Origin of the sequence: Arthrobacter sp. UYEF20 (assembly GCF_040546335.1) — a bacterium.
Lineage (GTDB): Bacteria > Actinomycetota > Actinomycetes > Actinomycetales > Micrococcaceae > Arthrobacter.
This window is the reverse complement of record NZ_JBEPNP010000002.1, coordinates 172,288-229,183: the sequence shown is the minus strand read 5'-3', so window position 1 is coordinate 229,183 and position 56,896 is coordinate 172,288. Positions and strand designations below refer to the sequence as shown.

Here is a 56,896-nt window from a genome sequence, read left to right as displayed (position 1 = left end):
ACCAGTGCGGGTCCCGGAGCGCGGCCCGGGCGATGAAGACGCCGTCCGCCTGGCCGGTGGCGACGGCGTGCTCGGCCTGGCCGGCCGAGGTCAGCAGGCCGACGGTGCCGGTCCGGACACCGGTTTCGCGCCGGATCCGGGCGGCGAAGCCGGTCTGGTAGCCCGGGCCCAACGGAATCTGCTGGTGCGCCACGGCCCCGCCGCTGGAGACGTCCACGAGGTCCACCCCGTGTTCCGAGGCAACCTTGGCCATCCGGACCGAGGCCCCGGCGTCGATGCCGCCCTCGGCCCAGTCGGAGGCGGAGATCCGCAGCAACAGGGGCATGGAGTCCGGAATGACGTCCCTGACCGCATCAATGACGGCGAGGGTCAGCCGGTTCCGGCGTTCCTCGTCGCCGCCCCAGGCATCGGTCCTGTCGTTGACGAGCGGGCTCTGGAACTGGTGCAGGAGGTAGCCGTGGGCGCCGTGGATTTCGATGGTGTCGAAGCCCGCGTCGACGGCACGGACCGCGGCGGCGGCGAAATCGGCGATCACGCCGTCGATCTCCTCCGCCGTCATGGCCGAGGGCGCCGCATAGCCGTCAAAGGCACCGGTGCTGGGGGCCACGGTGTCCCAGCCGCCCTCCGCGGCGGGGACGGTGCCCTGCTTCCCGGAATACGGCCAGTAGGTGGATGACTTCCGGCCGGCGTGCGCCAGCTGGGTGCCGATCTTGGTGTCCGCGGTTCCGTGGCGGTGCACGAAGGACGTGATCCGCTCCCAGCCTGCAGCCTGCTCGTCGTTGTAGAGGCCCGCGTCCCGGGGACTGATCCGGCCCGTGGCGTTCACCGCTGCCGCTTCGGTGAGGATGAGGGCCGCGCCGCCGGTCGCGAAGGAGCCCAGATGCATGAGGTGCCAGTCGTTGGGGACGCCTTCCCCGGTCTCCGGCCCGCAGCTGTACTGGCACATCGGCGAGACCCAGCCGCGGTGCTGCAGCCGCAGGGAGCGCAGTTCCAGCGGCGTGAACAGGGCCGACGCCATCAGAAGAGCACGCGGGCAAGGTTCTGGCGGGCCTTTGCGACGCGGTCATCATGGATGCCCACGACGTCGAACAGCTCCAGCAGGCGGACCCGGGCGGTTTCGCGCTCGGGGCCGAAGTTCCTGCCGATGAAGGAGACGATCCGGCCAAGGCCGTCCTCGACGTGTCCGCCGGCGACGTCCAGATCCGCCGCGCCGAGCTGGGCGTCCAGGTTATCCGGCTCGTCGGCGGCCAGGGCGCGCAGGGCCTCGGTGTCCGCGGCGGAGAGCGGCTGGAGGCGGCCCATCAGCTCCACCTGGGCCAGCCCGGCCTTGGCCTCTGCGTCCGCCGGCATCTCCAGCAGGGCCTGCCGGTAGACGGCGGCCGCCGTCGCGTAGTCCCCGGCTTCGATGGCGTCGAACGCCTCCTGGTGCAGGGGCGGCAGCGGCGGAGCCTCGGCCTCGTCCGCCCCCGGGCCGCCGGCGCCGATCCGCCCGGACACGCCGTTGGCCGCGGCAACCTTGAGCAGTTCATCGAGCAGGCTGCGGATCTGCTGTTCCTCTGCGCCGCCCTGGAACAGTGGAACCGGCTGGCCCTTGACCACCGCTACGGCGGTCGGCACGGCCTGGACCTGGAACGCCTGGGCGAGCTGCGGGAAGGCCTCGATATCGGCCGCGCCGAGCACGAGCCGGCCGTCGTAGCTGTCCACGATCTGGGCCAGATCGTCCACGAGCTGGCCGGAGCCCGGTGAATAGGGGGCCCAGAGCGCGATCACCACGGGGACCTGGGCGGAGAGCTCCACGAGCTCCTGGAAGTTGGCCTCGGTGACGTCCACCCGCAAGGGGCCGCCCGCATGTTCCGTCGCGTCGGCCCCCGGTGCCGGGGCACCCGACCCGTCTGGAGCCGCAGGACCCGCGGCCGGACCCCCGGCGGGACCCGCGGCCGGTCCGGTGGCAGGGGGCGCTGGCGGCCGCTGCTTCAGCGAGGAGAGGTCGACGGCGCCCCGCAGGTTGAGCGGGTTGGCGGCAGCTGGCGGGACCGGGCGGGAAGCTGGCGAAGTCATAGCACCACTCTAACCACTGCGGCCCGCCCGTTAGCACCCGGAAGCCCGTTACCACCCGAAAAGACAGCGGCCCGGCGGCGGCGGCAGCTGACGCTGCTCCTGCTACCGCTACCGGCGTGGGGCTACTTGAAGCTCGCCCCGACCAGGCCACGGGTGGCGGCAATGAGCTTCATCGGATCCGTGGACCCTGCCGGCGGAACGTAGACCGCCATGGACTCGGCAAAGTTCAGCACCATGCCGGTGCTCGTTTCCTTGCCGCCCGCGAGGGCAGCCGCGTCGTCGCCGATGGTCAGCTTGTCACCGGCGGCCTTGGGAGTGCCGTCGAACCCGAAGTTCAGCCTGCCCAGCACAAGAGCGCCGCCGTCGGCGGTGCGGAACACGATGGTGCTTTCCGGGACCGCCTTGTGCGTGAAGGCGAAGGTGCCGTTGACACCGGAGTTGACCACGTCCGCCTGGTAGGCGAGCGTGTCCGCGATGTACGGGGAGGACTCTCCCTCCACGAGCTTGTCCTTGAACGCGGAATCGGCACTGGTCAGGCGGTCGCCCAGCCCGGCCAGCGCTTCCTCACCGCTGTACAGGAGCCCCGACTTGTCGGACGGAGCAAGCGTCTCGGTGCCGTCCCTCGCGATGGCCGGGAACGTGGTGCCCGGCTGCAGCGGCGTGGTGGCAACGAGTTTGTAGTTCTCCCGCGGTGACGTCTGGGTGAGCGTGAGCAGCTGCGGGACGACATTGCCTTCGCCTTGTGTCACCGCCATGACCGAGCGCGGCCAGCTGCGCTTGCTGGTGACCACCGTGGTCAGGAGCTTGGTCGCCCGGACCGGCATCCGCGCCTCGTAGGAGCCGACCTGGGAACGAATCTTGTAGTTCGCCGTGCGGACTTCGAGCTCTGTCTGCGCCACTCGCGGCTCGAGTTTGGAGGCGTCCTTCGCTGCGTCGCCGGCGTCGACCGCCCCGGCAGCCTGCTCGAGGATCCGGCGGAACTGCACATCGATCAGCACCGGAGCGTCCGGAGCCGTGTCGGCAGCGGCGGACGACGGCGGCGCGGGCGCGGCAGCGGCGCTGGTCGAGGTGACCGGGGCCGGCGCGGGGGTCTGGCTGGCCTGCGCGGCCACGCCGGTGCCGGCGACGGCGGAAGCCGTCAGTACGGCCAGGACCGCGCCGGACCGGCGTAGGCGCCGCCGCGCGGTGCGGGGACCGGCAGCGCTGTTTTCGGCCGGATCCTTGGGTTCCACCGTCGGGATGGCGGATGTTGTACCGGCTGCAGTATCCCCGGCGGGGGCTGTGTCCCCGGCTGCTGCTGTGGTGCGTCCGGCGGCATTTGCCGCCGGACGGCGGCGGAACCGGTTGCCGCGAGAACCGCCGTTGCCGTTTCCGGCACCGGGCTTGGGCTTGGGGACCAGCAGCGCGGCACCGGCGACGATCAGCAGGCCGCCGAGCACCATGAACGGGATGGCCCATGGAGTGGAGGTGTCATTCGGGAAGATCATGGTGATCGACGTCGGGGCCGGCTTGGTGCCGTCCGACGCGAGCAGGAGAGACCAGTCGCCGTCGGCCGGGGGCGTCCACGAGTAGTTCATGTCGCCGCTGGCGTTCTCGGTGGTGACCCACAGGTCGGAACCGGCGGGCGACGGCGCGGTTGCCTCGCCGTCGGTATGCGTCAACTGCAGCGCCTTGCCGTCGTCGGAGACTCCGGAAACGGTGTTGTGGGCGGTCGGGCCGACCCACGCATCGACGTCGTCCGGCCGGCCGGCGGCCAGCATGAAGCTGCCCTCCCCCTGGATCTTGATCTTGACCGTGCCGCCGTGCAGTGTGCGCAGCTTCTCGTCGAAAACGGTCAGCGGCGCCGCGGCGGCGTCGGCAGGGGCAGTGGCCGTGACGGTCTCGGCCGGAGCCCAGAATGTCTTCTGGCCGATTCCCGCCAGCAGTGTCAGGAGGCCCAGCAGCACTAATGCAACTGCAGTCTTAAAACGCAAAATAGTACCTATCATCAGCGGACGCTTAGCTTCAATAGTAACCATTTTGTTACCCAGGAGTCAGATCGGCAGATTTGTCAAGCTCTCCGGCTGCGAGTCCGCAGGCTTTAGATCCGCGCGCTAGCAAGCCTGCTGATAGTCTGTGCGGTGATCATCACATCCGGCCCGCGACCGCGGCTCCGCAGGGGACAAACAGAGATAAAGGGCCTTCAACGCAGTGAGTGAACACACGGATTCGTCCCCCGCAGGACAAGAAGAAAGCCAAGAATCCGAATCCGAATCCGACGGACACGGACACGGACCCAACGAACGCGGACCCGGACCCCAGGAGCACGTTTCGAACCGCCGGGCCGCTGTGGCTGGAGTGCTGATCGCCCTGGCGCGCCGCCTGCGCCAGCCCCTCCCTGGGGCCCAGCCGCGGCTCCGTTTCGAAATGCCGCCGGAGCATGAAGAGGAAGCCCCCACGCCGGAAGCCGAGGACAGCGCCCGCTTCGGCGACCCCGGACCGCGCATGTCCTCCAAGCATCCCCTCTACGTCGGGTTCATGGGGACGGTCGGCGTCGGCGTAGCGCTGCTGGTGTACTGGATCGGTTCCAACACCACGCAGCTGCTGCTGTGGATCGTGGCCGCACTTTTCATCGCCCTCGGCCTGGACCCCGTGGTGCGCTGGCTTGAGGGCAAGAAGGTCCCCCGGGCCGCCGGCATCGTGGTGGCCGTCTCCGCCCTGACCCTGGCCGTGGGCAGCTTCTTCGCCACCCTCATCCCCACGATCGTCCAGCAGGTGACCCAGATCGTGCAGGAGGCGCCGCGCTGGATCCAGGACTTCATCGACTCGGACTTTTTCCGAAGCGTCGACAACCAGTTCGGCGTGCGGGAACGCATCACCCTGGAACTCGAAAAGTTCGTCAATAACCCGGAGGCGATGGGCGGCATCTTCGGCGGCGTCGTCGGCTTCGGCTCCACCGTGGCAAACGGCCTGTTCGGGGCGCTGATCGTCCTGGTCCTGAGCCTCTACTTCCTGGCCGCCCTGCCTGCCATGAAAAAATGGGGCTACCGGCTGGCGCCACGGTCCCGGCGGGCCCGGGTCGAGGCCCTCTCGGAGGAAATCACCGGTTCGGTCGGCAACTACGTGATCGGCCAGGCCGTCGTCGCCCTGCTGAACGCCACCTTCGCGTTCATCGTGATGTCGATCCTCGGCGTCCCGTTTGCCGTGCTGCTCGCGTTTGTGGTGGCCTTGCTGGCCTTCATTCCGCTGGTCGGCGGCATGATTGCCGGCGTGCTCGTGACGCTGATTGCCCTGACCGCGGGCTGGCAGACGGCCGTCGTCTACGCGATCTGCTACTTCGCCTACCTGCAGTTCGAGGCCTACTTCATCTCCCCGCGCATCATGCAGAAGGCCGTCGCGGTGCCCGGCGCCGTGGCCGTCATCTCGGTGATCGCCGGCGGCAGCATCCTCGGCGTCCTCGGTGCGCTGATCGCCATCCCTACTGCCGCGGCGATCATGCTGCTGGTGAAGGAAATCTTCATTGTGCGCCAGGACAATCACTGACGGGAAGGTGCCTCAGGCGTGTGCCGTGGCCACCGGGCCGTCCCATTCCTGCGGCAGCGCAGTACCCGTACTGCCGGCCCCACCGGTTCCGCCGCTTCCACCGGGAAGGACCTCGTCCACGATCTCGTTCAGGACGCGGCCCGCGTACTTCTCGCCCACCCACAGATGCTTGGCGCCGTCGACTCCTACCACACGGGCCTGCGGCACCAGGCTGAAGCGCTCCGCCGCGGCGGCCGGCTGCAGGTAGTCGTCGTGCTCCGGAACCAGCACCTTCAGCGGCTTGCCTGAGCCGGCCCATTCCGCCAGGTGCGCATTGGTGGCGCGGTGCAGCGGGGGCGAAAGCAGGATGGCGCCCTCGATCTCGGAAGCCACCGGCCCGGACGCCCCGTACATCAGTGCGAGCTCCGTCCCGAACGACCAGCCCACCAGCCAGCGGTTAGGCAGCCCGCGGTCCACGGCGAACTGCACGGCGGCCTCAACGTCGAGGCGTTCGCCGATGCCCTCTTCAAATGCCCCTGAGCTGGTGCCGCGGGGCGAGGCGGTGCCCCGGGTGTTGAACCGGAGCACGGCGATTCCGGCCAGGGCGGGCAGGCGGTAGGAGGCCTTCCGGTAGACGTGGGAGTCCATGAACCCGCCGTGTGTGGGCAAGGGGTGCAGGGTGATCAGGGTCGCCTTGATCCCGCCGGATTCGGGCAGCGCCAGCTCGCCGACCAGCCGGTGGCCGTCCCCGGTGCGGAGCTCCACGTTTTCCCGATGCGCCGGGAGCACGGTGGAGGCGCGGATCACTGTGGGTTCGGAAGGCTGGCTGAAAACGTACGACGTCGGGTCAAAAGTCATGCTGTCCAGCTTAGCGAAACCGGTCAGCGATACCGGTAGTTGCGCGAGGTCCAGCAGTTCGAATGCCAGTGCCGGCGCTCGGCCAGACCGGCGGCCGCACCGAAGATATGGTCTTCGGACCAGACCACAAGATGCGCCACCCCCGGCAGCACGGAGGTGTTGCAGCCCGGGCAGATATAGCTCTTCTCGGCCCGTGCCGCCGTGATGGGGCGGACCATCCATTCCCCGTCCGGTGCGCTCTCCCGGCGGGCAAATCCCGAGCGTGCGCGCTCCAGGTCCAGCTCCGGCACTGGCCCGCCCTTGGCCCCGGGCCGCGCGGTTTTTCCGGCACCCGTTCTTCCCGAGGCTGTTCTTCCAGCGCCTGTCTTTCCAGAGACAGCGCGTCGGGGTCGGTTGGAACGGGGCATGCTTCCATTCTGCCCCAGCCCGGATGCCTCCCGCTCCCTTCAGACGGTAGTGTTGACCGGGTGCGTTTAGTCATAGCCCGATGCTCTGTCGATTATGTCGGCCGGCTCAAAGCCCATCTTCCGCTGGCCACCCGCCTCCTGCTGGTCAAGGCCGACGGCTCCGTCCTGGTCCACTCGGACGGCGGATCCTATAAACCGCTGAACTGGATGAGCCCGCCGGCGTCCCTGCGCGTCTCCACCCCGGACGAGGTGGACGTCGAGCTCGGGGTGATCGAGCAGTGGACGGTCCAGTCCGCCAAGACCGATGACCGGCTGATCATCAACATCCATGAGCAGCTGCATGAGACTTCCCACGAGCTGGGCCAGGACCCCGGCCTGATCAAGGACGGGGTCGAGGCGGACCTGCAGCGGCTGTTGGCCGACCAGATCGAGCTTCTCGGCACCGGATTCTCCCTGATCCGCCGCGAGTACTTCACCGCGATCGGACCCGTGGACATCCTGGCCCGGGACGCCGACGGCGCCACCGTCGCCATCGAGCTCAAACGCCGCGGCGACATCGACGGCGTCGAACAGCTCACGCGGTACCTGGAACTGCTGAACCGCGACCCGCTCCTGGCCCCGGTGCGCGGGGTCTTCGCCGCCCAGCAGATCAAGCCCCAGGCGCGGGTCCTCGCGAAGGACCGCGGCATCGATTGCCTCACGCTCGACTACGACGCCATGCGCGGAGTCGACGACGTCGAGTCCCGGCTGTTCTAAGGCCACGCCGTTGCCCGGTCCTGGAGGGCCAGGGCGGAGAGAGCCTTGTGAAAGACTGGGGAGATGGTGGTGGCAGCAGCATTTGAGAACGAGAGCCTCTCGGAAAAGGTCAAACGGACCATCGTGGACCGGGTGGTTGACGGCACCTACCCACCGGGCACCCGCCTCGTAGAACTCCAGCTCGCCAAGGAGTTCGGCGTCAGCCAGGCCCCTGTCCGCGAAGCCCTGCGGGAACTGTCCTCCACCAGGCTGGTCGAAAACATCCCCCGCCGCGGAACTTTCGTTCGGTCTGCTTCCCAGGATGACCTTGCGGAGGTTTATTTTGTCCGCCTCGCACTGGAAGGAACCGCCGCGGCGGCTGCTTATCCGGCGCTGCACGCTGACCCGTCGCCGTTGCGCGAGGCGCTGGCCGGCATGCGTGAGGCCGCCACGGCAGGTACGGCCCCGGCCTCTGACCGGGGCCGTACCCAAGCTCCCCGCTTGTACCGCTTTCCTGACAACGGTACCGTTCCGGGAATTCGTTCCCTCTCGGGTTCATCCGTTCTTTGTACAAAATTTACGGAATTCTCTGCCGCGCCCGTTGACCTGACGCAACTGTCATGAAATTCTTATACGAGTCTTTGTGTACGTGTTTTTTCATGCTCGCAAGACATGTTGCGAGCGTGAAGCTCCGGCCGCCGAAGCCCGGTTCTCCCGGTCCGAAAGCCAAGGTTCTTCTCGCAGAGTGACCAAGTCCGGCACGAAGTGTGCCGGACTTATACAAGATCCACAATGAGGAGAAATACATGGCACAGGGAACCGTCAAGTGGTTCAACGCTGAAAAGGGCTTCGGCTTCATCACCCCGGATGACTCCGATGGCGATGTCTTCGTTCACTACTCCGAGATCCAGACCGGCGGCTTCAAGACCCTCGACGAGAACGCTCGCGTTCAGTTCGAGATCGGCCAGGGCGCCAAGGGCCCCCAGGCTACCGGCGTTACGCTCGTCTAGTCACGCACTTCGGAACTGCCTGAGGCAGTCTCCGAGTGGAAATGATCCCCGGCATTAGTGCCGGGGATCATTTTTTTGGCCTCGTTGAACACCTGTTGCTCGTTGCACGCCTGTTGAACGACGCCTCAATTCGCATTCCCGCCGGACAGCGCGGAATGGCCCGGCCCGCAATCGGCCCGCTCGCGCAATTAGCCCACGAGGGTCCTCAGCAGCCGCGCGCTCTGCCGCACCGACAGGCCGGGAAGGTAGGCCCGGCTCAGGGCCCGTCCGATGGCAGGCAACTGCAGTGGGTCCTGGTAATAGAGGTAAAGGGTACGGTAGTCGGGTTTAAACCTTGATTTGAACGTGGCGAGGGAACGGAATCCATAAACCGGTTCCAGCGCCAAGCCCACCACGTCCAGGATGCCCGCCAGGCCTTCGGGTTTGCTGGCCGCCTCTTCCTTGGCGAGCGGCGATCCGGACAGCGAAATTACCTCCACCGAGCTCCGCAGCTCCTGCACGGCGGAGGCGATCAGGAACTCCATCACGCCGGGGAACGCCGCGCCGCGCCTGCGCATGAAGTCCAGGGTCCAGCTCACCAGGTTTCCGTCCTCATACACCGGCAACCAGCTGGTGACGCCCTGCACCTGGCCCCCGGCATCCACCGCAAGGCAGCAAAGCACGTCGTCGTCGTCGAGTTCGTCAATTCCCCCCAGGGTGAAGCCCATCTCGGGGACCGACTTCTGCGCAGCCCATTCTTCGGAGACCTCGCTCAGCTGGGCGCGCAGCGGCGCCGGGAAGCCGCTGTAGCGGCCCCAGACCGCCTGAACGCCCGTCTTTGCGGCCCGGTTAAGGGCGGTCCGGACGTTTTGCCATTCCTTGCCCTTGAACTCGAGTTCGCGCACGGCCAGCCTGGTTTCCTGGGCCACGGCCACCCGACGGAAGCCGCGTGACTCAAGGCCCGGCCACAGCCCGTCCGTGCAGGAGTAGAAGCACGGGATGAGGGCATGCTCCGCGCAATAGCGCATGAACCCGGCTGCTGTGTCCTGATGGAGCGCCGCCGGCCCGAACGGGCCGGCAAGGGTCAGCGCGACGTTGCCGTGTTGCTGGTAGGCCACCCCGCTGCGCCGGTCCGGCGTGAACCAGTACTTGTTCGGTTCCCAGAGAGCCATCCAGGACAGCGCGTCGCCACCCTGCCGGATCAGGCCGCGGGCCACGTCCCGGTCCCCCGAGCCTGCATCGGTGCGGTGCAGGCGGCGCAGCAGGACCAGCCACACCGCGGCCAGGGCAACAACCCAGAACATGATGCCGGAGTATGCGAAGAGGAAGGCCTCGAGGGCGTTGCGGTTCTGGAAGATGCGGTTGTAGGCACCGGGGATGGGCAGCGGCAGGTATTGCCGGGCCAGCTCGGCGGCAAGTCCCTGCAGGCCGCCGTCGCGGTCCATGCCTCCCGCGGCGAGCCAGGCCGCGGTGTAGCCGGCCGCCAGCAGCAGCCAGGTGCCGCCGACCACCACGCCGAGGGTGCGCCGGGCCCTGGGCGTGGTCTCGACGCGGAACTGCCGGCGGTTGGCCCAGAGCAGCACAACCAGCAGCAGCGGGACCGCCACGAGAGGCAGCACGTGGACAAACCCGGACCCCAGCACGGCGGAATGGGTCCGGCTGTTCGGGTAGTGCGGAATCCGGGCAAACAGGGCGAGGTACACCGCCGCCATCGCCGTCACCGCGAGCTGGACAATCACGGCGATCCGGAGGGCGAGCCGGCGGCCGTGCCGCATGCCGTCCGCGCAGATGAGCAGAAGCACCACGGGTACTACCGCCAGCGCAAGGCCCAGCGGGCCGGCGAAGCCCGCCTGCCCGATCTCGAGGCATCCGACGTCGATGGTGCCGCCGCAGTTCTGCTCCAGCTGGCTCAGCGTGGGCAGGGGGTTCAGGACAACATCCCGCAGCAGGGCCAGGGGCCCGGTGGGGCTCCTCACCGCGGCGGTGAGGATGGGTCCGACGGCGAAGATCGCCACTGTGAGGGCCAGCAGGTTGCGGGTCTCGCGCCCGGTTGAGCGGTGGCGGTGGAGTGTGCCCTTGTCGACCTGGATCCACCAGCCCGCCGCCATCCCGGCCAGCGCCCCCGTGAGCCCGACGATCGTTTCCGGGTGGCCGACGTACAGCACCAGCAGGAGCGAGGCCGAGACCACGGCGGTCCGCAGCCGGCGCTGCCAGAGCGTGGACAGCAGGCCGCTGGAGGCCAGCGAGACGGCGAGGACGGCGGCATAGGGGCCGATCAGCCCGGCGTCGACCATGAGGCCCAGCCAGCCGTCGCCGGCATAGCGGGCGAGCTGGGTCAACAGCAGGAACAGGGTCACGGCGGCAAACTGGCCGGCAAAGAAGAACACGGCCGTGCGCCTCGAACCGAGCCGCCGTTCGGCGAGGCCCAGCAGCAGCAGGATCATGAGCACGGCCGAGAGATAGGCCAGCAGGTTGGTCGCGAAGAACAGCGAGGTGAACAAGGACCACCAGTGCCCCGCCTTCAGGCCCGGGGCGCTGACGGAGGCCACGCCAAGCAACGGCTCCGGCGGCCCGGAGAGGAAACTGCCCGTGACCGCCCCGGTGACGAGGAACACGCCGAGGACCGCGAGCGTGAACGGTACGGCCCGGAAGTGGGCCAGGACCCCGAGCAGCCACTGCCGCGAAACTCCCCCGAGCGCCGCCCCGCGCCGCCCCGCCCCCAGTTGCCCTCCGGTGGCGGCTACCGGCCTCATGGCTGGATTCCCCAACGCGCTGCCAGGAAATCGAGGCCGCCGGGCAGCCCGCTGGAGGCCGTCTGCCACGAATGCCCCGCGTTGGCGATCCTGCGGGTTTCCACGGTGAAGCCGGCTGTCCGCGCCGCTTCTGAGAGCACGTCCACATAGCCGATGAACTCGGGATCGCGGGCACCGGCCGTAAAGTAGATGGCGTCACCCTCGAAGCGGCGCTCCGCCATCAGGCGCAGCGGCGTCAGGCGGTCGAAGGCTTCGGCATCGCCGCCGAAAGAGGCGCCGATTGTCTTGTCGCGTTCCTTGGCAATGGCCGGTTCCCTTTCGCTCGAGAACGCCAGGGCCGCCGGGTAGATCTCCGGATGGCGGGTCACCATCTGCATGGCGCAGGTGCCGCCGAAGGAGAATCCGCCGACGGCCCATTGCCGGCGATCGGGGGCGACGTCGAGCGTCTGGCTGATCCAGGCCGGGACATCCTGGGACAGAAAGGTGTCGGCCTGCGCGATCCTGCTGTCCATGCACATCGTGTTGCCGGAGGCGGACCCGTTCGGATCGACCACCACCGTCACCGGCGCCACGCCCTGGTGCACGGCTGCGAAGCGGTCCATCCGGCTGCGGAGCGCTCCCCCGGTAAGCCAGTCGGCCGGAGCCCCCGGCTGGCCGGAAAAAAGCACCAGCACGGGCAGTGCCGGCCGCTGGGACGAGAAGTAGGCCGGCGGAAGATAGATGTAGGCGTCGCGGCTTTGGAAGCCAGACTTCGTGCCGGGGATCGGGGCCCGCCGGAGCTGACCGCCGTCGGGGAGGCCTGCCGGCGCCTGCCAGCGGGACAGGCTCACGCCGGAAGGTGCCCCGGGTGCGCGCTTCAGGCCGTCTTCGAGGGGCTGGATCCTGGCCGCGGCTGTGCCGGTCAGATCGCTCACGGTGTGGTTCAGCCCGAAATAGTCGTTGATCTGCACTGCGGAAAGCGACACGACGCCCAGGACGGCAGCGGTCGCGGCGGCGGTTTTCCGCCAGGGCCGCGCGGCGCGCTCCGCCCCCCAGGTCCTCCGGAGCTGAAGGAGCAATAACAGCACGGCAGCGACGGCGGGAACCGACCAGGCCAGGACATCCAGCGGAAGTAGCTCGGGAAAGACCGAGAAGACGTAGACCAGCAGCCAGTGCACGCCGGCCACGAGGGCGGCAGCGGGCAGGGCCGAGACGAGGGCGGCGGCGCCTGCCCCGAGCACCCGTCGAGTCCAGGACACGTCCGAACGCCACCAGAGGAGATAGAGCAGGCCGGCAGCGCCGGCGGCCCAGGCAGACCACAGCACCGGGCCGTCAACAAGGCTGATGTCTTCAACGAAGTCCACCGGGGCTAGCGCCAGGTACCGACGCCGATGACCGGTCCCGCTTCGAGCCAGGAGGACAGGCCGGTGTAGGCGTCGAACCTCATCGCGAGCAGGACGTCCTGGCCTTCGTAGCGGAGTTCAACGATCACCGCGTCCGGCTGGACCTTCACGAGTTCGGACTCCGTGGGCCTGCGCCGTCCCAGCAGCTCAATCGAGCTGCGGCGGAAGGTGTGCTTGGGCCGCGTGCTGAGCGAGGCCAGCCGGAACCACTCCAGCTCGTTGTCCTGATAACGGCAAACCCCCATCTGCCAACTGTTTCCAGCCGTGCAAATGGAGGCGTCCACCGTGCCGAGGGCGCGCCGCAGATTGAAGCGGCGCACCCCCGAAAGGCACAGTGCAAGTACCAGCAACGCAAAGATCGTTGCCAGGACGATGAACGGATAACCAGGAACGTTCATCGGGTCGTGCTAGCGGATCCCAGCAGTAGCCGCGTCACCCATTTGGGCGTTGTCGGCAACAATGACCACCCGGTTGTTATCGACCGAAAAGAACCCGCCGTCGACAACTACAGCAATGCGGTCACCGGACACCGGCTCGATTGCCAGTTCGCCTTCGGCCAGAATCGCCAGCAGGGGCGAGTGGCCGGGCAGGATTCCGATTTCACCATCGCTGGTGCGGGCCTTGACCATCTTGGCCGCTCCGGACCACACGAAGTGGTCCGCTGCGACAATCTCAACCTCAAGCTCAGCCATATTACTTGGTCTGTTCCTGGATCTTGGCCCACTGGCGCTCAACGTCATCCAGGCCGCCGACGTTGAAGAACGCCTGCTCTGCGATGTGGTCGAGTTCGCCGTCGCAGATGGCGGTGAAGCCTTCCACCGTGTCCTTGATGGAGACGGTGGAGCCTTCGACGCCGGTGAACTGCTTGGCGGTGTAGGTGTTCTGCGAGAGGAACTGCTGGATGCGGCGTGCACGCGACACGACGATCTTGTCCTCTTCGGAGAGTTCGTCAACGCCGAGGATGGCGATGATGTCCTGGAGTTCCTTGTTCTTCTGCAGGATCTGCTTCACGCGGACGGCCGTGCTGTAGTGGTCGTTGCCGATGTACTGCGGATCCAGGATGCGGGACGTCGACGTCAGCGGGTCAACGGCCGGGTACAGACCACGGGAAGCGATTTCACGGGAAAGTTCCGTGGTCGCGTCGAGGTGTGCGAAGGTGGTGGCCGGAGCCGGGTCGGTGTAGTCATCTGCGGGGACGTAGATGGCCTGCATCGAGGTGATGGAGTGGCCCTTGGTGGACGTGATGCGCTCCTGGAGGAGACCCATCTCGTCAGCCAGGTTGGGCTGGTAGCCCACGGCCGACGGCATGCGGCCGAGGAGGGTGGAGACCTCGGAGCCTGCCTGGGTGAAGCGGAAGATGTTGTCGATGAAGAGCAGCACGTCCTGGTTCTGCACATCGCGGAAGTACTCCGCCATGGTCAGGGCGGACAGTGCCACGCGCAGGCGCGTTCCCGGCGGCTCATCCATCTGGCCGAAAACAAGGGCGGTGTCCTTGAGGACGCCTGCCTCTTCCATTTCAACCCAGAGGTCGTTGCCTTCACGGGTACGCTCGCCGACACCGGCGAACACCGAGGTGCCGCCGAAGTTGCGGGCAACACGGGTGATCATTTCCTGGATCAGCACGGTCTTGCCGACGCCGGCACCGCCGAACAGACCGATCTTGCCACCCTTGATGTACGGGGTGAGAAGGTCGATGACCTTGATGCCCGTTTCCATCATCTCGGTGGAACCCTCGAGCGTCGCGAAGGCGGGAGCCTTGCGGTGGATGGGCCAGCGCTCGGTGATCTCGAGTTCCGACTCAGCCACGTCAAGCGGCTGTCCGAGGACGTTGAAGATGTGTCCCTTGACGACGTCGCCGACGGGCACGGAGATGGGGGCTCCCGTGTCCACGACAGCGGTACCGCGGACGAGGCCGTCGGTTGCCTGCAGGGAGATGGCGCGGATGACGTTGTCGCCGAGGTGCAGCGCAACTTCAAACGTGATGGTCTTGGTCTCACCGAGGAGAGTAATCTCCGTGGTGAGGGCGTTGTAAATCGAGGGGATTGCGTCAGCCGGGAATTCGACGTCGACAACCGGGCCAATAACACGTGCAATACGGCCGGTAGCACCGGTCGTCGCGGCTACGTGATCGGTAGCAGTGGCAGTCATCTCTCTCACTTCACTCAGTAGATGGCGTTGGGGTTAAGTCTATCTTTTGGTGCAGGTACAGCTGGTTCCGGCAGCGTGCTGGCTAGGACGCGTTCAAGGCGTCAGCACCGGCCACGATTTCGGACAGCTCCTGCGTAATCTCAGCCTGACGGGCAGTGTTGCGCAGACGCGTGAACTTCTTGATGAGATCCGTGGCGTTGTCGCCGGCGGACTTCATTGCCCGCTGGCGGGCTGCGAGCTCGGAAGCTGCGGCCTGCAACATGGCGGCGAAAATGCGTGATTCGATGTAGCGCGGCAACAGAGCGTCGAGAACCTGCTCCGTTTCCGGCTCGAATTCGTAGAGCGGCAGGAGGTCCGATTCGGACGCCGCCTGCTCTTCAACAACCTCAAGCGGGAGAAGACGAATGACCGTCGGCTCCTGGGTGACCATGGACTTGAAGCGGGTGTATACGACATGGATCTCGTCGACGCCGCCCTCTTCATAGTCCGCCGCAAAGTCAGTCAGCAGTGCCTCGCCGACTTCCTGCGCGGTAATGAACTCCGGGGAGTCCGTGCCGCCGGTCCACACACGCTCGTAAGGACGGTTCCGGAAGTCGAAGTACGCCTGTGCCTTGCGGCCCACCAGGTACGTCTTAACTTCCTTGCCTTCCTTGTGGAGCAGCTCGTTGAGGCCTTCCGCCTGCTTGAGCACGCTCGCCGAGTACGATCCTGCGAGGCCACGGTCCGAGGTGATTACCAGGACGGCGGCCCGGCGGATCTGCTCCGGCTCGGTGGTCAGCGGGTGGTCGATTTCGCTCTGGCTTGCGACAGCAGAAACGGCACGCGTGATCGCGTTTGCGTAAGGCAGTGAAGCTGCTACGCGTGCGCGGGCCTTGCCGATGCGCGAGGTAGCGATCAGTTCCATCGCCTTGAAGATCTTGCGCATCGACGTCGTCGAGCTGATCTTCTGGCGGTAGACCCGGATCTGGGCTCCCATACTTATCCTTTCCTAAGATCCCGATGGCCGGGACTGCCGGAACCTAAGTGGGCCCCGGCAGTCCCTGCCAGCGAAACTAGCGCTTCTGCTTGACGATTTTTTCCTGGTCGACCTGCGCCTCGTCGATGGGGGCGTGCTCCTCGTGCCCCGCACCTACCAGGTAGCTGTCCCCCTGGCCGAAGAAGCCCTTCTTGAAGTCCACGATCGCGGTCTTCAGTGCTTCCGCGGTGTCATCGTCCATGACGTTGGTCTGGGCCAGCGTCGTCAGGATGGAGGACTTGTGCTTGAGGTGCTCCAGGAACTCGGTCTCGAAGCGGCTGATGTCTTCCACCGGAACCTCGTCGAGGTAGCCGTTGGTGCCGGCCCAGATGGAGACGACCTGGTCCTCAATCGGGAACGGCGAGTACTGGCCCTGCTTGAGCAGTTCCATCAGGCGTGCGCCACGGGTCAGCTGCTGGCGCGATGCGGCGTCAAGGTCCGACGCGAACATGGCGAACGCCTGCATGTCGCGATACTGGGCCAGTTCCAGCTTCAGGGTACCGGAGACCTTCTTCATGGACTTGACCTGGGCGGCGCCACCGACACGCGAGACGGACACGCCCACGTCAACAGCGGGACGCTGGTTGGCGTTGAAGAGGTCCGACTGCAGGAAGATCTGGCCATCGGTAATGGAGATCACGTTGGTCGGGATGTAGGCGGAGACGTCGTTTGCCTTCGTCTCGATGAGCGGCAGGCCGGTCATCGAACCGGCACCGAGCTCGTCGGAGAGCTTGGCACAACGCTCCAGCAGGCGGGAGTGCAAGTAGAAGACGTCGCCCGGGTAGGCTTCGCGTCCCGGCGGGCGGCGGAGCAGCAGCGACACTGCACGGTAGGCTTCGGCCTGCTTGGACAGGTCATCGAAGACGATGAGGACGTGCTTGCCGCCGTACATCCAGTGCTGGCCGATTGCCGAACCGGCGTACGGTGCCAGGTACTTGAAGCCTGCGGGGTCGGACGCGGGAGAAGCCACGATGGTCGTGTATTCCAGTGCGCCGTTGTCCTCAAGCGTCTGCCGGACAGCCGCGATCGTGGACGCCTTCTGGCCGATGGCCACGTAGATGCAGCGCACCTGCTTCTTGACGTCTCCCGAAGCCCAGTTGGCCTTCTGGTTGATGATCGTGTCGATCGCGATTGCGGACTTGCCGGTCTGGCGGTCACCGATGATCAGCTGACGCTGGCCGCGGCCGATCGGGATCATGGCGTCGATAGCCTTGAGGCCGGTCTGCATCGGCTCGTGGACCGACTTGCGCTGGGTCACGCCGGGCGCCTGGAGTTCCAGTGCACGGGTGGTCTCGGCCTTGATCTCGCCGAGGTCATCAATGGGCTCGCCCAGCGGGTCGACCACGCGGCCGAGGAAGGCATCGCCCACCGGCACGGACAGAACCTGTCCGGTGCGGTGAACTTCCTGGCCTTCTTCGATTCCGGTGAAGTCACCGAGGATTATGACGCCGATCTCGCGGACGTCGAGGTTCTGGGCCAGGCCCAGCGTGCCGTCTTCGAAGCGAAGCAGCTCGTTCGCCATGACCGAGGGAAGGCCCTCAACACGGGCGATGCCGTCACCTGCGGTTGTTACACGGCCGACCTCTACGCGCTCCGCGTTTCCGGGTTCGTAGGACGCCGCGAACTCGTTCAACGCAATACGGACGTCGTCGGCGTTGATGGTCAATTCGGCCATCTGCAGTCCCTGCTCTCCTGTTTTCGTGATCATCGTTGCTCACGATGACCGGGGTTTCGTTTCGTTAAGTTGTGCTTGTCCGGCTAGCTAAGCAAGCTGACGGTGAAGCTGGCCCAGGCGGGCAACAACCGAAGCGTCAACCACTTCGTCACCAACCTGGATCCGGATGCCACCGATCAGCTCCGGGTCAACGTTCATGTTGATCTTGAGCTCGCGCCCGTAAAGGGCGTTCAGCGCCGCGTGCAAGCGACTGGTCTGTGTCTCCGTCAGCGGACGGGTGACGCCGACCGTAGCAATCCAGCGCTGCTGGCGCTTGGCTGCAAGCTCAGCGAAACGACGCACGAGCTTGGTGACCTTGAGGCCGCGGGGCTGCGAGACTGCCTGTCCGATCAGGACTTTCGCTTCCTCGCTTGCACCGGGAACGAGCTTTTCGGCGAGGGAAATCTTGGCAGCCGGGCTCGCCTGCGGCTCGGACAAGGCACGCTGTACCTCGTGGTTTGACTCGACGGCCTGGCTGAAGGCGAACAGATCGTTTTCCAGCGCTTCCAGGCCGCTGATTCCCGAGGCAGAGATGGCCGACTTGTTTTCAGCAACGGCGATTACCACCGAAGCGGCAAGAGTCTCGAGTGCATCGCCGATATCCCGTGCCGCTGCCCAGCGTGAGCTGGCCAGTCCGCTCGCGATTTCCGCAGCATCCGCGGAGACTTTTCCGCCGAAGAGCTGCTTGACCAGCGCCGACTTTTCGTCACCGCTACGGGACGGGTCAGTCAGGGCGCGGCGCAAGCCAGCCGAGCTGTCCACCGTTCCCAGGATTCCGAAGAGGTCCTTAGCCAACTGCAGCGATGCGCCAGGAAGCTTGGCTTCCAGCGACACCAGGGCTGCGGCCAGCGATTCGCTCGATACACCTGCCATTACTTGGCTGCACCTGCGTTCTGGGTCTCCAGATCTGCCAGGAAGCGGTCAACCACACGGGCCGAACGCGCGTCATCGCTGAGCGCCTCGCCGACGATGCGACCTGCCAGGGTGGTGGCCAGCGTGCCTACCTCCGCGCGGAGGGACACTACGGCCGCCTGACGCTCGGACTGGATCGCCGCGTGAGCCTGCGCCGTGATGCGGGCAGACTCTGCAGCTGCCTTCTCCTTCAGATCCGCCAGGATCTGAGCGCCTTCGGCACGTGCTTCCTCGCGGATGCGGTTGGCCTCGGCACGGGCGTCAGTGAGCTGCTGCTTGTACTCTTCGAGGGCAGCGGAAGCCTCTGCCTGGGCCTTTTCAGCCTTGGCAATGCCGCCTTCAATGGCCTCGGCACGCTCTGCGAAAGTCTTCTCGAACATCGGGACAATAAACTTGACCACGATGTACATGAGGACAACAAAGCCGGCGAAGACGACGCCCATTTCCCAGGGATTGGGAACGAGCGGGTTGGCCGCCTCGGCGCCTTCCGTGGCGGCTGAGATGATCATTTGATGCATAATTCACCCGTCCTTATCTACTCGGTTCTGGATGTTCGCTAAGTTCTGCAGGTTTACTTGAGAACGAAGGCGAAGACCAGGCCGAGGATGGCGAGGGCTTCAGTCAGCGCGAGGCCGAGGAATGCGATCGGCTGCAGTACGCGCTGCGCTTCCGGCTGACGTGCCACACCGTTGATGTAGGCAGCGAACACGAGACCAACACCGATACCACCGCCGATGGCGGAGAGGCCGTAGCCGATGAGGTTGAGGGAGCCGTTAATGGAGCCGTTCATTTTTTTCCTTTCAAGATGCCATCCAGGTGGCAGGTTGTTTGGTGTGCTTCATCCCGCGGGGGGAAGTTTGTGGGTGCCTAGTGGCTGTCCGCGTGCAGGGCGCCTTCGATGTAGATGGCGGTCAGCAGCGTGAAGACGTAGGCCTGCAGCGCCATGATCAGCGCTTCCAGCATGTACATGGCGATTGAGCCGGCCAGTACCAGTACGGAGGCGCCCTTCAGGAGCACGCTCTCCTGCATGACGAGGAATTCAATTCCGGATCCCGCGATCATGACGATGAGGTGGCCGGCCAGCATGGTGGCGAACAGACGGAGGCTGTGCGTGACGGGACGGACCAGGAAGTTGGAGATGATCTCGATCGGTATCACGATCGGCAGGATGTAGAACGGAACACCGGAAGGAACGGTGGCCAGCTTGAAATACCTGAGGCCGTTCTTCTTGATACCGATGCCGATCCAGGTCACGTAAACGATCGCTGCGAGCACATAGGCTCCGCCGACGTGCGAGAAGCTCGGGAGCTGGATCACCGGAATCGCACCGTAAATGTTGTTCACCAGGATGAAGAAGAAGAGGCTGAACAGCAGCGGGACGAACTTCATGAAGTCTTTGCCGCCGATGATGTCCTTGGCTATGCTGTTGCGGACGAAGCCATAGGCCATCTCGCCTGCGAACTGCAGTTTGCCGGGAACCAGCTGCTGCTTCCGCGCAGCTAGCAGAAAGAATGTGGCGATAATAACGACCGACAGGATTACCAGCAGCATCTGCTTGGAGAATCCGTCTGCCGCGCCCCACGGCAGGATTGCCGGCAGGTGCAGTTCTTCAATTCCAGGAGGAGTGAACTCTCCTGAATTTTGGGCCGGGAGCGCAAGCGCGATCAACGCGTTTCCTCTCTGCAGTGTCCATCATTGGGCGTTGGTCGGGGACCGGCGACATTCCTGTCAGCCATTCCCCCTGTGAAATTGTTTGGCATTACTGTTCCTCGTCCTTGGACGGGCCACGTGCAGCATTGTCCCCGCCAGCCGAATTAGCCGAACTGGTGAGGCCGTGCATATGAGAAAGATAGAACCCTCCCGCGGCTCCAAGCAGAGCGCCTGCGAGCACAATCCAGCGGGTTCCCCACAGATTATCCAGACCCCAGCCTATCAAACTCCAGACGACGATTCCGCCAACAATGTAGCTGAAGACGGCTATCCCGGCGTTGTATCCGCCGTCCCTGCCGTTCTCGGATACACCGGGGGCGCCGGCCGTAGTTTTGGGGGCATCGGGCCTGGTTCCGGTGGCCTTATTAATTGGTCTGCGTCCGGCTTTGCGGCTAAACATCGGTGCCGCCTTCTGTGGTTTCGGGATCGTTGTAGATCTGCAGCCGCGCCTTGCTGAAGCCGTAGATCTCTGCCGCCTGCCAGAACACCACGGTCACGACGGCGCCGATCAGGAACCAGCGGCCGTGCAGCCACGCCGGCGCCCCAATGGCGAAAAGAACGACGGCAAACCCGACCACCTTGACGAAATAAGTGGCCGCGAAGAGGCCGATGGCTCCGGAAGAGTGATTCCGGCCGCCGAAGTGGCCCACCAGGAGGCTGATCGCGAAGAAGGCGATCACCAGGGCCCCACCGAAGAGGGACGAAAGCGCAGCCGCCTGGCCGTCCAGCAGGAGCGCCGCCAGGCCGGTGAGCAGCAGGGCTCCGCCGCCAACGGCCGAACTGATGGCCAGCAGGTGCAGCCACAGTGATTTTGCGGGACCTGAGACACCAACGGGTCCGTTGCCGGACGCAGGTCCGGGTTCGGCGTTGGCGGTCATGAGATCCCAATCGTCTAAGGGTGGTTGCTGGTCAGGATGGCGCGGCGATTGGCCGCTCCTGAATTCTACAGCAGATAGAAATTATTCGGAAAAGGGGGTCAGCATCCCGGTCCGCGGTACATTTCCGCGGTTCACTCCTGCGTCCCGGTCATCTGTCCGGGGGCGCGCGTCCGGAGGTAGGGCCAGGCCGTCACCACGGCCATGATGGCGGTGGCGGCCGCGTCGACGGCCACCACGATCTGCCAGGGGAAGATGGCAAAGGCCAGTCCCCCGAAGGCCAGGATGCAGGTCCACAGGTACATCAGCACGACGGCGCCCCGGTGCGAGTACCCGATGTCCAGGAGTTTGTGGTGCAGGTGTCCGCGGTCGGCGGACCACGGCGAACGGCCCAGGGCCGTGCGCCGCACCACCGCCAGGCTGAGGTCCAGGAGCGGGAGGAACAGCACGGCGAAGGGCAGGAGAATGGGGATGATGGTGGGGATACCGTTGGCCCGGTCGTAGAGCCCGGAGCTGATCTGGCCGGTGGACACGACGCCGGCCGAGGCCATCAGCAGGCCGATCAGCATGGCCCCGGAGTCACCCATGAAGATCTTCGCGGGGAACCAGTTGTGCAGCAGGAAGCCGACGCAGCTGCCGACCAGCACGGCGGTCAGCAGCGTCGCGAGATCGGACTTGTCCAGCACGTCTGAGTTCCGGTGCACCCAGTAGGCCGTGAGGAAAAATGCCGCACCACCGATGATCGCGACGCCCGCGGCGAGGCCGTCCAGGCCGTCGATGAAGTTGAAAGCGTTCATGGTGGTCACGATCAGCCCGGCTGTCAGGATGATGTTCAGCGTCGGGTTCTCGACCACGATCGGCTCGGGGACAAAGGGGATAATCGTCATCCGGACTCCCCAGATGGCTACGACCAGCGCTGCAGCGCTCTGGCCGATCAGCTTGACCCACCAGCGCAGGTCCAGCAGATCGTCGGCCACTCCTACCAGGACAATTACCCCGGCACCCACGAGGATGCCCCACGGCGCGGCGTTGTTCCGGAAGATGTCCTTGACGAAGAAGGAACTGCTGGCCACGAGCAGGGCAACCAGTACGCCGGCAAAGATGCCCAGGCCGCCGAGCCTGGAGATCGGGGTGGAATGCATGTCGCGGCTGCGGATGGGCGAGAACAGTTCCAGCTTGTTGCCGATCAGGCGGGCCCCCCACGTCGCCGCATAGCTCACCACCGCGGCGCACAGGCCCATGAGCAGGTACATAATCACGGCAAATCCACCTGCCCGGAGACGTCAGCGCACGCCGCACCCGGCTGCACATTCCGCAGCCACGGTGTCCGTAGCGGGTTTGGGGAGGGGGGTGACGCGAATGGCCGTGGAACTGTCTTTCGGTAAATGAAACTTCTCCGTCGCCGGGCTCAGGGCAGGCAGTGCGTAGTGCCTGACAGGGCTGTATTACAGTGGACTCTAGTCAAGATACTAATGCCAACGGCCACCTGTCTTCGCGTCACACGGCCCCTCGCCGGCGGGAAAAGCACTGACGGCCTGCTGAAAGGACCCCCCGCGATGACCCTGTCGGTTGCAGTTGCCGCCGTGACGTTTGACCGTCCCCGGGAGCTGGCGGTTCTGCTGAACGCCATCAACAACCAGACGGCTCCGGTGCACTCCATTTGCCTCGTCGACAGCGGCACGGTGCCCGCCCGGGACGTCGCAGAAGCGCACGGCAACGTGGATTACGTGCGGTCCGAGGCCAACCTCGGAGGGGCGGGCGGCTTCTCCCTCGCGGTCCTCAAGGCGGTGGCCAGCGGGGCGGACTGGATCTGGATGATGGACGACGACGCCGAACCCGCCGATGCCCAGTGCCTCGCCACCCTGCTGCGGGAGGCTGAGGCCCGGAATCTCGACGCCGTAGTCCCGCTCGTGGTGGCCCCCGGGCACCCGGACCGGCTGTCCTTCTTCTTCCGTCTGGACGGCAAGGTCACCCATGAGCGGGCCGAACTGGAAAAGGTCGGGTTCCTCCCGGATGACGGACACTTCTTCAACGGCGCCCTCATCCGCTCCGACGTGTTCTTCAAGGTGGGGCTGCCGGATATGCGCCTCTTCATCCGCGGCGACGAAGTGGACTTCACGATCCGGCTGCGGAAGGCCGGCATCCGCTTCGGCACCGTGACGACGGCGGCGATCACGCACCCGCACGCGTTTGCCGAGACAAAGCATGTCTTCGGAGCCCGCTGGCATGTGATCGTTCCGGAAACCGCCTTCAAGCGCTACTACTACTACCGCAACCGCGGCTACCTCATCCGCCGTTATTTCCGCGTCAAGTCCCTTGTCGCGGATGTCGGCGGTTACCTCGGGTATTTCCTGCGCCGCGGTGATTTCCGCGGCCTGGCAGACTGGTTCCGGGCGTTTTCCACTGGGCTCCGCGGCAAGGGCTTCGGGCCCCTGGAGGACCAGAAATTCTAGCGTTTGCCGCGTAGCCGCCGGCGACGCCGGATCAGCAGTCCCATCAACACCCAGGGTTCGCCGAAAACGCGATACGCCACGCGCTTCGGGTGCAGCAGTAGCCGCCAGGCCCATTCGAGTCCAAGGCGTCCGATCCAGCGCGGTGCCAGTTTCTGGATCCCCGCAATCTGCTCGATGGCTCCGCCCACGGTGCAGTACACCGCCGGGGGCAGGGACGAGAGGGTGCGCTGGAGCACCTGCTCCTGCAGTGGCATTCCGAGTCCCAGCAGCACCAACTGCGGGCGGATGCCCTCCAGCCAGGCGATGGCCTTCTCCTCCAGCTCTTCGTCCCAGCCCTCGCCGGGCATTCCGTCCACCTGCGCATGCGGGACGACGTCCTTGAGCCGCGCCACGGCCTGGGCGTTGGCCACGCTGCCGGCCCCGATGATGGCGATCCGCTCGAGTCCCTCGACGTGCGCCAGCGCCGGGATCCAGTCGGTTGAGCCCAGCCGGTAGTCCATGACACGTTCCTTGGCGCCGTCCCCTTCCAGGCTCTTGGCCCAGAGCCACAGCACGGGGGCGCCATCGAGGAGCACCACGTCGCTCTGCTCGTAGAAGGAACGGAACCGTGGATCGGAATGCAGCAAGGTGACGCTGTGGAGGTTGTGGCCCACTATGGTCCTGGTGCTGCCCTCGGCGATGAACCGGTCCAGGACGTCCGTCAGTTCGGCGATAGTCATGGGTGTCGCGTCCACCTCGAGAACGGGGACATGCTGCCGGTGCAGGGTCATGCTGGACCGGATCCTTCGACGGATCGGGTCGGCTCATTCTCCGGCCCGGCGGCGGCCCCGGCGTCGGAAGTCTCTTCAGGGGCGTTGCCGTCGATGTCCAGCAATCCGGGGACCACATCGCGCAGGCGTTCCAGGCTGATAGCGCCCTGGCGGACCACCCGCAGGGGCAGGGCGGTGCCGTCAACGATGGTGGAAGGCAGGGCCTCGGCACCTTCGGCAGGCCGGTGTCCGTCTTCAAGGTAGACCTCGACGGACTCCGCGAGCTGTTCCTCGGCCTCCGCAGCGGTCTGCGCTGCCGCGTGTCCCGTGCGGTTCGCGGACGAGACAGCCAGCGGTCCGGTGATGGTGAGGAGGTCCTGGGCGATGTCGTCGGCCGGGATCCGGAGCGCCACGGTACCCTTGGTCTCCCCGAGATCCCAGTCCAGCGAGGGCTGGGCATGCAGGATCAGGGTCAATCCGCCGGGCCAGAAGGCCTCGGCGAGGCGCCGGGCCTCAGCCGGGACGTCGGTGGCGAGGCCGTCGAGGGCGTTGAGCCTGGGGATGAGCACGGGCGGCGGCATCTTCCGGCTCCGGCCTTTGGACGCCAGCAACAGGGTCACGGCCAGGGGCGAAAAAGCATCGGCCGCGATCCCGTATACGGTGTCCGTGGGAAAAACCACGCACTTGTGTTCCCGGATGGCCCGCTGGGCGTGCTCAAGTCCTGCGGCGCGCTGCTCAGCTGCCGTGCAATCGTAGCTAGTCGTCACTGCCCTATTCTTTCATCACTTCCGGGCTGCTCTGTCCGCTGCGCCCGGGCCGTCAGGACGGGCCGTCAGAACCGCGCTGGTTGCGCGTTCCTTGCCGTTGAGGTCCAGGTGCGTGGTCACCTCGGACCACACGCCGGAACGGTTCAACATCCCAGCTATCCAACGTGCCTGGACCTCCGCGTGTTCCATCACGAAGTAGCCGCCGCCTTTCAGCAGCCGCGCGGCGGAGGCCGCCGCCGCCGTCGGAAGTTCCATGCCGTCCGCTCCCCCGCCGTAGAGCGCCTCGGGCGGGTCGTGCAGCGCCACTTCCGGCTCGTTCGGGATGGCTTCGGCGGGGATGTACGGAGGGTTGGAGACGACGACGTCGAAGCTGCCGTTGTGCTCGGGAAGGGCATTGCGCAGATCGCCACGCACCAGCGTGACGCCGAGCGGCAGCAGGTTCTTCGCCGCCCATGCGTGTGCGAATTCGCTGAATTCCACCGCGTGGACCTCGGCGCCGGGCACCTCGTGGGCGATCGAACCGGCAATGGCGCCGGATCCGGTCCCCAGGTCCACCACCTTCGGGTGCATGTTGCCCTGCAGCCGATCCGCGTCTTTGAGCCAGTCGTCTTTGAGCCAGTCAATGACCAGCTGCACCACGGATTCGGTCTCCGGGCGGGGAATGAACACGCCGGGGCCCACGGCCAGTTCCAGGTAGCGGAAGTGCGCGACGCCGGTGATGTGCTGCAGCGGGACGCGCTGCGCGCGCTCGGCCACGAGTTCGGCATAGCCGTCCGGCGCCGGCGAGTCGCCCAGCATCAGCGCGCGGAGCCGCCCCAGCCCGACGCCGAGGAGGTGCTCGGCGAGGAGTTCGGCGTCGACCCGCGGACTGGGCACCCCGGCGGCAGCCAACACGGCTGTCGCGTCGCGGACTGCTTCCGCAAGGCTCAGCGCAGGGCCCTCAGTCATCACCACGAGACCTGGGACTTACTCGCCGATGGCGTCGAGCCGGGACTGTTCGTCCAGCTCGATGGCCGACTGGATCACCGGTTCCAGATCGCCGTTCATGACCTGGTCCAGGTTGTAGGCCTTATAGCCGGTGCGGTGGTCCGCAATCCGGTTTTCCGGGTAGTTGTAGGTGCGGATGCGCTCGGAGCGGTCCATGGTGCGGATCTGCGACTTGCGCTGGGCCGAGTTCTCGGCGTCGATCTGTTCCTGCTGGTGCGCCAGGATGCGGGCGCGCAGCACGCGCATGCCGGCTTCGCGGTTCTGAAGCTGCGACTTCTCGTTCTGCATGGCCACCACGATTCCGGTGGGAAGGTGGGTGATGCGGACGGCCGAGTCGGTGGTGTTGACCGACTGCCCGCCCGGGCCGGACGAACGGTAGACGTCGATCTTGAGATCGTTCTGGTTGATCTCGAGTTCCTCGGGCTCATCCACTTCGGGGAGCACCAGCACGCCGGCAGCCGAGGTGTGGATCCGGCCCTGGGATTCCGTCACGGGGACGCGCTGCACGCGGTGCACGCCGCCTTCAAACTTGAGCCGCGCGTAGACGCCCTCGGCGGGGTCGTTCGAGTTGCCCTTGATGGCCACCTGCACGTCCTTGTACCCGCCGAGGTCCGATTCGTTGGCCGAAATCATTTCGGTCTTCCAGCCGCGGGACTCCGCGTAGCGGGTGTACATCCGCAGCAGGTCGGCAGCGAACAGGGCAGCCTCGTCGCCGCCCTCACCGCCCTTGACCTCGAGGATGACGTTGCGGGCATCGTCCGGATCCCGCGGGATCAGCAGCCGCCGCAGCTTCGCCGCCGCCGTCTCCAGCGCGGCCTCCAGCTCAGGCACCTCCGCGGCAAACTCCGGATCCTCACCCGCCATTTCCTGGGCGGCCGCCAGATCGTCCTGGATCCCGTGCCAGGCATGGTAAGCCTCCACAATGCCGTTCAGCTGAGCCGAACGCCGCCCCAGCTTCCGGGCCAGCCGCTGGTCAGCATAAACAGCCGGATCCCCAAGCTGCGCCTGGATGGCATCATGCTCATCCAACAGCCCCTGTACGGACTCAAACATTTTCAAAACCTCTTTCGACTCTCTCAAGTCTAGTAACGCGACAGCGAAGGTGGGCAAACAGCGAGCCGTTCGGTTTTTGCCGCCCCGGGAGTGCGGTCGATGACTCCCAACCTTCGCAAGCTCAGGTCGGGTCCCTCGTCATCTCCCTTTCGGGCCTGCCGGAGCTGGGAGGCCTGCGATCGAAGATCGCAAGCCTCCCAGCGTAGGGGCGGGGGCGGCAAAACCGAACGGCGAAGGCGGGGGCGGAAACCCGCACGGCTAACCGCGCGAAGTTCCCGGCACCCCGCCTTGGACTCAGCTACTTGTCGTTATCGGACTTCGCACCAAGCGTCGTCTTCTGCACCTGCATGAGGAACTCGACGTTGCTCTGGGTCTCCCGGATCTTGTTGGTCAGCAGTTCAAGGCTCTGCTGCGTTTCGAGTCCGGACAGGACACGGCGCAGCTTCCACATGATCTTGACTTCCTCGGGGGAAAGCAGGTTTTCCTCACGGCGGGTACCGGACGCGTTGACGTCCACGGCCGGGAAGATGCGCTTGTCCGCCAACTGGCGGGACAGACGCAGTTCCATGTTGCCGGTGCCCTTGAACTCTTCGAAGATGACCTCGTCCATCTTGGAGCCGGTCTCGACGAGCGCGGTTGCCAGGATGGTGAGCGAGCCACCGTTTTCGATGTTGCGGGCTGCACCGAAGAAGCGCTTCGGCGGGTACAGCGCTGCGGAGTCCACGCCACCGGACAGGATGCGGCCGGAGGCCGGCGCTGCCAGGTTGTAGGCGCGGCCCAGGCGGGTCATCGAGTCGAGGAGCACCACAACGTCCATGCCCATTTCCACGAGGCGCTTGGCACGCTCGATGGAGAGTTCGGCCACGGTGGTATGGTCGTCGGCGGGACGGTCGAAGGTGGAGGCAATGACCTCGCCCTTGACGGTGCGCTGCATGTCCGTGACTTCTTCGGGACGTTCGTCAACGAGCACCATCATGAGGTGGACCTCAGGATTGTTGGTGGTGATGGCGTTGGCGATGGACTGCAGGATGAGCGTCTTGCCGGCCTTCGGCGGCGAGACGATCAGGCCGCGCTGGCCCTTGCCGATCGGGGCAACCAGGTCGATGACGCGGGGGCCGATCTTTTTCGGGTCCGTCTCGAGGCGCAGCCGTTCCGACGGGTACAGCGGGACGAGCTTCGCGAATTCGACGCGGTCCTTGAGCTCCTCGGGGGTCTTGCCGTTGACCGAGGTGATGCGGACCAGGGCGTTGAACTTCTGGCGCGCGGACTGCTGCTGATTCCCTTGCTGGGCTTCGCCTTCACGCGGTGCACGGATGGCGCCCACGACGGCGTCGCCCTTGCGCAGGTTGTACTTCTTGACCTGGGCGAGGGACACATACACGTCGTTCGGGCCCGGCAGGTAGCCGGAGGTGCGGATGAACGCGTAGTTCTCGAGCACGTCGAGGATGCCGGCGACCGGCAGCAGGACATCATCCTCGGTGACCTCGACGTCGTCGACGTCCGGTCCCTGGACGCGTCCCCGACGGCGCTCGTTGCGGTCGCGGAAGCGGTCGTTGCGCGAGGTGTTGTCGCGGCTGTCGCGGCTGTCCTGGCCACTGGAGCGGTCATTACGGTCGTTGCGGTCCCGGCGGTTACGGCGGTTCCGGCGGCTTCCGCCGTCGTCATCGTTGTCGCGGAGGTTTTCGCGGCTGCCGGCGGTGTCGCGGTTGCCTGAATTGTCGCGGTTTTCCCGGTTAGCGGCGGCCTCGGCGTTGTCGCGGCCCCCACGGGTCCGCGTGCTCTCCCGGCGCTGGCCGTCTTCGCTGCCCTGTTCGGGCTGGCGCGGTTCCGCCTGGCGCTGTTCGGTGCGCTGTTCGGTGCGCTGTTCAGGCTGGCGCTGCTCGGACGGCTGCTCGGCCGGGGCCTCGCCACCTGGTTCCTGGCCTGCGGCCTCACCACGGCGGCGATTGCGGGTGCGCGGCTGGCGGGTGCGGTCGGCGCCTTCGGTGGCCTGCTCGGCAGGGGCAGTCTGGGCCTCCACCGGGGCAGCAGCAGCCTGGGCCTCCGCCGGGGCTGCGGCAGCCTGGGCCTCCGCCGGGGCTGCGGCGGCCGGAGTCGTGATGACGCCGTCGCTGCCGGCGCGGCGGCTGCGGCCACGTCCACGGGCACGGGTGCTTTCCTGGGCAGGCGCTTCCGAGTCGGCGGCGACTGCAGGCGCAGCGGCCGGAGCCGCGGCGCGGGCAACAGTGCCGTTGTCGCTCGCCTTTTCAGAAGCACGGGCCGGAGCCTTGCTCACCGGAGTGCCCGCACGGTGGGCGGAAATGGCTGAGACCAGATCGCCCTTGCGCATGCGGGATCCGCCGGAAATACCAAGCTGGCTGGCAAGCGCCTGCAGCTGGGCGAGCTTAAGGCCGGCAAGGCCACTGCTCTTGGCGGGTGCGGCCGTTGACGATCCGGCAGCAGAAGATGATGTTTCCACAGCTGAAGACAGCTCAGTGGTTTCGGTCACGAAGGATCCTTCCCCCTCGACGGCGTCCAGACTAGGAGCTGGACGCGATGATTTGATCTGGGCTGCAGTTCAGATCTGCAGCCGGGATTTCGGCCCTGCCGGATGGATATCGGCCAGCAAGGCCGGATAGTGCGTTACACCTGGCGCGTTCCGAAATTAAGGAACGGCGGGCTGACATTTCAGGGGTGCAGAGAAATCCGCTGAATCCTGCGTCAGACCAAAAGCAGGTGGCACCGGAGAGCATTGCGCAGTGAAAGATGAGAGAGGCAACTTGGCCAACATCGCGGTCTTATGCACAGTTGCTGATATACCGCCTGCGTGATTACCGCCGGTGCACTTCCACTTTAGCACCTTCGACGTCCACGGCCAGCTTCATCACACGCCAAGCGACCTCCGGCGTGTTGCCCGCGGCATAAGAGCCGATGAAGTCGACGATCGTCCCGGCTTCCGCTTCCCCGTTGGCAAGGACCAGCACCGTGGGTCCCGCGCCGGAGACGACGGCGGCGTGGCCGGCGTGGCGCAGGGCTTCGATCAGCCCGGCGCTGGGCCTCATCGCCTGGGCACGGTAGCTCTGGTGCAGGTAATCTTCCGTGCCCGGCAGCAGGAATTCGGGCTTTTGCGTCAGCGCATGGATCAGCAGGGCCGCCCGGCCCGAATTCATGGCCGCGGCGTGGTGGCCCACCGAGGCCGGCAACAACGCACGTGCCGCCTCCGTGGAGAGCTCAAAATCCGGAACGGCGACGACGGGAATCACCGACTCAACCACAGTTGCGCACGTGCTGCTGTACTGGTCACTGTCCTGCCACGACAGCGCCAGTCCGCCGAATATGGCGGGTGCGACGTTGTCCGGATGGCCTTCCATTTCGCTCGTCAGCTGCAGGATCCAGTCCTTGGTGCGCCGGGACGCCACGGGGACCAGCGCGTTCGCAGCCGTCACCGCCGCGACCACGGCGGAAGCGGAAGAGCCCAACCCGCGGCCGTGCGGATTGACATTGTCGGCTGTGATCCGCAGTCCTTCGTGCCGGTAGCCCAGGCGGTGCAGGGCCTCGGTGATGGCCTTGACCACGAGGTGGCTCGCGTCCCGCGGCAACGTTTCCGCGCCCTCGCCGCGAAGTTCGAACTCCAGCTCACCGCTGGCCAGCGTTTCCACCGTCAGGGTGTCGTGCAAGGACAGCGCCAGTCCCAGGCTGTCGTAGCCGGGCCCCAGGTTGGCGCTGGTGGCCGGCACCCGTACGGTCACCAGCTGGCCGGCCGGTACCGCTGGCGCGTCGGCGGGAGACTCGGCCGGGACGGTGAGTGTGGTTTCCAAGGCTATTTTTCTTCCAGTCCCAGCGCTGTGGCCACCGTGACGACGTCGTTGGAGACCTTGACGGGCTCCACCTCGCTGCCGTCCTCGGTCCGGAGGGCCCACTGCGGGTCCTTCAGGCCGTGCCCGGTAACGGTGATGACGATCGTCTTCCCGGCGGGGACTTCCCCGGCGGCGTGCTTCTTGATCAGTCCCGCAACTCCGGCGGCGGAGCCGGGCTCCACGAAGACGCCTTCGCGGGCGGACAGCCAGCGGTGCGCTGACAGGATTTCCTCGTCCGTCACGGCCTCGATCACGCCACCGGACTCGTCCCTCGCTGCAATAGCGGTGTCCCAGGACGCGGGGTTGCCGATCCGGATCGCCGTCGCGATGGTGTCGGGTTCGGTGATGGGATGGCCGGCGACGAACGGTGCCGCGCCGGCGGCCTGGAAGCCCCACATCACCGGAGTCCTAGTGGCCACGGGGGCCAGGGTGCCGGCCGTGGCGGACTCGAAGGGCGCCGAGTACTCCTTGTAGCCCTTCCAGTACGCGCTGATGTTGCCCGCGTTGCCCACCGGGAGGATGTGGTAGTCGGGGGCGTCGCCGAGGCAGTCGACAATCTCGAAAGCGCCGGTCTTCTGCCCTTCGATCCGCGCCGGGTTGACGGAGTTGACCAGGAACACCGGGTAGGACTCCCCCAGCTTGCGGGCGATGTCCAGGCAGACGTCGAAGTTGCCGTCGACCTGCAGCAGCGTGGCTCCGTGCGCGATCGCCTGGCTCAGCTTGCCCATGGAGATCTTGCCTTCGGGCACCAGCACTGCGCACTGGAGTCCGGCCGCCGTCGCATAGGCCGCGGCGGAGGCGGAGGTGTTTCCGGTGGAGGCGCACACGACGGCCTTGGCGCCGGCCGCAACCGCGGCCGTCATGGCCATGGTCATGCCGCGGTCCTTGAAGGAACCTGTCGGGTTCATGCCCTCGACCTTGAGGTAGACGGCGCTGCCGGTCAGCTCGGAGAGGTGCCGGGCGTGCACCAGCGGGGTGCCGCCCTCGCCCAGGGTGATGACCTTCGTGGCCTCGGTGACAGGCAGACGTTCAGCGTATTCGCGGATGACACCGCGCCATTGGTGAGCCACTTAGACTCCTTCTACCCGCAGTACGGATGTAACGGAATTGATAACGTCCAGGCCCTTCACGGCCTCGACGGTGGCTGCCAGTGCAGCCTCGCTTGCACGGTGCGTGACGATCCGCAGTTCTGCCGATTCGACCTTGGAGTCGGCATCGCGGTGGATGGTCTGCCGCATGATTTCAATGGAGACGCCGTGCTCCGCGAAGAGCTGGGCGATCCGGGCCAGCACGCCGGGCTGGTCCGCGACGTCGAGGCCGATGTAGTAGCTCGTGACGGCGGCGTCGATGGGCAGGGCGGGGACGTGGCCGGTGGTGGTTTCGGTGCGGCCGGGGCCGCCGAGGACCAGCCGGCGGGCGGCGGACACGAGGTCGCCCATCACGGCTGACGCCGTCGGGGTGCCGCCGGCGCCCTGGCCGTAGAACATCAGCTCGCCGGCGTTTTCGGCTTCGATGAAGACGGCGTTGAACGCGCCGCGGACGGCGGCGAGGGGGTGGTCGCGCGGCAGCAGGGTGGGGTGCACGCGCACGGAGACGCCGGCGGCACCAACTGTGTCCGTGCCTGCGGCGGTGAGTTTCTCGGCGATCGCGAGCAGCTTGATCACAAACCCGGCGTCCTTCGCGGCGGCAATGTCCGCCGCGCTGACCGAGCTGATGCCCTCGCAGTACACGTCTTCCAGGGCGAAGCGGGTGTGGAAGGACAGCGAGGCGAGGATGGCGGCCTTCGCGGCGGCGTCATGGCCCTCGACGTCGGCCGTCGGATCCGCTTCCGCGTAGCCCAGGCGCTGGGCCTCGGCCAGGGCATCGGCGAACTGCGCCCCGGTGGAGTCCATCTGGTCCAGGATGAAGTTGGTGGTGCCGTTGACGATTCCGAGCACCCGGGTGATCCGGTCACCGGACAGGCTGTCCCGGATGGGGCGCAGGATGGGGATCGCTCCGGCCACGGCCGCCTCGTAGGACAGCTGCACTCCAGCCTTGTCCGCTTCCTCGTAGAGGGTGGGGCCGTCCTGTGCCAGCAGGGCCTTGTTGCCGGTGACCACGGAGGCTCCGTGGCGGATCGCGGTGAGGATCAGGGTGCGGGCAGGCTCGATGCCGCCCATCAGCTCGATCACCAGGTCGGCGTCCTTGACCAGGGTCTCGGCGTCGGTGGTGAACAGCTCGTGCGGCAGTTCGACGTCGCGCGGCGCATCGAGGTTCCGGACGGCGATGCCGCTCAGTACCAGGCGGGCCCCGGTGCGGGAGGCCAGCGACTCGGCGTCGTCAAGGAGAATGCGCGCAACCTGGGACCCAACGTTGCCACAGCCCAGCAGTGCTACTTTCAGGGTTCGCAATTCGGTCATTCAGACTCCCATGTCGCGGTTCAGCAGATCTTGTTCGGTTTCCCCGCGGACAATGAGCCGGGTAGACCCGTCGCGCACAGCGACAACGCCCGGCCGGGCCAGATAGTTGTAGTTGCTTGACAGGGCCCAGCAGTAGGCGCCGGTCCCCGGTACGGCGAGCAGATCACCGGCTGCCACGTCCTCGGGCAGATATACATCTCTAACAACTATGTCGCCGCTCTCGCAATGTTTGCCCACCACTCGGGACAGCTGCGGGGCCGCGTCGGAGGTCCGGGAGGCCAGAATTGCCGAGTAATCCGCGTCGTACAGCACCGGACGGGCGTTGTCGCTCATGCCGCCGTCCACCGACACATACCGGCGCGGGTACGTAACGTTTTCCGGCTCTCCTTCGGCGGTGCCGGCCGCTCCAACGGACGGCGCGTCGACCCGTACGGTCTTGAGGGTGCCGACCTCGTACAGGGTGAAGGTGGTGCTGCCCACGATCGCGCGGCCCGGTTCGATCGAGATCCGCGGGGCGGTGATGCCCAGCTCGGCACATTTGGAGCGGACGACGGCGGCCATCGCCTGGGCGATCTCGGCGGCCGGCCGAGGCGCGTCCGCGGGAGTGTAGGCGATGCCGTAGCCGCCGCCCAGGTCCAGTTCCGGGAGCACGATGGAGTATTTGGCCTGCATCGCGGCAAGGAAGTCCAGCAGCTTCTCCGCGGCGAGGGCGAAGCCGTCCGGCTCGAAGATCTGCGAGCCGATGTGGCAGTGCAGGCCCAGGAGTTCAACGCTCCCGTAGCCCGACGCCGCAGCCACGGCCTCCTCGGCCGCGGACAGGCCGGCCTGCTCCGTGGAGTCCCCGGCCATGGACAGGCCGAACTTCTGGTCCTCATGCGCCGTGGCGATGAACTCGTGCGTGTGGGCGTGCACGCCGGGGGTGAGCCGCAGCAACACCTTGGCGGTTTCGCCCCGGGCTGCGGCGATCGTGGCAACGCGGTCGAGCTCCACGAGGCTGTCCACGACGATCCGGCCCAGTTTCATGTCCAGGGCACGGTGGATCTCGGCGTCGGACTTGTTGTTGCCGTGCAGCGCGACGTCGGCGCCGGGAATACCGGCACGTGCCGCGACGGCGAGTTCCCCGCCGGACGCGGTGTCCAGGCGCAGACCCTCTTCCTCCACCCAGCGGACCACGGTGGTGCACAGGAAGGATTTCCCGGCGTAGTAGACGTCCACTCCGCCGCAGATGTCGGCGAAGGCGTCGTTGAACGCGTCGGAGAAGGCGCGGGCCCGGGCCCGGAAGTCGTTCTCACTCATGACGAACAGCGGCGTCCCGAACTGGCGCTGGAGCTCGCTGACCGGAACGCCGTCGAGGGCGAGTTCGCCGTCGTCGTTCCGGGCGGCGCCGGCAGCCCACAGTGGCTCATGCAGGGCGTTCAGGTCCGCGGGGACCTGCAGCCACTCCGGGGCAAGCGGGGAGGCCGCGCCAGCTGGGCTGGGCGGGTTGGCCGTGTTTGATGAGGTTGCGGTCATGGCGGTTACATCCGTTCCGGCGCCGAGACGCCCAGCAGTTCCAGTCCGTTGGCCAGCACCTGGCTCGTGGCGTCGTTGAGCCACAGCCGGGTACGGTTCACGTCGGTGATGGGCTCCTCGCCCTGCGGCGCCACGCGGCAGGCGTCGTACCAGCGGTGGTAGGCCCCGGCAATGACCTCCAGGTGGCGGGCCACGCGGTGCGGCTCGCGCAGCTCGGCGGCCCTGGCCACGATCGAGGGATAGCTGCCCAGGAAGGAGAGCAGCTCGTTTTCGGTCGGGTCATCCAGCAGCGACGCGTCGAAGCTGTCTCTGCCGTCAACACGGCGCTCCACGCCGGCGGCCACCGCGTTGCGGGCCGTGCCGCGGGACCGGGCGTGCGCGTACTGGACATAGAACACCGGGTTCTCGTTGCTGTGCTTCTTGAGCAGCTCGGGGTCCAGGGTCAGCGGCGAGTCGGCCGGGAAGCGGGCCAGCGAGTAGCGGACGGCGTCCTTGCCGAGCCAGGAGATGAGGTCCTTGAGCTCGATGATGTTGCCGGCGCGCTTGGACAGCTTGGCGCCGTTGACGGAGACCAGCTGGCCGATCAGGACTTCGATGTTGACCTCGGGATCGTCGCCGGCGGCAGCGGCGATGGCCTTGAGCCGGTGGATGTAGCCGTGGTGGTCGGCGCCGAGCAGGTAGATCTTCTCGGTGTAGCCGCGGTCCTTCTTGGACAGGTAGTACGCGGCGTCGGCGGCAAAGTAGGTCGGCTCGCCGTTGGCGCGGATCATCACGCGGTCCTTGTCGTCGCCGAAGTCCGTGGTGCGCAGCCAGACGGCGCCGCCGTCGTCGTAGACGTGGCCCTGCTCGCGGAGCCGCGCCACGGCGTCCTCGATCGCTCCGGCGTCGTGGAGTTCCTGCTCGGAGAAGTACACGTCGAAGTCGACGCCGAACTCGGCGAGCGTCTGCTGGATGTCGTGCAGCTGCGCCTTGTAGGCCGCGCCCCTGATGACCGGCAGCGCCGCCACGTCGGTGAGTTCCCGGATGCCCGGGTGCTGCGTCAGCACCTCATGGCCCAGGTCCGCGATGTACTCGCCCGGGTAGCCGCCCTCCGGCACGCCGCGGCCGTGCAGCCTGGACAGCACGGAGTGGGCGAAGACGTTCATCTGCGATCCGGCGTCGTTGATGTAGTACTCGGCCGTGACATCGGCACCGGAGGCCCGGAGCACGCGGGCGATCGAGTCGCCCAGGGCGGCCCAGCGGGTGTGGCCGATGTGCAGCGGCCCGGTGGGGTTGGCGGAGACAAACTCCATGTTGACGGTGTGGCCTGCGAGCGCCGTGTTGGTGCCGTACGCCGTTCCCGCTTCGACGATTGCCCTGGCGAGGGCGCCGGCGGCCCCTGCGTCCACCGTGATGTTCAGGAAGCCCGGTCCGGCGATGTCGACGGCGGACACGCCGTCGATGGACTTCAGCCGGGCGCTGAGGACGGACGCGAACTCCCGCGGGTTCGTGCCTGCCTTCTTGGCCAGCTGGAGGGCGATGTTCGTGGCCCAGTCCCCGTGCTCCCGGTTCTTCGGCCGCTCCACGCGCACCTCATCCGGGACCTCGGATGCGGACAGCCCGATTTCGCCGGCGGCGACGGCGTCCTTCAGGCAGGCGGAAATGGCGAGGGAGAGTTCTTCTGGGGTCACAGTTCCAGCCTACCCGTGGCCCGCAGTGTGGCGGAATTTGGCGTCCGGCGTGACCGCCCGGGCGATGGCCGGGAAAAGGCCAGGGTTTTCCCAGCGATGCCCCGCAGTGAACCATTACGCTGAGGGGAACGTTTTCGCCGGTGTCACCGTTTTGAGTCTGTCACCGCCTTGAGTCACCGCATTGAGTCACCGCCCCATCCGATCAACACCTGAAACGAGCCGCGGCATGAATATCCCTCTCCGTAAAAGCGTCCTTGTCGGCATTGCCGGCCTGTCCCTGGCCGGGACCGCAGCCGGCTGCGCACCGGGCGGCCAGGGCACGGCCGCCCAGGGCGCTGCCCCGGCCGCGACGTCCGCGCCCGCCGCCGGGACCGGCACCGGCAGCTACAAGGACGGGATCTACTCCGCCGACGGCAACTACGTGTCGCCGAACGGCACCGAGACGGTGGGTGTGAAACTGACGCTGGCCGGCGGGGCTGTGTCCGATGTCACGATCACCACGCATCCCTCCAACTCCAACACCAAGAAGTTCCAGGGCGAGTTCGCCGGCGGCATCAAGTCCCAGATCGTCGGTAAGAAGCTCGATGAGATCAAGGTCTCCAAGGTGGCCGGTTCCTCGCTGACAAGCGGCGGCTTCAACCAGGCCGTGGAAAAGATCAAGGCCGATGCCCAGTAGAGGCCCGGCAGCCGGGCGGTAAGGGAGGCAACGTGCCGCATCCGGGCTGGACGGAATTCAGCTTCGACGGGATCGGTACCCGTTGGGAGATTTCCACGCCCTCCCCGCTCCCCGGCAGGCACCGCCGTCGCCTGCTTGAGGTCGTAGCGGATTACGACGCCGCCTGGTCCCGTTTCCGGCCGGACTCGCTCGTCGCCGGGGCAGCCCGGCAGCCGGGGAGCTTTCAGCTGCCCGCGGGGGCCGCTGCCCTCGGCCCGCTCTACGGGACGTTGTACCGGCTCAGCAATGGCGCCATGACCCCGCTGATCGGCGGCAGCCTCGAACAGCTCGGCTACGACGCCGCGTACTCCCTCCGCCCCGCCGGACCCCCGCTTCCAGCCCCGCGCTGGGAAGACGTGCTGGACTGGGACGGGACGGTGCTGACCACCAGCAAGCCCGTGGTGATTGACGTCGGAGCGGCAGGCAAGGGGCAGCTGGCTGATCTGCTCTCCGCCGAGCTCCTCGCGGGCGGGATCGGCGAGCATTTCATCGATGCCAGCGGGGACCTGTTGAACTCCGCTCCGGACCCCGGTACGGCCCCGGTCGAGGTGGCCCTGGAACATCCCTACGACTCTTCCCGGGCGATCGGCATGATCAGCCTCGGTGCCGGCGCCCTGTGCGCGTCCGCCGCCAACCGGCGGGCCTGGGGCGACGGGCTGCACCACGTTCTGGACGGCAGCACGGGGGCCCCGGTGCGGACCGTCGTGGCCAGCTGGGCCATGGCCGGGACCGCAATGGTCGCTGACGCGCTGGCCACGGCCCTGTTTTTCGTCGAAGGAGCCCGGTTGCGGGAAGAGTTCGATTTTTCCTGGCTGACCGTCTACACGGACGGCCACGCCGAGTATTCGACCGACTTTGAAGGGGTGCTTTTCTCATGACTGCCGTTATCTCCACTCCCATCGGCTCGCGGCTGGACTCTGCGCTGGGCCGCTTCACGATGTACCGGCTGGTGCTGTGGGTCCTCGCCGTGCTCGCGGTCTACAGCATGCTGCTGAACGTGCTCGGCTGGCTGACCTTCGGGCTGCCGGAGATGCTGGCGCACCTCGCGCTGTGCCTCGGACTGACGTACGGCTCCAACCGGCTGCTGGCCGCCCTCTTCCATGTGCATCCGCATAGCGAGTCGTCCCTGATCACGGGCCTGCTGCTGTACTTCCTGTTCTGGCCCACGCAGTTCTCCGCCGGGTTGCAGCTGACGGATCTGGCCGGGGTTGCGCTGGCCTGTGTACTGGCCTCGGCGTCCAAGTACGCGCTGGCCTGGCGCGGCCGCCATATCTTCAATCCGGCGGCGGCCGGCGTCTTCATCACCGGGCTGACCGGGCTCAACATCGCCACCTGGTGGGCCGCCACGCCTGCCATGCTCTGGCTCCTGCTGCCGGGTGTGCTCCTGGTGCTGTACCGGGTGCGGAAGCTGCTGATGGCCGCCGTGTTCACGGTGGTCGCCGTGTCCATCGTCGTGGCCGAACTGCTCCGGGCCGGTTCGGCTATCGGCGAGGCGCTGTGGCAGCCGCTCGCCCAGCGCCCGGTGCTCTTCTTCGTCGGGTTCATGCTCATCGAGCCGCTCACGCTGCCGCCGCGCCGCTGGCAGCAGCTGGCGCTGGCCGCCGTCGTCGGGCTCCTGTTCGCGATCCCCTACAACCTCGGCTTCGTCGCCAACTCCCCCGAGCTGGCGCTGCTGGTGGGGAACGCCCTCGCCTTCGCGGCAGGCCAGCGCGGCCGGGTCCACCTCCACTTCCAGGGCTCCCGGCCGCTGACGCCGACGACGACGGAATTCCGCTTCCAGCCCGAGCGTCCCGTCCGCTACAGCCCAGGCCAGTACATGGAACTGCACCTGCCGCACGAAAAGTCCGACGGAAAAGGGCTGCGGCGCGTCTTCAGCCTCACCAGCCCGCCGGAGTCCCGTGTCCTGACGATCGGGGTGGGGACGGCCGAACCGCTGTCCTCGGCGAAGCGCACGCTGCTGGCCCTGGAACCCGGCGACGAACTGACCGGCACCGCCGTGGGCGGCGATTTTGTCCTGCCCCGGAAGTCAGGCGCGCCCGTGCTGCTGATAGCGGCCGGGATCGGCATCACGCCGTATCTGGCCCAACTGGCCGCAGGCTCCGCCACGGACCGGGATGTCATCCTGCTGTATCTGGCAAGGAATGCGGCCGAGCTCGCCTACGCGCAGGAGCTCGAAGGCTCCGGCGCCCGCGTCGTGGCCAGGCTCGCGGACGGCTCCCCGCCCCCGGCCTTTATGCAGGATGCGGGCAGGGCACGGATCGACAGCGCCATCCTCAAGGAACTGGTCCCGGACATTGCCGGCCGGGACGTTTTCGTGTCCGGCTCGCCGGGCAGCGTCCGCTCGCTCCGCGCCGCCGCGCGGGGTGCCGGGGCGCGGAGGATCCATTCGGACTCCTTTACCGGGTACTGAGCGCGTCTTTACCGGGTACTGAGCGCGTCGGCAGGCAGGTGCCGGGCAGCGCGTCGCCGGGCGCGTCGATTGGCGCGTCAGGCGTCGCCGGGCGCGGCGATTTTCCCTTGGAGCCCACCTTCCTGCTAAGCTCTAGGACGTCCCGCCGGTAACGGCAGGATCCCTGAATTGCCCTCGTAGCTCAGGGGATAGAGCGTCTGCCTCCGGAGCAGAAGGTCGTTGGTTCGATTCCAATCGAGGGCACAGAATCCAGGCAACACAGCAAGAACCCCGTCGTTTCAGTGAAGCGGCGGGGTTCTTTGCATCCGGGACGTCAGGACCATCAGGACCGGAGCGGGCGGCCTTCGGCCCGGAACTCCAAGGCCGGCTCATCGGCTGTGGCCAGCGTCAGCACCGCTTCCTCGACCGTTTCATAGTCCTCAAGTTCGCGTTCAATGCGGCGCAAGGCTACGGCAACCTCGTGCTCGGGCCGGTCGCCCCGCAGATCCACGGCCGCAACAAGGTACAGCTTGCGGGGCCCGACAAACTCCAGATGCAGGTACGTGATCCGTTCGATCCCGGGATTTTCCAGCAGCCGCTGGCCCATCGACTGCTCGATGTCCGCAGTCACGCCCTGCCCCACCAGGAAGCGGCGGTTGCGGTCGATCAGCACGACGGCGACCACCGCCAGCAGGATGCCGACGGCGATCGATCCCACCGCGTCCGGGACGGCCGAGCCGGTGAGCTGATGCAGCAGCACTCCCAGGAAAGCCAGGACGAGGCCTATCAACGCCGCGGCGTCCTCGGCAAAAACGGCGCGCAGGGTGGGGTCTGAGCTGATGAGCACCTGTTCGAGCGTGTCGCGTTCCAGCTCGCGCGCCGCCCGGCGCGTCTGCCGGAAGGCCTGCGCGAAGGAAATGCCTTCCAGCACGAAGGCAAGGGCCAGGACAATGTAGGCGACGTGGAACTCCCCGGCCGGCTCCGGGGTGACGAGTTCTTGGATTCCGTGCATGATCGAGACCACCGCGCCTGCCGTAAAGAGCCCGAAGGCGGCAAACATGGACCAGACGTAGGCTTCCCTGCCGTAGCCCAGGGGATGGCTCTTGTCCCGTTTCCTGGCCGATTTCCGTTCGGCCACAAACAGGAAGACCTGGTTTCCGGTGTCTGCCCACGAGTGCGCTGCCTCCGCGGTCATGGACGCGGAGCCGGTGATCAGGGCGGCCACGGTCTTCGAACCGGCCACCAGAAAATTCGCCACAAAGGCGATGACCACCGTCAGCAGCGTCGAGCCGCTTTTCTTTCCCTTGCTTAAGGGGTCCATGGAAGCCACGGTACAGAAATATCGGTCCGATAGCCCGCTTTGGCCGGAAGAGAGTCGGTCCTGCCAAATGTCGGTGCCCCCTCGTAGGCTGTCAGCATCGGCAGCGGGGTTCCGGCGGCCGGTGGGCGGCGGGGCTCAGTGCCGGTTGCCTACCGCGTCAGGACTCCGCCGAAGCACAAAAGGGGTCTCACATGTACTGTTCCATCGTCCCTCCCTACCTGCTCCGCCGCCTGGCGGCGCAGCGTGAACCACGGCTCTCCGAGGCTGCGCGTGCGGCCCGGGAAGCACTGCTGCACGTCCAGAGCTTCCAGGCGTCCAGGGCAGTCCCCTCCCCCGTAGTTCCCCCCGGCATGCGGGACCTCAAGCCGTCCCCGCCAGAGCGGACGGTTTACGACGCCAAGTTCGCCGAACAGTTGCCCGGCAGTGTGGTGCGCAAGGAGGGGGAACCACCCACCGGCGATCCGGCAGCCGACGAGGCCTATGACGGGCTGGGCCATACCCACCGGCTCTATGCCGAGGCGTTCGGCCGCAATTCCATTGACGGCAAGGGCCTCCACCTTGATGCCACGGTCCACTACGGCAACCTGTATGACAACGCATTCTGGGACGGCCGGCAGATGGTTTTCGGCGACGGTGACGGCCAGGTTTTCCAGCGGTTCACGAAGTCGCTGAGCGTGATCGGCCACGAACTCGCCCACGGCGTGACCCAGTATTCGGCCGGTCTGGCGTACCGGAACCAGGCGGGCGCCCTGAACGAATCAATGTCCGATGTCTTCGGAGCACTCGTTGAGCAGTATGTGAAGAAGCAGTCCACCGCTGAGGCCAGCTGGCTGATCGGCGAGGGTCTGTTCACGGACCAGGTCCAGGGCAGGGCCTTGCGTTCCATGAAGGCTCCGGGCACGGCGTACGACGACGATGTGCTCGGCAAGGACCCGCAGCCGGACTCGATGGACGGCTACGTTCAGACGAGGGCCGACAACGGCGGCGTGCACATCAATTCAGGCATCCCCAACCGCGCGTTCTGCCTGATGGCCACGGAGCTTGGCGGCAACGCGTGGGACGCGCCCGCCCAGATCTGGTATGAGACGCTGACGGGAGGGAAGCTGGCCGCGAATGCAACGTTTGGCGCCTTCGCGCGGGCCACCGCGGCGTCCGCCAGGGAACTCTTTGGAGCAGAATCCGCGGAGCATGACGCCGTGCTGTCCGCGTGGGAAACTGTGAAGGTAAAGCTCTCCGGAATCAGACGATGAAGCACGTCTCAAGAAGATCCGAGCCGCATGAAAATCACCGTCCAGCGCAGCGGCGGCTTTGCCGGAATGAAGCGGACCTGGTCGGTGCTGGCCACGCCCCCGGATGACAAGGACTTCTGGCAGCCGCTCGTTGAGGCCTGCCCCTGGGACGAAGCCCCGAAGACCGCCCGGGCGGCCGCCGGCGCTCAGCCGGACCGCTTCCTGTACAGCATCCGTGCCGGCCAACTGCGGGCCACTTTGCCGGAGCAGGCCGTCACGGGTCCGTGGCGGGAACTCGTGGACCACACCCGGGCGGCGGCGGAGTCAGTACCCGACAAGTCAAAACCCGACGAGTCAGTACCCGAAGAGCCGGGCGGCGTGACGCCGCCGGCCGGCCTCCCGCCGTCGGAAGGCTTGCCGGGACCGCTCCGCTAATGGTCATTTTCGTTAATTCGTCGGGGGTTCAGAGGCCAGGACCTCTTCGGGCCCGGAAAGACATGCCCATTTTTCGAGCCCGGGACCGGGCATGATCGGAATATGTCCATCCGCCGGCCCCGGCGCGGGGCATGTCCGTATCCCGGGGGCCTGTGCGGGTGGCTCCGCTGCGGGGATCGGCTGCTCTCCGGGAGGACATGCCCATTTTTCGCGCCCGGGACAGGGCATGATCGGAATATGTCCATCGGCCGGCCCCGGCGCGGGGCATGTCCTGGAGCCCGGCCACCCCACCGCCGGGACCTGAACCCCCGGCCAACTAACGAAAATGCCTACTGGACCGCTCATCTAGACGGCACGCCTGGACCGCTCAGCTAAACCGCTTGCCTAGACCGCTGCGGCCAGGTGGCCCCGGAAGGTACGCCGGTACGACTGCGGACTCGTGTCCAGCACCTTGGTGAAATGGTGGCGCAGCAGCACCGAGTGGCCGAACCCGGCTTCCCGTGCGACCTCGTCGATATTGAGTTCCGTGGTCTCGAGCAGTTCCTGGGCTCGCAGTACCCGCTGCGAGTTGAGCCAGGCTGCGGGGGTCGCACCGGTCTCGGAACGGAAGCGCCGGGCAAATGTGCGGGGCGACATGTGGACCCGGGCCGCAAGTTCATTGACGGAATGCTCCTCCTCCAGGTGGCGCACCATCCACTGCAGCAGTTCCTCCATCGGTTCGGAGCCGCAGGCCGGGATCGGCCGGTCGATGAACTGGGCCTGGCCGCCGTCGCGGTGCGGCGGAACCACCATGTCGCGGGCGATACCCGCCGCCACGTTGGCCCCGAATTCGACCCGGATCAGATGCAGGCAGGCGTCGATGCCCGCGGCCGTGCCGGCGCTCGTGATGATCCGGCCGTCCTCGACGTAGAGGACGTTTTCGTCCACCAGCGCGGCGGGATACCGGCTGGCGAGTTCCCGGGAATAGTGCCAGTGCGTCGTGCAGCGCCGGCCGTCCAGCAGGCCCGCCCGGGCCAGGGCAAAAGCACCGGAGCAGATGGACATCACCCACGCACCCCGGGCGTGCGCCGCCCGCAGCGTGTCCAGGACGGATTCGGGAAGGTCCTCGTCCCGGCCGTAGGGACCCATGATAACGAGGTCGGCGTCGGCGGCCGCTTCCAGCCCGAGCCCGACGTGCAGCGACAGCCCGGACTTCATCGGGACATCGCCCGGCTCCGGGGTGCAAACCCGGAAATCGAAGGCAGGAACACCGTTTCCGCGCGCTGAACGGTCGATGCCGAAGACCTCGAACGCGGTGCCGAACTCGAAGACCGAGAAGTTGGGGACCACTATCATTGCCACTGATTTGATCATGCTTCCATTGTGGCAGAAATTATAGCTTTTTGGGCATTTCTGCCACTTCTTTTGGTCCCGCGGCCGGAGAACCATGGAGGTATGGAACTCATCGGAATTGCCGTCATCATCCTGATCATCGTCGGCCTTGCAGCCACTGCCTCGGTCCTGCGCAACGACGGCCGGGGCCACACCCCGCCCGTCCGCTCGGAGGACGCCTGGTCCGCCCTGGACCTCCCCAGCACCAGCTACATACTACGGATCTTCTGAGGTCCGGGTCCCTGAAAAAGCTCCACCCCAACCACACACCCAACAGTTGCCCGGCCCCCAGGGACCGGGCAACGTCACGTTCCCGGCAGGGGCAGGAGTGGCAGCGGCAGGAGGGGCAGTGGGCAGCAGGCCCGCCGGGCGGGAGCCGTCCCGCGAAGGAGCAGGCCCGCCGGGCGGGAGCCATCCCGCGCAGGAGCCGTCCCGGGCGGCAACCCCGGTAGCAAGCCCAGTAGACTGTCTCCAGCCATGACACTGCATATTTCCTACCCCGCCGAGCTGCCGGTTTCCGAGCGCCGCGAGGACCTGATGGCCGCCATCGCGGCCAACCAGGTGACCATCATCGCCGGCGAGACCGGTTCCGGTAAGACCACGCAGATCCCCAAGATGTGCCTGGAGCTCGGCCTCGGCGAGGACGGCCTGATCGGCCACACCCAGCCGCGGCGGCTTGCGGCGCGCACCGTGGCCGAACGCATTGCCGAGGAACTCGGCGTCGAGATCGGCCAGGAAGTCGGCTTCCAGGTGCGCTTTACCGGCGAGGTCAGCCGCAACACCAAGATCAAGCTGATGACGGACGGCATCCTGCTGGCCGAGATCCGGCGCGACAAGCTGCTGCGCAAGTACAACGCCATCATCATCGATGAAGCCCACGAGCGCAGCCTCAACATCGACTTCATCCTGGGCTACCTCAAGCGGATCCTGCCGCAGCGTCCGGACCTGAAGATCATCATCACCTCCGCCACCATCGATCCGCAGCGGTTCGCCAGGCACTTCGGCAGCGAGGAGGAACCGTCGCCGATCCTCGAGGTCACCGGACGCACCTACCCCGTCGAGATCCGCTACCGGCCGCTCTCCCAGCCGCCTGGCGGCTCCGCGGCCGGCGATGAGGCAGTCCCCGCCTCCGACGACGAGCTCGAGGAGGACCGCGACCCGCTGGACGCGGTGTGCGACGCCGTCGACGAACTGGCGCTGGAAGCCCCCGGCGACGTCCTCATCTTCTTCTCCGGCGAACGGGAGATCCGCGACGCCGCCGAGGCGCTCAACGCACGGATCCAGACGAACCGCCGGCTGGCCGGTGCGGAGATACTGCCCCTTTTTGCGCGGCTGAGCCTGCAGGAACAGCACAAGGTCTTCCACCCCGGCAGCAAGCGCCGGATCGTGCTGGCCACCAACGTCGCCGAAACCTCGCTCACCGTCCCGGGCATCAAATACGTCATCGACACCGGCACCGCCCGCATCTCGCGCTACTCGCACCGCACCAAGGTCCAGCGCCTGCCGATCGAGCGGGTCTCCCAGGCCTCGGCCAACCAGCGCTCCGGCCGCTGCGGCCGCGTGTCCGACGGCATCGCCATCCGGCTCTACTCGGAAGACGACTTCGAGTCCCGGCCGCCGTTCACCGACCCCGAGATCCTGCGCACCAACCTCGCCGCCGTTATCCTGCAGATGACCGCCATGGGCGTGGCCCGCGGACCCAAGGACGTGGAAAACTTCCCGTTCGTGGAACCGCCGGATTCGCGCGCCATCAACGACGGCGTCACCCTGCTGCGTGAACTCGGCGCCCTGAGCGCGGCGCGTGCCCAGGACGCGGCCGACGACGGCGGGAGGCACGGCGGCGCTGCTGGCGGAAGAAACGGCGGCGGGCTGACCGCCGTCGGGCAGCAGCTTGCCCAGCTGCCGGTGGACCCGAGGCTGGGCCGGATGATCGTGGAGTCCGGCAAGCGCGGCTGCGTCCGCGAGGTCATGATCCTGGCGGCGGCGCTGACGATCCAGGACCCGAGGGAACGCCCCCAGGGGGACGGCTCAGGCAAGCAGCAGCTCGCCGCGGAAAAGCATGCACGCTTCCGGGACGAGAACTCCGACTTCACCGGCTTCCTGAACCTCTGGAACTACCTCCAGGAGAAGCAGCAGGAGCTCTCCTCCACCGCGTTCCGCCGGCTTTGCCGCAACGAGTTCATCAACTACCTCCGCGTCCGGGAATGGCAGGACCTGTTCGCCCAGCTGCGCCAGCTCGCCCGGCCGCTCGGCATCAGCCTGGACAACAAGCGGCTGGCCGATCCGGTGGGCAACCACGAGAGCATCCACATCAGCATGCTCTCGGGCCTCCTGAGCCACATCGGCATCCTCGACGAACGCAAGCGCGAGTACGCCGGCGCCCGGGGCAGCCGCTTCGCGATCTTCCCCGGATCGGCGCTGTTCAAGAAGAACCCGACCTTCGTCATGGCTGCCGAACTCGTGGAGACGAGCAGGCTGTGGGCCCGGGTGGTCGCGAAGTTTGATCCTCTGTGGGCAGAGCAGGTGGCGCCGGACCTGGTCAAGCGCAGCTACAGCGAACCGCACTGGTCCAAGAAGATGGGCTCGGTGATGGCCCACGAGAAGGTCACGCTGTACGGCGTGCCGATCATCCCGAGCCGGCGCATCAACTACGGAAAGGTGGATCCGGAGCTCAGCCGCGAGCTCTTCATCCGGCACGCCCTCGTCGAAGGCGACTGGCAGACCCACCACAAATTCTTCCACCGCAACCGGGCCCTGCTCCACGAGGTGGAGGAACTCGAGGCCCGCATGCGGCGCCGGGACATCCTGGTGGACGACGAGACCCTGTTCGAGTTCTACGACGCCCGGATCGGCAAGGAGGTGGTCTCCGAACGGCACTTCGACAAGTGGTGGAAGGAAGCGCGGCAGCAGGACGCCACGCTGCTCGACTTCGACCAGGCGCTGCTCATCAGCGAGGACGCCGATGCCCTCGACGATTCCGCCTACCCGAAGACCCTGCTGCACAAGGGCTTCGAGCTGCCGCTGAGTTATGAGTTCCACCCCGTGGCCCCCGGTTCGCCGCCGGATCCGTCCGACGGCGTCACCGCCGAGATCCCCGTGCTCTTCCTCAACCAGCTCGACGACGCCGCCTTCCGCTGGCTCATTCCGGGCCAGCGGGTGGAGCTGGTCACGGCCCTGATCAAGTCATTGCCCAAGCAGGTACGCAAGAACTTCGTGCCGGCACCCGACGTCGCACGACAGGCCGTCGCGGCTCTGGAAGCCGATTTCGATCCGGCCACGGACGAGCTGGAGGCCTCGCTGGAACTGGTGCTGCGCCGGATCCGCGGGCAGGTCATCCCGCCGAAGTCCTGGAACTGGGACGCCGTGCCGCCGCACCTGCGGGTCAGCTTCCGCGTGGTGGACCCGCAGGGCAAGGTACTGGACGAGGGCAAGGACCTTGTTGCCCTGCAGGAACAGCTGGCACCGGCCACCCGCCGGGCGATCGCCGAATCCCTGGGCGCCACGCCGGGCACGACGGCGCCGAAATCAGGTGGCAGGGCCGGCGGGAAGGCGGCCGGGCAGGGTGCCGGGATGCGCGCCGCCCCCGCCACGGACGCGGGCTCCTCGGCTGACGTCACGTCCACCGGCTTCACTGAGACGTCGGGCCTCACCGAGTGGACCTTCGGAACGGTGCAGCGCCAGGTCCAGGGCACCGTGAAGGGCCACACCGTCACCGGCTACCCGGCGCTCGTGGACGAAGGCCGTTCCGTGGCCCAGCGGCTCTTCCAGACCAGTTCCGAACAGGAACAGGCCATGCGCGGCGGCGTCATCCGCCTGCTCGCGCTCAGGGTGCCGCCGCCGGACCGCTACGTCCTGGAGCATCTGAACAACACAGAGAAGCTGACCTTCAGCCAGAACCCGCACGGTTCCGTGACGGCGTTGATCGCGGACTGCGCGCTTGCCGCCGTCGACAAGCTCACCCCCGCCGAGCTGCCCTGGGACGAGGCCTCGTTCAAGGCCCTGTACGAGAAGGTCCGGGCCGAGCTGATCGACACCGTCTTCACTGTCACCGCCGTCGTCGAACGCATCCTGGCGAGCACCCGGCGGATTGAGAAGCAGCTCAAGGGCACCACGAGCCTGGCCCTGATCAGCGCCCTCAATGACATCAAGAGCCAGCTGGAGCAGCTGGTGTTCCCCGGCTTTGTGGCACGCACGGGCTACGCCCAGCTGAGCCAGTTGCCGCGGTACCTCGCTGCGATTGAGAAGCGCCTCGAGAAGCTCCCCACTAATGTCCAGCGGGATGCGCAGCACATGACGGCGGTCCAGGCCTTGGAGGACGACTACGACGACGCCGTGTCGGCACTGCTGCCCGGCCGCCGGGCCGGGGCCGAGTTAACCCAGGTGCGCTGGATGATCGAGGAGCTCAGGGTGAGCCTGTTCGCCGTCGAACTCGGAACGGCGTATTCGGTCTCCGAAAAGCGGATCCGGGCGGTGCTTAACAAGGTGCTGGCGCCGGCCTGATGAGGGCCTGGCTCAGGCCTCCGGGACGTGCTCCGCGAAGCCTGCTTTCCGGAGTCCGTCGCGGAGCTTCTCCGCGTTGGCATCCAGTTTTGCGGGTTCGGGGTGCTGGTCCGCCGAGCCGAAGTCGAAATCAGCCATCGAGGTGGACGGCCAGACATGCACGTGCAGGTGGTTGATTTCGTAGCCGGCCACGATCAGCCCGGCCCGGGCCGCATCAAAGATGTCCACCTGGACGGCACCGATCTTCCGGGCCACCTCCATGACCCGCCCCAGCAGTTCCGGGGAAGCGTCCGTCCAGCGGTCCACTTCCTCGGTGGGTACCACGAGCGTATGGCCGTCGGCGAGCGGGCCCGCCGTCAGGAACGCCACCACATCGTCCTCGCGCCAGACGAAGCGGCCGGGGATCTCGCCGTTGATGATCCTGGTGAAGAGAGTGCTCATACATCCGCCTTTTCCGAAGGTGACCCCAGGGTGCTGGCGTCCAGGACAAAACGGTACTTCACGTCGCCGGCCACCATGCGGTCATAGGCCTCGTTGAGCTGGTCCGCCCTAACCACTTCAACCTCGGACACCACGCCGTGTTCGGCGCAGAAGTCCAGCATCTCCTGGGTCTCGGCGATGCCGCCGATGAGCGAGCCGGCGTACGCGATCCGGCGCCGGATCAGGGCCCCGGGATTGACGGGAGGCATGGCTCCCGAGGGGAGTCCGAGCTGGAACAGGGCCCCGTCCAGGCGCAGGGTGCGGAAATACGGGTTGAGGTCGTGCGGCGCGGCGACGGTGTCGATGATGACGTCGATGCTCCGGTCCGCTGCGGCCATGGCGGCTTCGTCGCGGGAGAGGATCACGTCGTCGGCACCGAGTTCACGGGCCGCGGCGAATTTGGACTCCGAGGTGGTGAACACCTTCACTTCGGCGCCCATGGCTTTGGCGAGCTTGACGGCCATGTGGCCCAGGCCGCCCAGGCCGATGACGCCGACGACGTCGCCCTCCTCGACGTCGAAGTGCCGCAGCGGGGAGAAGGTGGTGACGCCGGCGCAGAGCAGCGGCGCCGCGGCGGCGGGGTCGAGGCTTTCCGGGACCCGCAGCACGTAGCGGCGGTCCACCACGATGGAGCTGGCGTAACCGCCCTGGGTGACGGTGTCCCCGTTGCGGCGGTCCTTCGCGCCGTAGGTCCCCACCATGCCGTTCTCGCAGTATTGCTCCAGGCCGTCCAGGCAGCTGTCGCATTCGCGGCAGGAATCGACCATGCAGCCGACGCCCACGCGCTCTCCGGGGGTGAAGTCGTCGACGGCGGAGCCCACCCGGGCGACCCGGCCCACGATTTCGTGGCCAGGCACGAGCGGGTAGTTCTGGGCACCCCATTCGCCGCGGGTGGCGTGGACGTCCGAGTGGCACAGCCCGCAGAACTCGATGGCGATCTCGACGTCGTCCTCCTTCGGCGCGCGCCGGGCAACAGTCAAGGGGACGAGTCCGCTGTCGCTGGCGGTGGCGCCGTACGCGGCGGCGAGGCGGGGCGCGTCAGTGGCTTCGGACGGCGTGTCGAGAGTGGGGAGCGGCTGGGCAAGGGGCGGCGGTACGGGGCGTCCAGGAGTCATGTCTCGACGCTACCCCCGCGCGCCGGAACATGGCCAATCCCGAGCGGCCGCCGGATGCCACGGTGACTATCCTCAGACGCCCTCAGATCCGCGTACTGGACCTAACTTGCGAACTAGTCTGACGTTAATGCGCGCAGCCCGTGTGCGACCCGGTGGGCACGCCGTGCCCGGCATGGGCCGCTGAGGCCGGGACCGGCGGTTCTTCGCCGTATTCGCGGTGGGCGTCGTGGACCACGGCGCCACCTACTATCGTCAGGTCGGCCCGTTCTCCGAGCAGTTCTTCGGCCTCCAATGCGTACAGGTTGGCTGACCAGACCACGAGGTCGGCCTTTGCCCCTACGCGGATGACGCCGAGGTCGTTTTCCGCGTGCCAGGCCCAGGCCCCGCCTTGGGTATAGGCACACAGGGCGGTGTCAAGATCCAGGCGCTCGTCCGGCGTCCAGCGGGAGCCGCCGTCGAGCCCTGCCCGGGTGAGGGCGCTGTAGAGTCCCACGAGGGGGTCCATCTCACCGACCTGCCAATCGCTGGAGAAGGCCAACCGGGCACCGGATTCGGCGAGGGACTTGAACCGCCATGCGCGGTCCCAGCGCTCCTCGCCCACGTTCTCCATCCAGGTTCCGGCGACCAGGTCCGGGGAACAGTGACGCGGCTGCATTGCCGGGACAACGCCCAGCTGGGCGAAACGGGGTAGATCGGCGTCATCCAGGCACTCGACGTGCACAATCCCGTGCCGGCGGTCCGTGGTGCGGTTGCTGCGTTGGGCCTGTTCGATTGCGTCCAGGGCCATCCGCACTCCCCTGTCGCCGGTGGCGTGGGTGTGGGTTTGGAAGCCCAGCCGGTCCAGCTCGCCGAGCATCGCTTTGAACTCGTTGGATGGCAGGCTCGAGGCGCCGCGGTGGCCGGGCCGGTTGGCGTAGTCGGCAAGCATGGCAGCAGTGTGCGGTTCGATCACGTCGTCGGCGTACAGCTTGACCGGGCCCAGCCGAAGCATGTCGTCCGCGGGCGCACTGTCCACCGCCTCGCGCAGGTCCCTGCGGAATGCCGCGTCGGCACCCACGGGGTGGAACAGCGCGGTGATGACCCGGGAATGCATTTTCCCCTCGGCCCGGGCCCGGTACATGAGATCGAGCTCCGCGAGAGGCACTTGGGGTTCGACGACGGTGGTGATGCCACTGGCGGCGGCCATCTCCAGGCTTGAGGTGATGCGCCGGTAGCGGCGGTCCGGGGAGTACATCGGAATGTCCCGTTGCAGGCCTTTCAGTCCCGCGGTCGTCATGGCGCTCGTGTAGAAGTCGGTGACCCAGCCGGTGGGCCGGCCGTCGTCGAGCTCCGGGCGCCCCCAAGGTATGGACGCGCCGCGCTCGATACCGAGCACCCGGATCGCGGCGTCGTTGAGCCATACCGAGTGCTGGTCGTAGGTGGTGATGAAGATGGGACGGTCGGTCAGGCCGCGCAAGTCCCCGGCGTTCGGCCGGCGCCCCTCGACCACCGAATACACGGCGTTTTCGGCACACACCCAGTCCAGGTCGGGCCGGGCGGCGGCGTGTTCCGCTATCCTGTTCCGCACGTCCGCAAGGGTGTGGGCGCCTTCGAGGCTGACGGCGTCGGGATCGAAACCCAGGAGCAGGTGGTTGTGGCTGTCGATGATGCCGGGGCTCAGGAGCCTGCCGCGCAGGTCCAGGCGACGACGGGCCGGCGGCGCATCCCGGTCCGTGCCCACGTAGCTGATGAGCCCGTTGCTGATACCGACGGCCTCGGCCCAGCCCGTCGTGTCGAAGGTCCGGACGGCTCCGTTGCAGAGCAGCAGGTCAAGCATCAGTTGTTCTCCTCTTCAATGACTGCGTCAAGGAGCAGTAGATGGGTTCCGGAACGGGGCCGGAGATACAGGTAGTAGTAGATGAATCCGGCAGCGACGAAAGCGAGCGAAATTCCCAGGCTCAGCCACTGCGCCGGGTCCATGATGGCGACGACGAAAACCAGGAGGAGGGCCGCGATGCAGAGGGCGGGCGGCAACGGCCACCACGGCATCCGGTAGCCGGGGCGGTTCTTGTTTCCGCGGCGGTGGTTGATCGCGGCGAAGGCAATGAAGAGGTAGCTGAAGGTCAGGGTGGATCCGGTAGCAGTCAGCAGAACGTCCAGGGGGGCAAAGCATGCGAGGAAGGCGATAGCACCCATGACGGCCGTCGCCGCGACCGGCACCTGGCCTTTGCCGCTCACTCGGCGGAGTCCCCTGGACAAGGCCCCGGGCAAGGCGTGGTCGCGGGCCGCGGCGTACAGCAGACGGCCGGACTGCAGGGTGATGGCGATGATGGCATTGATGATCGAGAAAGCGACAGCGAGCAGTACCAGCATGGTGACGGCGTCCCCCGCCCGTTCACTCAGGAACTGCTGCACCGGCAGCTCTGCACCGAACAGTTCTTCCTGCGAGCTCGCGCCGAGCAGGATTGCGAGGAGGGGAATCAATTCGGCGGCGATCGTGACGGCCGCACTCCACAGGACCGCCCTCGCCAAGGTGCGGGCGGGGTTCTTGGTTTCCTCCGCGAAGTAGACGGCGCCGCCGTAGCCGTTAAAGGAGAAGATGCCCTGCGTGACCGCAATCATGAGACCGGCGATCGCCAGGGGCGCCAGCGATCCAGTGGAAGCGTCCAGGGCCTGCGGGGTAAAGAGCGTGTCCAGCGGCCGCTCAATGTGGACCAGGCCCAGCACCGCGAGCAGGACGAGCGCGGCCATCTCGATGAAAAGGAAGACACCCGTCAGCCAGGCGTTGGCCCGGATGTTGAAGCAGGCGGTGATGGTAGTGAGGACCACTACCACGAGCGCCGTTGCCTGTGGCGACAGTCCGGCTATTGCTACGCCCAGGTAGTCCGCGACGCCGAGCGCGAAGACCGCCACGATCAAGGGCAGGGAAACCAGGCTGATGAAGAAGGTCACGACGCCGAAGGCCGGCCCGAGCGCCCGGGAGACGAGCGAGTAGTCCCCGCCCGCCACCGGATAGGCGGAGGCGAGTTCGGCATAGCAGAACGCCACGAGAATGCTGATGACGCCCGCGATGAGGAAACCCCAGACGACGCCGGTACCGAACGCCGTCAAGGCGGCGCCGCCGAGGATGAAGACACTGGAAGCGGGCGAAATCGAAGACAAGGTGATGAGGATGTTGCCGCCCAGGCCGAGGCTGCGGGACAGGGAGGCGCTATAGCTCCGGCCAGCGGTTTCGGGCTGCGGTTGGACGGTGCTGCTGAGTTGTTCCATGAGGGTCCATTTCGGGGTTGCGATGGAAGCATTTGGTTTTTTGACACCATCGTCAAATAACCATTGGAGTGTGGCAGCTCACATCGGATAGTGTCAAGAGCATGGCTAGACCCAATACCCAGGAACAGCGCCGCTCCGAACTTGTGGAGGCCGCTCTCAAGGAAGCCTCGACCCAAGGCCTGCGCTCACTGTCCCTGACAGATGTTGCCAAAAGGGCCGGGCTGACCAGGGGGGCTTTGCTCTACTATTTCGACGACTTGGATGCCCTCCTTGTGGAGGCCCACCGTGCCGGCACTGAGCGGTTCTGCGACTACCGCGACAATGTGGTGGCAGAACTCGAAACGCCCGCAGAAAAACTTCGGGCAGCCATTTCCGCGGGTCTGCCCAGCGGCCCGGACGACGCACTCATGCGGCTCCTCTATGAGTTCGACTTCATGGCCGGACAATCTGAACTGCACGACACCCTGGTCCAGCAGATGTACCTGCGGCAGACCGCCACCTACCGCGCAATATTTGAAGAGGGCAATGCGTCGGGCGCTTTCGCCATCTCCACCGATCTCGGCCAGGCCACCATGAACATGGTTGCCCTTGAGGACGCCTACAGCCTGCACATTGTGGCCGGGAACAGACTGGTCACCGTCGAGATGGCACGCGAGGCCATGCTCGCCTTCGCGGAGCAGATCGGCTGCCGGCCGTTGCCCTGCCGATGAGCTGGTGCCTGCGCGCCCACCGACTGCCTGTAGCGGATGGCAGGGACCCAATAATCGGTGCAGAACTTAGGTTCGCCAGGCAGCGTCTCTGACGTGGGTGTCGGCGAACACCTCCAGGCGCGAGACGAACTCCTTGATGGATGCGGCCGCGTAGTGCTTAGGATCCCAACATGCGTGGATCTGCAGGCATACCGGTTGGCCTGTGGAACTGGTGATGAGGGCAGGGTAGGCGCCGAAGCGTGGTAAGTCAGTTGCTACGCCGACGCCTCGGCCCGAAGCCGCTAGGGCTTGGACCAGGCGTGGCGACGGCACCTGCTCGAATGAATCATATCGGAGGTCTTCGGCGTTGACCGCGTCGTCCAGTGCGGTGCGCGTTGGGTCGTTCTGAACTGGCAACACGAGGTCTTCGCGCAGCAGATCGCCGACGGAAATCGTGGCCAGCCGCTGCGTTGCCCAGGGGTGCGTCGGGGAGGTGTATGCGCGTAGTGGAACGTTGGTCAGTGTGCGCCAGTCCAGGCCGTTGCTGGGTGGGCGTGTGGCGGAGATTCCCAGGTCGCAGTTGTCGCGGACGGCGTCGTGGACCCGGTCCGGGGCGGCGGGTTTGACCGTCACGAACGCGTCGCCGCCGTCGAGGGACGCGACGAACGGTGCCACTATCTCTGTAATCGTGGTGTCGGCGGCCGCGATCGAGATCCGGGACAGGGACCCTTTGGCTATTTGCCGGGCGAGCATTTCAACGCGATCCGCTCGGGTAACGAGGTCGGATGCGACATGCAGCATCTCTGTTCCGGCATTCGTGAGGGACAGGCGCGGACCTTTGCGGGCGAACAATTCAACACCCAGCTCCCGTTCGAGAGCCTGAAGCTGCCTCGAAATGGCCGGCTGCGCCACGCGGAGATGTTCGGCGGCCGAGGTCACCGTGCCGTGCTCGACGACGGACAAGAAGTAGCGAAGGTGGCGGATCTCCATCCTTCCATTATGCCTCAGAGGCATAAAAACAGGGCGCTAACAGGTATTGGACAGAATGATTGCCCCCACGGAACGATTGACCCATCACCCCAGACAAAGGAGTCGTTGTGGACTTGCTCTCTCTCGATACGTGGCTGCTGCCGCCACATAATCGTCTTTCGCTGCACCAGGTCCACCGGCTGGTGCCCGTGGCTACTATTGCCAGAGGTAATCGCGCTGCCCGCGCCCTGACGCCCGCAGATTCGTCCCACGAGGCCGAGCTTTCCTCCGTCGCCCTCGCGCCTGGACGGGAGGCGACGCTGCTTGAGTTTCTCGAAATGACCAACACGGATGCCTTCATTGTCCTTCGAGGCGACCAGGTCCTTTACGAGCGGTATTTCGGCGACTACACGCGGGAGTCGCGCCATATCGTCATGTCCGTCTCCAAGTCACTGTGTGGGATGTTGGCGGGGATTCTTGTAGAAGATGGTCTGCTCGACCTCGACGCCAGGACATCAATGTACGTCCCGGAGCTCGAAAATGGGTCGTACGGCGGTTCGACGGTCGGCCAATTGCTGGATATGACCGCAGTGCCTGACTTCGACATGACCTACACGAATCCATTGGCCGAAGTCCAAGCGGGCGACCGGTCCGCGGGGTGGCGTCCGCGGCGCGATGACGACGCCGACGGAACGAGGGCTTTCCTTGAACGGCTTCAGGGTTCGGGCGGCCACGGATCAGCGTTTCAATACTGCTCCGCAACGACCGATGTGCTCGCTTGGGTGCTCGAGCGCGCCGCGCACATGCCCTACGCGCGGCTTTTGGAGACGAAGCTCTGGCAGAACCTCGGCGCCGAAGATGATGCAGTGATCACGGTCGACAATCACGGCACGCCCTATGCTTGCGCCGGAATCAGCATGCGACTGCGCGACCTGGCACGGTTCGGACGGCTCATTCTTGACGGCGGCCGAATCGACGGGCGCCAAATTATCCCACGAGAGTGGATTAGCACAACGGCCGGTGGAGGCGACTTCGACACGTCCGACGACACTGATCCCACGCCAGGCACGTATCGAAACCAGTGGTGGGTTCCTGGGGGCAGCCATGGCAGTTTCTACGCGGCCGGTATCTTCGGCCAGTACCTCTGGCTTGACCCGAGTACTGGCATCACCATTGCGAAATTCTCCAGTGAGGGAGACCCTCTCAGCCATGGCAGCGAGCACCGCAACGCGCTGCAATCCATCGCGTCCAACTCAGCTGGTTGGAGCGGCACCGGCGATCGCTCGGAAGGGAAGGACAAGTGAGCGCCGACAAGCCGCGCTCGGCGGCGATCGAACAACGCTCCATCGACTACGTCCCTCTGGACGAACGCCACGGCAAGCCGTGGCACCTCTTCACCGTCTGGTTCTCCAGTAACTTGCAGATCACAGGTCTGGTCACCGGCGCACTGGCCGTCACCGTGGGGCTCAACCTCACATGGGCAATCATCACGATCCTCATCGGCAACCTCGTCGGCGGGGTCTTCATGGCCTATCACTCCGTGCAGGGGCCGCGGATGGGCGTCCCCCAGATGATCCAAAGCCGCGCGCAGTTCGGGTTCCTCGGATCCCTTCTCCCGGCCGCAATCGTCCTGTGCATGTACGCCGGCTTCGCTATCGAGGGCGGCGTCGTCACCGGTCAGGCGTTGGCATCCTGGGCGGACATCCCCTTTTCCAGCTCCGTCATCATCCAGGGCGCGATCGCCACCGTCATCGCGATCGCCGGGTACAAGCTGATCCACCTCACCAGCCGCATCGTCACCGTCGTGTCGACGGTCCTTTTCGCCGCACTGACCGTCACACTCTTCTCCCTGCTCCCGCACGAGCTCCCGGCCGGACCCGCGCCAGCATTCGGCACAGTGCTGCTCGCGGTCTCGATCTTCATCTCGTGGCAGATCACCTGGGCCCCCTAC

General features: G+C 66.5%; 49 protein-coding genes, 1 tRNA gene and 1 pseudogene (2 of these 51 running past the window's edge). 16 read left to right on the top strand and 35 right to left on the bottom strand.

Going from position 1 to position 56,896, the window contains the following annotated elements; genetic code table 11:
- The 3 genes from ABIB26_RS03545 to ABIB26_RS03535 form a co-directional block, all read right to left on the bottom strand.
- Positions 1 to 1,018, bottom strand: partial view of an NADH:flavin oxidoreductase/NADH oxidase gene (locus tag ABIB26_RS03545; RefSeq protein WP_354239641.1) — the 5' portion only. Its footprint begins 83 nt before the window's first position; only the first 1,018 of its 1,101 coding nucleotides appear in the window; its start codon is at positions 1,016 to 1,018; its stop codon lies beyond the left edge, outside the window.
- Positions 1,018 to 2,058 (bottom strand): tetratricopeptide repeat protein, encoded by a 1,041-nt coding sequence (locus tag ABIB26_RS03540; protein ID WP_354239639.1) that lies wholly within the window; start codon positions 2,056 to 2,058, stop codon positions 1,018 to 1,020. Before ABIB26_RS03540 ends, ABIB26_RS03545 begins: the two co-directional genes overlap by 1 nt.
- 122 nt (positions 2,059 to 2,180) lie before the next feature.
- Positions 2,181 to 4,046: a hypothetical protein gene (locus tag ABIB26_RS03535; protein WP_354239637.1), complete on the bottom strand. Its 1,866-nt coding sequence runs from the start codon at positions 4,044 to 4,046 to the stop codon at positions 2,181 to 2,183.
- Positions 4,047 to 4,386: 340 nt separating this feature from the next.
- On the opposite strand from ABIB26_RS03535, the gene ABIB26_RS03530 reads away from it, so the two are divergent.
- A complete protein-coding gene (locus ABIB26_RS03530) occupies positions 4,387 to 5,580 on the top strand; it encodes an AI-2E family transporter (protein ID WP_354239845.1) in 1,194 nt (397 codons plus the stop codon).
- Between the two features lie 12 nt (positions 5,581 to 5,592).
- On the opposite strand, the gene ABIB26_RS03525 is transcribed toward ABIB26_RS03530, so the two are convergent.
- Both ABIB26_RS03525 and ABIB26_RS03520 read right to left on the bottom strand, forming a co-directional pair.
- Positions 5,593 to 6,417, bottom strand: a complete 825-nt coding sequence (locus ABIB26_RS03525) for an alpha/beta hydrolase (protein WP_354239635.1) — start codon at positions 6,415 to 6,417, stop codon at positions 5,593 to 5,595.
- A gap of 23 nt (positions 6,418 to 6,440) precedes the next feature.
- Positions 6,441 to 6,824 (bottom strand): Rv1322 family protein, encoded by a 384-nt coding sequence (locus ABIB26_RS03520; RefSeq protein ID WP_354239633.1) that lies wholly within the window; start codon positions 6,822 to 6,824, stop codon positions 6,441 to 6,443.
- 60 nt (positions 6,825 to 6,884) lie between these two features.
- Between ABIB26_RS03520 and nucS the strand changes: the two genes are divergently transcribed.
- The 3 genes from nucS (at position 6,885) to ABIB26_RS03505 (ending at position 8,569) form a co-directional block, all read left to right on the top strand.
- Entirely contained in the window at positions 6,885 to 7,580 is a 696-nt protein-coding gene (nucS, locus tag ABIB26_RS03515) for an endonuclease NucS (protein WP_354239631.1), read from the top strand.
- Positions 7,581 to 7,643: 63 nt separating this feature from the next.
- Complete coding sequence (locus ABIB26_RS03510) at positions 7,644 to 8,183, top strand: GntR family transcriptional regulator (RefSeq protein ID WP_354239629.1); 540 nt, start codon at positions 7,644 to 7,646, stop codon at positions 8,181 to 8,183.
- A 182-nt stretch (positions 8,184 to 8,365) separates the two neighbouring features.
- On the top strand, positions 8,366 to 8,569 hold the full coding sequence (locus ABIB26_RS03505) for a cold-shock protein (protein WP_024365900.1): 204 nt from the start codon (positions 8,366 to 8,368) through the stop codon (positions 8,567 to 8,569).
- Positions 8,570 to 8,757: 188 nt separating this feature from the next.
- On the opposite strand, the gene ABIB26_RS03500 is transcribed toward ABIB26_RS03505, so the two are convergent.
- From ABIB26_RS03500 to ABIB26_RS03435, 13 genes are all read right to left on the bottom strand, one after another.
- A complete protein-coding gene (locus ABIB26_RS03500) occupies positions 8,758 to 11,301 on the bottom strand; it encodes a bifunctional lysylphosphatidylglycerol flippase/synthetase MprF (RefSeq protein WP_354239627.1) in 2,544 nt (847 codons plus the stop codon).
- The gene (locus tag ABIB26_RS03495; protein WP_354239625.1) at positions 11,298 to 12,644 is read right to left on the bottom strand and encodes an alpha/beta hydrolase; all 1,347 of its coding nucleotides are present in this window, start codon (positions 12,642 to 12,644) and stop codon (positions 11,298 to 11,300) included. The genes ABIB26_RS03500 and ABIB26_RS03495 overlap by 4 nt, the downstream gene beginning before the upstream one ends.
- 5 nt (positions 12,645 to 12,649) lie before the next feature.
- Entirely contained in the window at positions 12,650 to 13,081 is a 432-nt protein-coding gene (locus ABIB26_RS03490) for a DUF2550 domain-containing protein (protein ID WP_354239623.1), read from the bottom strand.
- Positions 13,082 to 13,090: 9 nt separating this feature from the next.
- The gene (locus ABIB26_RS03485; RefSeq protein WP_104172348.1) at positions 13,091 to 13,375 is read right to left on the bottom strand and encodes a F0F1 ATP synthase subunit epsilon; all 285 of its coding nucleotides are present in this window, start codon (positions 13,373 to 13,375) and stop codon (positions 13,091 to 13,093) included.
- 1 nt (position 13,376) lies between these two features.
- Positions 13,377 to 14,831 carry a F0F1 ATP synthase subunit beta gene (gene atpD / locus ABIB26_RS03480; RefSeq protein WP_354239620.1) on the bottom strand — a complete coding sequence of 485 codons (1,455 nt, stop codon included), beginning with the start codon at positions 14,829 to 14,831 and terminating at the stop codon, positions 13,377 to 13,379.
- Positions 14,832 to 14,913: 82 nt separating this feature from the next.
- Entirely contained in the window at positions 14,914 to 15,807 is an 894-nt protein-coding gene (locus ABIB26_RS03475) for a F0F1 ATP synthase subunit gamma (RefSeq protein ID WP_354239618.1), read from the bottom strand.
- 76 nt (positions 15,808 to 15,883) lie between these two features.
- Positions 15,884 to 17,521 (bottom strand): F0F1 ATP synthase subunit alpha, encoded by a 1,638-nt coding sequence (gene atpA / locus ABIB26_RS03470; RefSeq protein ID WP_354239616.1) that lies wholly within the window; start codon positions 17,519 to 17,521, stop codon positions 15,884 to 15,886.
- 87 nt (positions 17,522 to 17,608) lie between these two features.
- Positions 17,609 to 18,433 (bottom strand): F0F1 ATP synthase subunit delta, encoded by an 825-nt coding sequence (locus ABIB26_RS03465; protein ID WP_354239614.1) that lies wholly within the window; start codon positions 18,431 to 18,433, stop codon positions 17,609 to 17,611.
- On the bottom strand, positions 18,433 to 18,990 hold the full coding sequence (locus ABIB26_RS03460; protein ID WP_354239612.1) for a F0F1 ATP synthase subunit B: 558 nt from the start codon (positions 18,988 to 18,990) through the stop codon (positions 18,433 to 18,435). Before ABIB26_RS03460 ends, ABIB26_RS03465 begins: the two co-directional genes overlap by 1 nt.
- Before the next feature lie 53 nt (positions 18,991 to 19,043).
- Complete coding sequence (atpE, locus tag ABIB26_RS03455; RefSeq protein WP_211882710.1) at positions 19,044 to 19,262, bottom strand: ATP synthase F0 subunit C; 219 nt, start codon at positions 19,260 to 19,262, stop codon at positions 19,044 to 19,046.
- A 77-nt stretch (positions 19,263 to 19,339) separates the two neighbouring features.
- A complete protein-coding gene (gene atpB, locus ABIB26_RS03450; RefSeq protein ID WP_354239610.1) occupies positions 19,340 to 20,140 on the bottom strand; it encodes a F0F1 ATP synthase subunit A in 801 nt (266 codons plus the stop codon).
- A gap of 434 nt (positions 20,141 to 20,574) precedes the next feature.
- Entirely contained in the window at positions 20,575 to 21,060 is a 486-nt protein-coding gene (locus tag ABIB26_RS03440) for a hypothetical protein (RefSeq protein WP_354239608.1), read from the bottom strand.
- Positions 21,061 to 21,191: 131 nt separating this feature from the next.
- Positions 21,192 to 22,316 carry an MraY family glycosyltransferase gene (locus ABIB26_RS03435; RefSeq protein ID WP_354239606.1) on the bottom strand — a complete coding sequence of 375 codons (1,125 nt, stop codon included), beginning with the start codon at positions 22,314 to 22,316 and terminating at the stop codon, positions 21,192 to 21,194.
- Positions 22,317 to 22,613: 297 nt separating this feature from the next.
- Between ABIB26_RS03435 and ABIB26_RS03430 the strand changes: the two genes are divergently transcribed.
- Positions 22,614 to 23,510, top strand: coding sequence for a glycosyltransferase (locus ABIB26_RS03430; RefSeq protein WP_354239604.1), 897 nt, complete (start codon positions 22,614 to 22,616; stop codon positions 23,508 to 23,510).
- Here ABIB26_RS03430 and ABIB26_RS03425 read toward each other — a convergent pair.
- The 10 genes from ABIB26_RS03425 to argS form a co-directional block, all read right to left on the bottom strand.
- Complete coding sequence (locus tag ABIB26_RS03425; RefSeq protein WP_354239602.1) at positions 23,507 to 24,280, bottom strand: WecB/TagA/CpsF family glycosyltransferase; 774 nt, start codon at positions 24,278 to 24,280, stop codon at positions 23,507 to 23,509. The genes ABIB26_RS03430 and ABIB26_RS03425 overlap by 4 nt on opposite strands.
- Complete coding sequence (locus ABIB26_RS03420; protein ID WP_354239600.1) at positions 24,277 to 25,026, bottom strand: L-threonylcarbamoyladenylate synthase; 750 nt, start codon at positions 25,024 to 25,026, stop codon at positions 24,277 to 24,279. Before ABIB26_RS03420 ends, ABIB26_RS03425 begins: the two co-directional genes overlap by 4 nt.
- A gap of 15 nt (positions 25,027 to 25,041) precedes the next feature.
- A complete protein-coding gene (gene prmC / locus ABIB26_RS03415) occupies positions 25,042 to 25,974 on the bottom strand; it encodes a peptide chain release factor N(5)-glutamine methyltransferase (protein ID WP_354239598.1) in 933 nt (310 codons plus the stop codon).
- Positions 25,975 to 25,992: 18 nt separating this feature from the next.
- Positions 25,993 to 27,066: a peptide chain release factor 1 gene (gene prfA, locus ABIB26_RS03410; RefSeq protein WP_354239597.1), complete on the bottom strand. Its 1,074-nt coding sequence runs from the start codon at positions 27,064 to 27,066 to the stop codon at positions 25,993 to 25,995.
- A gap of 298 nt (positions 27,067 to 27,364) precedes the next feature.
- Positions 27,365 to 29,554, bottom strand: coding sequence for a transcription termination factor Rho (rho, locus tag ABIB26_RS03405; RefSeq protein ID WP_354239595.1), 2,190 nt, complete (start codon positions 29,552 to 29,554; stop codon positions 27,365 to 27,367).
- Between the two features lie 322 nt (positions 29,555 to 29,876).
- On the bottom strand, positions 29,877 to 30,863 hold the full coding sequence (thrB, locus tag ABIB26_RS03400) for a homoserine kinase (protein WP_354239593.1): 987 nt from the start codon (positions 30,861 to 30,863) through the stop codon (positions 29,877 to 29,879).
- 2 nt (positions 30,864 to 30,865) lie between these two features.
- On the bottom strand, positions 30,866 to 31,972 hold the full coding sequence (thrC, locus tag ABIB26_RS03395; RefSeq protein WP_354239591.1) for a threonine synthase: 1,107 nt from the start codon (positions 31,970 to 31,972) through the stop codon (positions 30,866 to 30,868).
- The gene (locus ABIB26_RS03390) at positions 31,973 to 33,301 is read right to left on the bottom strand and encodes a homoserine dehydrogenase (protein ID WP_354239589.1); all 1,329 of its coding nucleotides are present in this window, start codon (positions 33,299 to 33,301) and stop codon (positions 31,973 to 31,975) included.
- The gene (gene lysA / locus ABIB26_RS03385; protein WP_354239587.1) at positions 33,302 to 34,813 is read right to left on the bottom strand and encodes a diaminopimelate decarboxylase; all 1,512 of its coding nucleotides are present in this window, start codon (positions 34,811 to 34,813) and stop codon (positions 33,302 to 33,304) included.
- 5 nt (positions 34,814 to 34,818) lie between these two features.
- Entirely contained in the window at positions 34,819 to 36,483 is a 1,665-nt protein-coding gene (gene argS, locus ABIB26_RS03380) for an arginine--tRNA ligase (RefSeq protein WP_354239585.1), read from the bottom strand.
- Between the two features lie 226 nt (positions 36,484 to 36,709).
- Here argS and ABIB26_RS03375 point away from each other — a divergent pair, with 226 nt between their 5' ends.
- The 4 genes from ABIB26_RS03375 to ABIB26_RS03360 all read left to right on the top strand — a co-directional run bounded on the left by ABIB26_RS03375 (position 36,710) and on the right by ABIB26_RS03360 (position 39,851).
- The gene (locus tag ABIB26_RS03375; RefSeq protein ID WP_354239583.1) at positions 36,710 to 37,159 is read left to right on the top strand and encodes an FMN-binding protein; all 450 of its coding nucleotides are present in this window, start codon (positions 36,710 to 36,712) and stop codon (positions 37,157 to 37,159) included.
- Between the two features lie 32 nt (positions 37,160 to 37,191).
- Complete coding sequence (locus ABIB26_RS03370; RefSeq protein WP_354239581.1) at positions 37,192 to 38,076, top strand: FAD:protein FMN transferase; 885 nt, start codon at positions 37,192 to 37,194, stop codon at positions 38,074 to 38,076.
- Entirely contained in the window at positions 38,073 to 39,608 is a 1,536-nt protein-coding gene (locus ABIB26_RS03365; RefSeq protein WP_354239579.1) for an FAD-dependent oxidoreductase, read from the top strand. The genes ABIB26_RS03370 and ABIB26_RS03365 overlap by 4 nt, the downstream gene beginning before the upstream one ends.
- A 170-nt stretch (positions 39,609 to 39,778) precedes the next feature.
- A tRNA-Arg gene (locus ABIB26_RS03360) sits at positions 39,779 to 39,851 on the top strand.
- A gap of 79 nt (positions 39,852 to 39,930) precedes the next feature.
- On the opposite strand, the gene ABIB26_RS03355 is transcribed toward ABIB26_RS03360, so the two are convergent.
- Positions 39,931 to 40,908: a cation diffusion facilitator family transporter gene (locus ABIB26_RS03355; protein WP_354239577.1), complete on the bottom strand. Its 978-nt coding sequence runs from the start codon at positions 40,906 to 40,908 to the stop codon at positions 39,931 to 39,933.
- Positions 40,909 to 41,099: 191 nt separating this feature from the next.
- Between ABIB26_RS03355 and ABIB26_RS03350 the strand changes: the two genes are divergently transcribed.
- Complete coding sequence (locus ABIB26_RS03350; RefSeq protein WP_354239575.1) at positions 41,100 to 42,158, top strand: M4 family metallopeptidase; 1,059 nt, start codon at positions 41,100 to 41,102, stop codon at positions 42,156 to 42,158.
- Between the two features lie 27 nt (positions 42,159 to 42,185).
- Positions 42,186 to 42,464 (top strand): annotated as a pseudogene (locus tag ABIB26_RS03345) (protealysin inhibitor emfourin); the annotation flags it as partial.
- Between the two features lie 492 nt (positions 42,465 to 42,956).
- Here the strand turns inward: ABIB26_RS03345 and ABIB26_RS03340 are convergent.
- Positions 42,957 to 43,925 carry a GlxA family transcriptional regulator gene (locus ABIB26_RS03340; protein WP_354239573.1) on the bottom strand — a complete coding sequence of 323 codons (969 nt, stop codon included), beginning with the start codon at positions 43,923 to 43,925 and terminating at the stop codon, positions 42,957 to 42,959.
- Between the two features lie 81 nt (positions 43,926 to 44,006).
- Between ABIB26_RS03340 and ABIB26_RS03335 the strand changes: the two genes are divergently transcribed.
- The gene (locus ABIB26_RS03335) at positions 44,007 to 44,174 is read left to right on the top strand and encodes a hypothetical protein (protein ID WP_354239571.1); all 168 of its coding nucleotides are present in this window, start codon (positions 44,007 to 44,009) and stop codon (positions 44,172 to 44,174) included.
- A gap of 246 nt (positions 44,175 to 44,420) precedes the next feature.
- Positions 44,421 to 48,443, top strand: coding sequence for an ATP-dependent RNA helicase HrpA (gene hrpA, locus ABIB26_RS03330; RefSeq protein ID WP_354239569.1), 4,023 nt, complete (start codon positions 44,421 to 44,423; stop codon positions 48,441 to 48,443).
- Between the two features lie 12 nt (positions 48,444 to 48,455).
- Here the strand turns inward: hrpA and ABIB26_RS03325 are convergent, their stop codons facing one another.
- The 4 genes from ABIB26_RS03325 to ABIB26_RS03310 all read right to left on the bottom strand — a co-directional run bounded on the left by ABIB26_RS03325 (position 48,456) and on the right by ABIB26_RS03310 (position 53,287).
- The gene (locus ABIB26_RS03325; RefSeq protein WP_354239567.1) at positions 48,456 to 48,884 is read right to left on the bottom strand and encodes an HIT family protein; all 429 of its coding nucleotides are present in this window, start codon (positions 48,882 to 48,884) and stop codon (positions 48,456 to 48,458) included.
- Positions 48,881 to 50,038 (bottom strand): NAD(P)-dependent alcohol dehydrogenase, encoded by a 1,158-nt coding sequence (locus ABIB26_RS03320; RefSeq protein WP_354239565.1) that lies wholly within the window; start codon positions 50,036 to 50,038, stop codon positions 48,881 to 48,883. The genes ABIB26_RS03325 and ABIB26_RS03320 overlap by 4 nt, the downstream gene beginning before the upstream one ends.
- Before the next feature lie 124 nt (positions 50,039 to 50,162).
- Positions 50,163 to 51,854: an amidohydrolase gene (locus ABIB26_RS03315; RefSeq protein ID WP_354239563.1), complete on the bottom strand. Its 1,692-nt coding sequence runs from the start codon at positions 51,852 to 51,854 to the stop codon at positions 50,163 to 50,165.
- Positions 51,854 to 53,287: an APC family permease gene (locus ABIB26_RS03310; RefSeq protein WP_354239562.1), complete on the bottom strand. Its 1,434-nt coding sequence runs from the start codon at positions 53,285 to 53,287 to the stop codon at positions 51,854 to 51,856. The genes ABIB26_RS03315 and ABIB26_RS03310 overlap by 1 nt, the downstream gene beginning before the upstream one ends.
- A gap of 101 nt (positions 53,288 to 53,388) precedes the next feature.
- Here ABIB26_RS03310 and ABIB26_RS03305 point away from each other — a divergent pair, with 101 nt between their 5' ends.
- Positions 53,389 to 53,997 carry a TetR/AcrR family transcriptional regulator gene (locus ABIB26_RS03305; RefSeq protein WP_354239560.1) on the top strand — a complete coding sequence of 203 codons (609 nt, stop codon included), beginning with the start codon at positions 53,389 to 53,391 and terminating at the stop codon, positions 53,995 to 53,997.
- Positions 53,998 to 54,063: 66 nt separating this feature from the next.
- Here ABIB26_RS03305 and ABIB26_RS03300 read toward each other — a convergent pair whose 3' ends face one another.
- Positions 54,064 to 54,966 (bottom strand): LysR family transcriptional regulator, encoded by a 903-nt coding sequence (locus ABIB26_RS03300; protein WP_354239558.1) that lies wholly within the window; start codon positions 54,964 to 54,966, stop codon positions 54,064 to 54,066.
- 107 nt (positions 54,967 to 55,073) lie between these two features.
- On the opposite strand from ABIB26_RS03300, the gene ABIB26_RS03295 reads away from it, so the two are divergent.
- On the top strand, positions 55,074 to 56,249 hold the full coding sequence (locus ABIB26_RS03295) for a serine hydrolase domain-containing protein (protein WP_354239556.1): 1,176 nt from the start codon (positions 55,074 to 55,076) through the stop codon (positions 56,247 to 56,249).
- Positions 56,246 to 56,896: the 5' portion of a purine-cytosine permease family protein gene (locus ABIB26_RS03290; protein WP_354239554.1), read on the top strand. The gene runs 765 nt beyond the window's last position; the window shows 651 of its 1,416 coding nt (coding positions 1-651); it begins with the start codon at positions 56,246 to 56,248; the stop codon falls past the right edge of the window. Before ABIB26_RS03295 ends, ABIB26_RS03290 begins: the two co-directional genes overlap by 4 nt.

What these genes read in the sequence shown, in the direction of transcription:
- ABIB26_RS03540 (WP_354239639.1), bottom strand. Translation starts at nt 2,058, where the DNA reads ATGACTTCGCCAGCTTCCCGCCCGGTCCCGCCAGCTGCCGCCAACCCG.
- ABIB26_RS03535 (WP_354239637.1), bottom strand. Translation starts at nt 4,046, where the DNA reads ATGATAGGTACTATTTTGCGTTTTAAGACTGCAGTTGCATTAGTGCTG.
- ABIB26_RS03525 (WP_354239635.1), bottom strand. Translation starts at nt 6,417, where the DNA reads ATGACTTTTGACCCGACGTCGTACGTTTTCAGCCAGCCTTCCGAACCC.
- ABIB26_RS03520 (WP_354239633.1), bottom strand. Translation starts at nt 6,824, where the DNA reads ATGCCCCGTTCCAACCGACCCCGACGCGCTGTCTCTGGAAAGACAGGC.
- ABIB26_RS03510 (WP_354239629.1), top strand. Translation starts at nt 7,644, where the DNA reads ATGGTGGTGGCAGCAGCATTTGAGAACGAGAGCCTCTCGGAAAAGGTC.
- ABIB26_RS03505 (WP_024365900.1), top strand. Translation starts at nt 8,366, where the DNA reads ATGGCACAGGGAACCGTCAAGTGGTTCAACGCTGAAAAGGGCTTCGGC.
- ABIB26_RS03500 (WP_354239627.1), bottom strand. Translation starts at nt 11,301, where the DNA reads ATGAGGCCGGTAGCCGCCACCGGAGGGCAACTGGGGGCGGGGCGGCGC.
- ABIB26_RS03490 (WP_354239623.1), bottom strand. Translation starts at nt 13,081, where the DNA reads ATGAACGTTCCTGGTTATCCGTTCATCGTCCTGGCAACGATCTTTGCG.
- ABIB26_RS03485 (WP_104172348.1), bottom strand. Translation starts at nt 13,375, where the DNA reads ATGGCTGAGCTTGAGGTTGAGATTGTCGCAGCGGACCACTTCGTGTGG.
- atpD (WP_354239620.1), bottom strand. Translation starts at nt 14,831, where the DNA reads ATGACTGCCACTGCTACCGATCACGTAGCCGCGACGACCGGTGCTACC.
- ABIB26_RS03475 (WP_354239618.1), bottom strand. Translation starts at nt 15,807, where the DNA reads ATGGGAGCCCAGATCCGGGTCTACCGCCAGAAGATCAGCTCGACGACG.
- atpA (WP_354239616.1), bottom strand. Translation starts at nt 17,521, where the DNA reads ATGGCCGAATTGACCATCAACGCCGACGACGTCCGTATTGCGTTGAAC.
- ABIB26_RS03465 (WP_354239614.1), bottom strand. Translation starts at nt 18,433, where the DNA reads ATGGCAGGTGTATCGAGCGAATCGCTGGCCGCAGCCCTGGTGTCGCTG.
- ABIB26_RS03460 (WP_354239612.1), bottom strand. Translation starts at nt 18,990, where the DNA reads ATGCATCAAATGATCATCTCAGCCGCCACGGAAGGCGCCGAGGCGGCC.
- atpE (WP_211882710.1), bottom strand. Translation starts at nt 19,262, where the DNA reads ATGAACGGCTCCATTAACGGCTCCCTCAACCTCATCGGCTACGGCCTC.
- ABIB26_RS03440 (WP_354239608.1), bottom strand. Translation starts at nt 21,060, where the DNA reads ATGACCGCCAACGCCGAACCCGGACCTGCGTCCGGCAACGGACCCGTT.
- ABIB26_RS03430 (WP_354239604.1), top strand. Translation starts at nt 22,614, where the DNA reads ATGACCCTGTCGGTTGCAGTTGCCGCCGTGACGTTTGACCGTCCCCGG.
- ABIB26_RS03425 (WP_354239602.1), bottom strand. Translation starts at nt 24,280, where the DNA reads ATGACCCTGCACCGGCAGCATGTCCCCGTTCTCGAGGTGGACGCGACA.
- prmC (WP_354239598.1), bottom strand. Translation starts at nt 25,974, where the DNA reads ATGACTGAGGGCCCTGCGCTGAGCCTTGCGGAAGCAGTCCGCGACGCG.
- prfA (WP_354239597.1), bottom strand. Translation starts at nt 27,066, where the DNA reads ATGTTTGAGTCCGTACAGGGGCTGTTGGATGAGCATGATGCCATCCAG.
- ABIB26_RS03390 (WP_354239589.1), bottom strand. Translation starts at nt 33,301, where the DNA reads ATGACCGAATTGCGAACCCTGAAAGTAGCACTGCTGGGCTGTGGCAAC.
- lysA (WP_354239587.1), bottom strand. Translation starts at nt 34,813, where the DNA reads ATGACCGCAACCTCATCAAACACGGCCAACCCGCCCAGCCCAGCTGGC.
- ABIB26_RS03375 (WP_354239583.1), top strand. Translation starts at nt 36,710, where the DNA reads ATGAATATCCCTCTCCGTAAAAGCGTCCTTGTCGGCATTGCCGGCCTG.
- ABIB26_RS03365 (WP_354239579.1), top strand. Translation starts at nt 38,073, where the DNA reads ATGACTGCCGTTATCTCCACTCCCATCGGCTCGCGGCTGGACTCTGCG.
- ABIB26_RS03355 (WP_354239577.1), bottom strand. Translation starts at nt 40,908, where the DNA reads ATGGACCCCTTAAGCAAGGGAAAGAAAAGCGGCTCGACGCTGCTGACG.
- ABIB26_RS03350 (WP_354239575.1), top strand. Translation starts at nt 41,100, where the DNA reads ATGTACTGTTCCATCGTCCCTCCCTACCTGCTCCGCCGCCTGGCGGCG.
- ABIB26_RS03340 (WP_354239573.1), bottom strand. Translation starts at nt 43,925, where the DNA reads ATGATCAAATCAGTGGCAATGATAGTGGTCCCCAACTTCTCGGTCTTC.
- ABIB26_RS03335 (WP_354239571.1), top strand. Translation starts at nt 44,007, where the DNA reads ATGGAACTCATCGGAATTGCCGTCATCATCCTGATCATCGTCGGCCTT.
- hrpA (WP_354239569.1), top strand. Translation starts at nt 44,421, where the DNA reads ATGACACTGCATATTTCCTACCCCGCCGAGCTGCCGGTTTCCGAGCGC.
- ABIB26_RS03325 (WP_354239567.1), bottom strand. Translation starts at nt 48,884, where the DNA reads ATGAGCACTCTCTTCACCAGGATCATCAACGGCGAGATCCCCGGCCGC.
- ABIB26_RS03320 (WP_354239565.1), bottom strand. Translation starts at nt 50,038, where the DNA reads ATGACTCCTGGACGCCCCGTACCGCCGCCCCTTGCCCAGCCGCTCCCC.
- ABIB26_RS03315 (WP_354239563.1), bottom strand. Translation starts at nt 51,854, where the DNA reads ATGCTTGACCTGCTGCTCTGCAACGGAGCCGTCCGGACCTTCGACACG.
- ABIB26_RS03310 (WP_354239562.1), bottom strand. Translation starts at nt 53,287, where the DNA reads ATGGAACAACTCAGCAGCACCGTCCAACCGCAGCCCGAAACCGCTGGC.
- ABIB26_RS03305 (WP_354239560.1), top strand. Translation starts at nt 53,389, where the DNA reads ATGGCTAGACCCAATACCCAGGAACAGCGCCGCTCCGAACTTGTGGAG.
- ABIB26_RS03300 (WP_354239558.1), bottom strand. Translation starts at nt 54,966, where the DNA reads ATGGAGATCCGCCACCTTCGCTACTTCTTGTCCGTCGTCGAGCACGGC.